The 55,466-nt window shown below is 63.3% G+C and carries 56 protein-coding genes and 1 tRNA gene (2 of these 57 only partly in view); 36 read left to right on the top strand and 21 right to left on the bottom strand.

The features are described from left to right. Positions 1-302 carry the 5' portion of a lipoyl(octanoyl) transferase LipB gene (lipB, locus tag OSH12_RS12300; protein WP_266343836.1) on the bottom strand. Its footprint begins 415 nt before the window's first position, so the window shows 302 of its 717 coding nt (coding positions 1-302); it begins with the start codon at positions 300-302; its stop codon lies beyond the left edge, outside the window. A 233-nt stretch (positions 303-535) separates the two neighbouring features. Here lipB and OSH12_RS12295 point away from each other — a divergent pair. Both OSH12_RS12295 and mgtE read left to right on the top strand, forming a co-directional pair. Next, positions 536-620, top strand: a tRNA-Leu gene (locus tag OSH12_RS12295). A gap of 300 nt (positions 621-920) precedes the next feature. Further along, positions 921-2,336, top strand: coding sequence for a magnesium transporter (gene mgtE, locus OSH12_RS12290; RefSeq protein WP_266343835.1), 1,416 nt, complete (start codon positions 921-923; stop codon positions 2,334-2,336). Here the strand turns inward: mgtE and OSH12_RS12285 are convergent. Further along, positions 2,316-3,203: an alpha/beta hydrolase gene (locus OSH12_RS12285; RefSeq protein ID WP_266343834.1), complete on the bottom strand. Its 888-nt coding sequence runs from the start codon at positions 3,201-3,203 to the stop codon at positions 2,316-2,318. The genes mgtE and OSH12_RS12285 overlap by 21 nt on opposite strands. Positions 3,204-3,514: 311 nt before the next feature. Here OSH12_RS12285 and OSH12_RS12280 point away from each other — a divergent pair, with 311 nt between their 5' ends. From OSH12_RS12280 to OSH12_RS12260, 5 genes are all read left to right on the top strand, one after another. Next, a complete protein-coding gene (locus tag OSH12_RS12280) occupies positions 3,515-4,477 on the top strand; it encodes a Gfo/Idh/MocA family protein (protein ID WP_266343833.1) in 963 nt (320 codons plus the stop codon). Then, entirely contained in the window at positions 4,477-5,631 is a 1,155-nt protein-coding gene (locus tag OSH12_RS12275) for a DegT/DnrJ/EryC1/StrS family aminotransferase (RefSeq protein ID WP_380225019.1), read from the top strand. Before OSH12_RS12280 ends, OSH12_RS12275 begins: the two co-directional genes overlap by 1 nt. 104 nt (positions 5,632-5,735) lie before the next feature. After that, the gene (locus tag OSH12_RS12270; protein ID WP_266343832.1) at positions 5,736-6,887 is read left to right on the top strand and encodes a GGDEF domain-containing protein; all 1,152 of its coding nucleotides are present in this window, start codon (positions 5,736-5,738) and stop codon (positions 6,885-6,887) included. A 61-nt stretch (positions 6,888-6,948) separates the two neighbouring features. Beyond that, positions 6,949-7,767, top strand: coding sequence for an aldo/keto reductase (locus OSH12_RS12265; RefSeq protein ID WP_266343831.1), 819 nt, complete (start codon positions 6,949-6,951; stop codon positions 7,765-7,767). Between the two features lie 25 nt (positions 7,768-7,792). Beyond that, positions 7,793-8,584, top strand: a complete 792-nt coding sequence (locus tag OSH12_RS12260; RefSeq protein WP_266343830.1) for a YdcF family protein — start codon at positions 7,793-7,795, stop codon at positions 8,582-8,584. Here OSH12_RS12260 and OSH12_RS12255 read toward each other — a convergent pair. The 3 genes from OSH12_RS12255 to OSH12_RS12245 form a co-directional block, all read right to left on the bottom strand. Beyond that, positions 8,581-8,874, bottom strand: coding sequence for a DUF3253 domain-containing protein (locus tag OSH12_RS12255; RefSeq protein ID WP_266343829.1), 294 nt, complete (start codon positions 8,872-8,874; stop codon positions 8,581-8,583). The two genes, OSH12_RS12260 and OSH12_RS12255, sit on opposite strands and share 4 nt — an antisense overlap. Continuing rightward, a complete protein-coding gene (locus OSH12_RS12250) occupies positions 8,871-9,572 on the bottom strand; it encodes a DUF599 domain-containing protein (RefSeq protein ID WP_266343828.1) in 702 nt (233 codons plus the stop codon). The genes OSH12_RS12255 and OSH12_RS12250 overlap by 4 nt, the downstream gene beginning before the upstream one ends. A gap of 75 nt (positions 9,573-9,647) precedes the next feature. Then, complete coding sequence (locus OSH12_RS12245; RefSeq protein WP_266343827.1) at positions 9,648-9,839, bottom strand: hypothetical protein; 192 nt, start codon at positions 9,837-9,839, stop codon at positions 9,648-9,650. Between the two features lie 261 nt (positions 9,840-10,100). Here OSH12_RS12245 and OSH12_RS12240 point away from each other — a divergent pair, with 261 nt between their 5' ends. After that, complete coding sequence (locus OSH12_RS12240) at positions 10,101-10,538, top strand: DUF1489 family protein (protein ID WP_266343826.1); 438 nt, start codon at positions 10,101-10,103, stop codon at positions 10,536-10,538. 4 nt (positions 10,539-10,542) lie between these two features. Here the strand turns inward: OSH12_RS12240 and panC are convergent, their stop codons facing one another. Next, the gene (panC, locus tag OSH12_RS12235) at positions 10,543-11,391 is read right to left on the bottom strand and encodes a pantoate--beta-alanine ligase (protein WP_266343825.1); all 849 of its coding nucleotides are present in this window, start codon (positions 11,389-11,391) and stop codon (positions 10,543-10,545) included. A 196-nt stretch (positions 11,392-11,587) separates the two neighbouring features. Here panC and OSH12_RS12230 point away from each other — a divergent pair, with 196 nt between their 5' ends. Further along, complete coding sequence (locus OSH12_RS12230) at positions 11,588-12,220, top strand: DnaJ domain-containing protein (RefSeq protein ID WP_266343824.1); 633 nt, start codon at positions 11,588-11,590, stop codon at positions 12,218-12,220. A 54-nt stretch (positions 12,221-12,274) separates the two neighbouring features. Here the strand turns inward: OSH12_RS12230 and OSH12_RS12225 are convergent, their stop codons facing one another. Then, on the bottom strand, positions 12,275-13,762 hold the full coding sequence (locus tag OSH12_RS12225; protein WP_266343823.1) for a D-alanyl-D-alanine carboxypeptidase: 1,488 nt from the start codon (positions 13,760-13,762) through the stop codon (positions 12,275-12,277). A gap of 492 nt (positions 13,763-14,254) precedes the next feature. On the opposite strand from OSH12_RS12225, the gene OSH12_RS12220 reads away from it, so the two are divergent. Next, complete coding sequence (locus OSH12_RS12220; RefSeq protein ID WP_266343822.1) at positions 14,255-14,587, top strand: phasin family protein; 333 nt, start codon at positions 14,255-14,257, stop codon at positions 14,585-14,587. Positions 14,588-14,662: 75 nt separating this feature from the next. Here OSH12_RS12220 and OSH12_RS12215 read toward each other — a convergent pair whose 3' ends face one another. Further along, positions 14,663-14,902 carry a hypothetical protein gene (locus OSH12_RS12215; protein ID WP_266343821.1) on the bottom strand — a complete coding sequence of 80 codons (240 nt, stop codon included), beginning with the start codon at positions 14,900-14,902 and terminating at the stop codon, positions 14,663-14,665. A 241-nt stretch (positions 14,903-15,143) separates the two neighbouring features. On the opposite strand from OSH12_RS12215, the gene clpS reads away from it, so the two are divergent. Both clpS and clpA read left to right on the top strand, forming a co-directional pair. Further along, positions 15,144-15,473: an ATP-dependent Clp protease adapter ClpS gene (clpS, locus tag OSH12_RS12210; protein ID WP_266343820.1), complete on the top strand. Its 330-nt coding sequence runs from the start codon at positions 15,144-15,146 to the stop codon at positions 15,471-15,473. A gap of 9 nt (positions 15,474-15,482) precedes the next feature. Continuing rightward, positions 15,483-17,924: an ATP-dependent Clp protease ATP-binding subunit ClpA gene (gene clpA / locus OSH12_RS12205; protein WP_266343819.1), complete on the top strand. Its 2,442-nt coding sequence runs from the start codon at positions 15,483-15,485 to the stop codon at positions 17,922-17,924. Between the two features lie 78 nt (positions 17,925-18,002). On the opposite strand, the gene OSH12_RS12200 is transcribed toward clpA, so the two are convergent. The 6 genes from OSH12_RS12200 to OSH12_RS12175 all read right to left on the bottom strand — a co-directional run bounded on the left by OSH12_RS12200 (position 18,003) and on the right by OSH12_RS12175 (position 23,306). Then, positions 18,003-18,473, bottom strand: a complete 471-nt coding sequence (locus OSH12_RS12200) for a carboxymuconolactone decarboxylase family protein (RefSeq protein ID WP_266343818.1) — start codon at positions 18,471-18,473, stop codon at positions 18,003-18,005. Between the two features lie 68 nt (positions 18,474-18,541). Then, positions 18,542-18,970, bottom strand: coding sequence for an HIT family protein (locus tag OSH12_RS12195; RefSeq protein WP_266343817.1), 429 nt, complete (start codon positions 18,968-18,970; stop codon positions 18,542-18,544). Positions 18,971-18,991: 21 nt separating this feature from the next. Continuing rightward, positions 18,992-20,674, bottom strand: coding sequence for a sulfatase-like hydrolase/transferase (locus OSH12_RS12190; protein ID WP_266343816.1), 1,683 nt, complete (start codon positions 20,672-20,674; stop codon positions 18,992-18,994). Between the two features lie 6 nt (positions 20,675-20,680). After that, positions 20,681-21,955 (bottom strand): GNAT family N-acetyltransferase, encoded by a 1,275-nt coding sequence (locus OSH12_RS12185; RefSeq protein ID WP_266343815.1) that lies wholly within the window; start codon positions 21,953-21,955, stop codon positions 20,681-20,683. Between the two features lie 109 nt (positions 21,956-22,064). Then, complete coding sequence (locus OSH12_RS12180; protein ID WP_266343814.1) at positions 22,065-22,835, bottom strand: glycerophosphodiester phosphodiesterase family protein; 771 nt, start codon at positions 22,833-22,835, stop codon at positions 22,065-22,067. 6 nt (positions 22,836-22,841) lie between these two features. After that, positions 22,842-23,306, bottom strand: a complete 465-nt coding sequence (locus OSH12_RS12175) for a RidA family protein (RefSeq protein WP_266343813.1) — start codon at positions 23,304-23,306, stop codon at positions 22,842-22,844. A 184-nt stretch (positions 23,307-23,490) separates the two neighbouring features. Here OSH12_RS12175 and OSH12_RS12170 point away from each other — a divergent pair, with 184 nt between their 5' ends. Continuing rightward, positions 23,491-24,372, top strand: coding sequence for a cell envelope integrity EipB family protein (locus OSH12_RS12170; RefSeq protein ID WP_266343812.1), 882 nt, complete (start codon positions 23,491-23,493; stop codon positions 24,370-24,372). A gap of 42 nt (positions 24,373-24,414) precedes the next feature. On the opposite strand, the gene gph is transcribed toward OSH12_RS12170, so the two are convergent. Beyond that, on the bottom strand, positions 24,415-25,086 hold the full coding sequence (gene gph, locus OSH12_RS12165; RefSeq protein ID WP_266343811.1) for a phosphoglycolate phosphatase: 672 nt from the start codon (positions 25,084-25,086) through the stop codon (positions 24,415-24,417). A gap of 155 nt (positions 25,087-25,241) precedes the next feature. Between gph and rpiA the strand changes: the two genes are divergently transcribed. From rpiA to OSH12_RS12145, 4 genes are all read left to right on the top strand, one after another. Next, positions 25,242-25,940: a ribose-5-phosphate isomerase RpiA gene (gene rpiA / locus OSH12_RS12160; protein WP_266343810.1), complete on the top strand. Its 699-nt coding sequence runs from the start codon at positions 25,242-25,244 to the stop codon at positions 25,938-25,940. Positions 25,941-25,968: 28 nt separating this feature from the next. Beyond that, positions 25,969-26,475 (top strand): DUF2059 domain-containing protein, encoded by a 507-nt coding sequence (locus OSH12_RS12155; protein WP_266343809.1) that lies wholly within the window; start codon positions 25,969-25,971, stop codon positions 26,473-26,475. A gap of 17 nt (positions 26,476-26,492) precedes the next feature. Further along, positions 26,493-27,872 carry a glutathione-disulfide reductase gene (gene gor, locus OSH12_RS12150; protein WP_266343808.1) on the top strand — a complete coding sequence of 460 codons (1,380 nt, stop codon included), beginning with the start codon at positions 26,493-26,495 and terminating at the stop codon, positions 27,870-27,872. Between the two features lie 208 nt (positions 27,873-28,080). After that, complete coding sequence (locus OSH12_RS12145) at positions 28,081-28,968, top strand: DNA-3-methyladenine glycosylase 2 (RefSeq protein ID WP_266343807.1); 888 nt, start codon at positions 28,081-28,083, stop codon at positions 28,966-28,968. Here OSH12_RS12145 and OSH12_RS12140 read toward each other — a convergent pair. Beyond that, positions 28,965-29,327, bottom strand: a complete 363-nt coding sequence (locus tag OSH12_RS12140) for a nuclear transport factor 2 family protein (protein WP_266343806.1) — start codon at positions 29,325-29,327, stop codon at positions 28,965-28,967. The genes OSH12_RS12145 and OSH12_RS12140 overlap by 4 nt on opposite strands. A gap of 115 nt (positions 29,328-29,442) precedes the next feature. Here OSH12_RS12140 and OSH12_RS12135 point away from each other — a divergent pair, with 115 nt between their 5' ends. The 4 genes from OSH12_RS12135 (at position 29,443) to OSH12_RS12120 (ending at position 33,033) form a co-directional block, all read left to right on the top strand. Next, complete coding sequence (locus OSH12_RS12135) at positions 29,443-30,240, top strand: helix-turn-helix domain-containing protein (RefSeq protein WP_266343805.1); 798 nt, start codon at positions 29,443-29,445, stop codon at positions 30,238-30,240. Between the two features lie 24 nt (positions 30,241-30,264). Then, positions 30,265-31,083 (top strand): LssY C-terminal domain-containing protein, encoded by an 819-nt coding sequence (locus OSH12_RS12130; RefSeq protein ID WP_266343804.1) that lies wholly within the window; start codon positions 30,265-30,267, stop codon positions 31,081-31,083. A 136-nt stretch (positions 31,084-31,219) separates the two neighbouring features. After that, a complete protein-coding gene (locus OSH12_RS12125) occupies positions 31,220-32,605 on the top strand; it encodes a class II 3-deoxy-7-phosphoheptulonate synthase (RefSeq protein WP_266343803.1) in 1,386 nt (461 codons plus the stop codon). 5 nt (positions 32,606-32,610) lie between these two features. Then, positions 32,611-33,033, top strand: a complete 423-nt coding sequence (locus tag OSH12_RS12120) for a GFA family protein (RefSeq protein WP_266343802.1) — start codon at positions 32,611-32,613, stop codon at positions 33,031-33,033. 68 nt (positions 33,034-33,101) lie between these two features. On the opposite strand, the gene OSH12_RS12115 is transcribed toward OSH12_RS12120, so the two are convergent. Both OSH12_RS12115 and OSH12_RS12110 read right to left on the bottom strand, forming a co-directional pair. Then, positions 33,102-33,587, bottom strand: a complete 486-nt coding sequence (locus tag OSH12_RS12115) for a DUF992 domain-containing protein (protein ID WP_266343801.1) — start codon at positions 33,585-33,587, stop codon at positions 33,102-33,104. Positions 33,588-33,711: 124 nt separating this feature from the next. Beyond that, positions 33,712-34,986 (bottom strand): MFS transporter, encoded by a 1,275-nt coding sequence (locus OSH12_RS12110; RefSeq protein ID WP_266343800.1) that lies wholly within the window; start codon positions 34,984-34,986, stop codon positions 33,712-33,714. A gap of 79 nt (positions 34,987-35,065) precedes the next feature. On the opposite strand from OSH12_RS12110, the gene OSH12_RS12105 reads away from it, so the two are divergent. From OSH12_RS12105 to OSH12_RS12095, 3 genes are all read left to right on the top strand, one after another. Further along, positions 35,066-35,683, top strand: a complete 618-nt coding sequence (locus OSH12_RS12105; RefSeq protein ID WP_266343799.1) for a TetR/AcrR family transcriptional regulator — start codon at positions 35,066-35,068, stop codon at positions 35,681-35,683. Between the two features lie 107 nt (positions 35,684-35,790). Then, entirely contained in the window at positions 35,791-36,588 is a 798-nt protein-coding gene (locus OSH12_RS12100) for a DODA-type extradiol aromatic ring-opening family dioxygenase (protein ID WP_323180646.1), read from the top strand. 99 nt (positions 36,589-36,687) lie between these two features. Beyond that, positions 36,688-38,355, top strand: coding sequence for an NAD+ synthase (locus OSH12_RS12095; RefSeq protein ID WP_266343798.1), 1,668 nt, complete (start codon positions 36,688-36,690; stop codon positions 38,353-38,355). A 110-nt stretch (positions 38,356-38,465) separates the two neighbouring features. Here OSH12_RS12095 and OSH12_RS12090 read toward each other — a convergent pair whose 3' ends face one another. Beyond that, the gene (locus tag OSH12_RS12090) at positions 38,466-39,236 is read right to left on the bottom strand and encodes a L,D-transpeptidase (protein WP_266343797.1); all 771 of its coding nucleotides are present in this window, start codon (positions 39,234-39,236) and stop codon (positions 38,466-38,468) included. A 404-nt stretch (positions 39,237-39,640) separates the two neighbouring features. Here OSH12_RS12090 and OSH12_RS12085 point away from each other — a divergent pair, with 404 nt between their 5' ends. From OSH12_RS12085 to gltX, 3 genes are all read left to right on the top strand, one after another. Beyond that, positions 39,641-40,735 (top strand): ATP-dependent DNA helicase, encoded by a 1,095-nt coding sequence (locus tag OSH12_RS12085; protein ID WP_266343796.1) that lies wholly within the window; start codon positions 39,641-39,643, stop codon positions 40,733-40,735. 93 nt (positions 40,736-40,828) lie between these two features. Beyond that, on the top strand, positions 40,829-42,277 hold the full coding sequence (locus OSH12_RS12080; RefSeq protein WP_266343795.1) for a glycosyltransferase family 4 protein: 1,449 nt from the start codon (positions 40,829-40,831) through the stop codon (positions 42,275-42,277). 9 nt (positions 42,278-42,286) lie between these two features. After that, complete coding sequence (gene gltX / locus OSH12_RS12075; protein ID WP_266343794.1) at positions 42,287-43,654, top strand: glutamate--tRNA ligase; 1,368 nt, start codon at positions 42,287-42,289, stop codon at positions 43,652-43,654. 61 nt (positions 43,655-43,715) lie between these two features. Here the strand turns inward: gltX and OSH12_RS12070 are convergent, their stop codons facing one another. Both OSH12_RS12070 and OSH12_RS12065 read right to left on the bottom strand, forming a co-directional pair. Next, a complete protein-coding gene (locus tag OSH12_RS12070; RefSeq protein ID WP_266343793.1) occupies positions 43,716-44,954 on the bottom strand; it encodes an AGE family epimerase/isomerase in 1,239 nt (412 codons plus the stop codon). A 201-nt stretch (positions 44,955-45,155) separates the two neighbouring features. Beyond that, the gene (locus OSH12_RS12065; RefSeq protein ID WP_266343792.1) at positions 45,156-46,247 is read right to left on the bottom strand and encodes a DUF2865 domain-containing protein; all 1,092 of its coding nucleotides are present in this window, start codon (positions 46,245-46,247) and stop codon (positions 45,156-45,158) included. Positions 46,248-46,588: 341 nt separating this feature from the next. Between OSH12_RS12065 and OSH12_RS12060 the strand changes: the two genes are divergently transcribed. The 9 genes from OSH12_RS12060 to OSH12_RS12020 all read left to right on the top strand — a co-directional run. Then, positions 46,589-47,974: an MATE family efflux transporter gene (locus OSH12_RS12060; RefSeq protein ID WP_266343791.1), complete on the top strand. Its 1,386-nt coding sequence runs from the start codon at positions 46,589-46,591 to the stop codon at positions 47,972-47,974. A gap of 118 nt (positions 47,975-48,092) precedes the next feature. Continuing rightward, positions 48,093-48,581 (top strand): CreA family protein, encoded by a 489-nt coding sequence (locus OSH12_RS12055; RefSeq protein ID WP_380225240.1) that lies wholly within the window; start codon positions 48,093-48,095, stop codon positions 48,579-48,581. A 119-nt stretch (positions 48,582-48,700) separates the two neighbouring features. After that, positions 48,701-50,182 carry an Asp-tRNA(Asn)/Glu-tRNA(Gln) amidotransferase subunit GatB gene (gene gatB, locus OSH12_RS12050; protein ID WP_266343789.1) on the top strand — a complete coding sequence of 494 codons (1,482 nt, stop codon included), beginning with the start codon at positions 48,701-48,703 and terminating at the stop codon, positions 50,180-50,182. A gap of 76 nt (positions 50,183-50,258) precedes the next feature. Then, positions 50,259-50,465: a hypothetical protein gene (locus tag OSH12_RS12045; RefSeq protein ID WP_266343788.1), complete on the top strand. Its 207-nt coding sequence runs from the start codon at positions 50,259-50,261 to the stop codon at positions 50,463-50,465. Positions 50,466-50,629: 164 nt separating this feature from the next. Then, positions 50,630-51,340 carry a glutathione S-transferase N-terminal domain-containing protein gene (locus tag OSH12_RS12040; protein ID WP_266343787.1) on the top strand — a complete coding sequence of 237 codons (711 nt, stop codon included), beginning with the start codon at positions 50,630-50,632 and terminating at the stop codon, positions 51,338-51,340. A gap of 345 nt (positions 51,341-51,685) precedes the next feature. Beyond that, positions 51,686-52,402, top strand: coding sequence for a FadR/GntR family transcriptional regulator (locus OSH12_RS12035; protein WP_266343786.1), 717 nt, complete (start codon positions 51,686-51,688; stop codon positions 52,400-52,402). A gap of 76 nt (positions 52,403-52,478) precedes the next feature. Continuing rightward, positions 52,479-53,483, top strand: coding sequence for an AraD1 family protein (araD1, locus tag OSH12_RS12030; protein ID WP_266343785.1), 1,005 nt, complete (start codon positions 52,479-52,481; stop codon positions 53,481-53,483). Between the two features lie 119 nt (positions 53,484-53,602). Next, positions 53,603-55,039: an aldehyde dehydrogenase family protein gene (locus tag OSH12_RS12025; RefSeq protein WP_266343784.1), complete on the top strand. Its 1,437-nt coding sequence runs from the start codon at positions 53,603-53,605 to the stop codon at positions 55,037-55,039. Between the two features lie 188 nt (positions 55,040-55,227). Continuing rightward, on the top strand, positions 55,228-55,466 hold the 5' portion of the coding sequence (locus OSH12_RS12020) for an ArsR/SmtB family transcription factor (protein ID WP_266343783.1). Its footprint extends 76 nt past the window's final position; the window shows 239 of its 315 coding nt (coding positions 1-239); its start codon is at positions 55,228-55,230; its stop codon lies beyond the right edge, outside the window.

Below are 55,466 nucleotides of genomic sequence, written 5' to 3'. Positions count from 1 at the left end.
TGGCCGGGGCCATGATAGGTGTATTGGCCCCCGCGTCCGGTCTGGAAGACAGGGAAGCGGTCGGGAGCGATGAGGTCTTCCTCATGCGCGCTGGTGCCCGCCGTATAGAGCGGCGGATGTTCGACCAGCCAGATCCGCTCGGCGGCCGTGCCGGCGGCAATGCCGGCAACCCGCGCTTCCATCTCGGCCACCGCATCGGGATAGTCGACGGGCGCATCCTCGATCACCCATTCGACGGGCAGGCTGCTATCTTTCGGCAGCATGGAGGCGGTGAGATTGTCGCGAAGGGTTATGGGCGTCATCGTCTTGGGATCGCTCTGGATCGGCGTGGTTGCCGATCTTTCCTTGTTACAGTTCTCATGTCGGTCAATCCGGTCATAGCGCAAGGGAGAGCGTTGTTCACCTGTCGCCAAAAAAGCGATCCGGATCGGCCAGCCTGTGGATGAAATGAATCAGTTCTCGAAGGCGCTTGTTTCATCGGGGGGCATTTGCTACATCCCACCTCGCGCCGGACAACTACACCGGCTTGGGTTTCGCGGTCGTGGCGGAATTGGTAGACGCGCAGCGTTGAGGTCGCTGTGCCGAAAGGCGTGGAAGTTCGAGTCTTCTCGACCGCACCAAACCCAAATGCAAAAATCCTCGCAAAACGGCGGCCCTCGGGCCGCTGTTTTTGTTTCTGGACCTTGCTGGCCCTGAGACGCTTTCTAAGGGGCGGCAACCTTGCGCCGTCCCTGACGTTGATCCGCATGCACTCTTCTCCCGCCGTCCGGCGGGGTGGGGCGGCGCTGCGTTCCGGCGGAAATGCAACGCTTGCGAGAATGCGCGCCGTGGCGCCGTTTTCGCTTTGTGGTCGCCGGCTTGACGGCTAAAGCTCGCCGGGAACCTCCCCTGAAATCTCCTACACGCGTTCTTGAGGGGCCATGTCGGACGAGATGACCATCGAACGCGACGATCGCCCGGCGGATGGCATCCCGCCGCTGCGCGACGACAATGACAATGTCTCCACGTCGTTTCTCGACGCGCTCGGCGCGGCGATCGAGACAGGGGACAAGGAACGCGCCCGCGCGCTGACCGAGGACCTGCATGAATCGGACGTTGGTGCGATTCTCGAGGCGCTCGATCCCGACCAGCGTCCGGCGCTGATCCAGCTTCTCGGCGATTCCTTCGACTTCACCGCCCTTACCGAACTCGACGAAGCTCTCCGCGTCGAGATTCTGGAAGAATTGCCATCCGAGACCGTCGCCGAAGGCATGCGCGACCTCGATTCGGATGACGCCGTCTACATTCTCGAGGATCTCGACAAGGCCGATCAGGACGAGATTCTCGCCCAGATCCCGTCTGTCGAGCGGTTGGCGCTGAAGCGCAGCCTTGATTATCCGGAAGATAGCGCCGGCCGGCGCATGCAGACCGAGTTTATCGCTGTGCCGCCATTCTGGACGGTCGGGCAGACGATCGACTACATGCGCGAAGCGCAGGACCTGCCGGAAGATTTTCACGAGGTCTTTGTCATTGATCCGGGCTACCACCTGCTCGGCACGGTGTCGCTCAACCGGCTTCTGCGCGCCAAGCGCCCGGTGAAAATCGAAGAACTGGTCAGTGAGGCGCATCATCTGGTGCGCGCGACGGCGGATCAGGAAGAAGCGGCGCGGATGTTCCAGCGCTACAATCTGATCTCGGCCGCTGTCGTGGACGAATCGGATCGGCTGGTCGGCCTTTTGACCATCGACGACATCGTCGATGTGATCCAGGAAGAGGCGGACGAGGACATCAAGCGCCTCGGTGGCGTTGGCGATGAAGAAGTGTCCGACAAGGTCTGGTCGATCGCCAAGAGCCGGTTCCCCTGGCTGTTCATCAATCTGATGACGGCTCTCTTAGCCTCTTTCGTGATCGGCATGTTCGAGCATCAGTTGCAGACCATGGTGGCGCTGGCCGTGCTGATGCCGATCGTCGCCAGCCAGGGCGGCAATGCCGGGACGCAAACGATGACGGTCGCCGTCCGTGCCATCGCCATGCGCGAACTCGGGCCGCACAACGTTCTTCGCGTTGTCGGCCGCGAGCTTGTTGTCGGTATCCTCAACGGTTTCGTCTTTGCGGCCATTGTCGGAACGATGGCAGTCTACCGCTTCGGCATTCTCGATCTCGGCTTCGTTATCGCAGCGGCGATGGTGATCAACCTGATCGCCGCTGCGCTGGGTGGCATCCTGATCCCGCTCGGGCTTAACCGTCTGAAGATCGACCCGGCGATCGCGTCGAGTTCGTTCGTGACGACGATTACCGACCTCGTGGGCTTCTTCTCGTTCCTCGGCTTTGCCGCGCTATGGTTTGGGCTGACTTAAGGCCTTGGCCGACTGAACCGAGGGCGGGCATGAATCGCGCAATTGCGGCGATAGCCAGTCCAGGGCGGGGACGATGGATTGCGACCAATTGGTCCAGTCATGTTGTCCGGGACCGATGCGTAGCGTCGTCTCGTAGCCGGCGCGACGTAGCGCGACATGCAGATCGGCGGAACCCGTGATGATGCCGAGCCCGTCGCGGTCGCCAGCCGTGATCCAGAACGACGGTTTGTCCGGCAAGCTGGCATCCTGCGTCACGCGTGGAAACAGGTTGTCGGCATTGTAGCGGTTGACGTCGAACGGCTTGCCGAAAGCGCCGTCGTAGTAGGCATCGCCCTTCTGGATACGGACGACGTCGTCGGGGTCTATCGGCTGCGCAATGGCGCCCGAGAGGCTGATCACGGCAAGAAACCGGTCGGGATGATCGAGCGCGAAGAGGGCGGCGCCATAGCCGCCCATGGAGAGGCCGCCGATGGCGCGCCCGGCCCTGCATGCGGCAGTTGGAAGCGTCGTGTCGATGGCCTCGACCAGATCGGTGCTCAGCGCGGTCTCCACTCTGCCCGCGCCGCCTGGGTCGGAATTGTCGACGAACCAGCTTTCGCCGCCACCATCGGGCATGACCACGACCAGCGGCGGCAGCTTGCCGGACGCGATCTCTTCATCGAGCGTGGCCGCGATCTTGCCGTAGTCGAGCCAGTCGTCATCGCCACCGCCGCCGCCATGCAAAAGGTAGAGCACCGGCCAACGCGTGCCGGCGGCGGGAGCCGAAGCAGGCTTGTAAAGCGAGTAGGGGATACCGTGACCCAGTGCGACGCTGGGCGCGGTGAGGTGGCGCTCGACGATCCCGTTCGCGTGGGCGGCGGCGATCATCCCAGCTCCGCATAGAAGCGAGCGGCACAAGACGGCTGACATTCGATGAAGCATGATAAGGTTCCCGTACTGCCGGGGACGGCCGGCATACAGGGGATGATATAGAGGCCGGCCCTTCGACAGCATCGCTGACGGCAGCTTGTCACGCGGACGTGATGACCTAGCCCGGTGTGTCGCGCCATGTTTCCCAAATGGACAAAATGTGACCGTGTTTGTGCGGCCTTTGATCGACTTTGAGCGAGAATTCGTTAGACCGGTGCGGGCGGAGCGCACTGCTTCGCGCGGATCGCGGATTGCAGAAAGTAGCGGGATTGACGACTAGCGAGATCAGGACCGGGGTCATCGGGCTCGGTTATTTCGGTTCCTTTCATGCGCGGCAGCATGCTGCCAATCCGAAAGGCCGCCTCGTGGCTGTGGTCGACGCCGATCGTGCCCGCGCCGAGGCCGTCGCCGCCCAGCATGGCGCGCTGGCGGTGTTGGATCACCGCGAACTGATCGGCAAGGTTGACGCCGTGTCGATCACGGTGCCGACTTCGCTGCATCATGCCGTCGCCGCCGATTTCATCGATGCCGGCATTCACGTCCTGATTGAGAAGCCGATTTGCGATACCCCGGATGCGGCGCGCGATTTGATCGCCCGGGCTGAGGCCAAGGGCGTCGTCCTCCAGATCGGTCATATCGAGCGCTTTTCGCCGGTATTCGGGCTGCTGCGCGACAAGGTTAAGGCCCCGCTCACCGTCGAATGCACCCGTATCGGGCCTTGGAAGGGCAGGGCGATCGATGTTGATGTCGTGCTGGATCTGATGATCCACGATATCGATCTCGTCCTGGCGCTGGTTGGCTCAAAGGTGGTGGCCGTCGAGGCGATGGGATCGCGCGTCCTGGCGCCGACCAATGATTTTGCCCTTGCCCAGCTCCGTTTCGCCAATGGCGCCGTGGCGCATCTCTCGGCCAGCCGTATCGCCGATCGGTCCGAGCGCACCATCAAGGTCGTCGAGTCCGACCGCTACTGGGTCGCCGATCTCGCGGCGCGCACCATCACCTCGTACGAGCGCGGCCATGCCGTGCTGTCGCAGGAGGAGATCGCCGTGCCGCCGAGCGACAATCTGGCGCTCGAAATTGATTCGTTCCTTGAGGCCGCCTCCGGAAGGAGCCGGCCCGTCGTCGACGGCCAGGCGGGGCTTGATGCTTTGCTGGTTGCCGACATGATCATTCAGCGTATCGGACAGGCATCGCGCGATGGCGCGGCCGTCCCTATTGGAGACCAGCATTGATGGCGTCCCTTTCTCCTTCTTCCGTTCCGTCTGTTTCCGACCGCATCGGCTTTTTCGACCTGCAGGGTCAGCAGCGCCGCATTCACGACGATGTGCGCCAGCGCGTGGACGCGGTTCTGACGCACGGCCAGTTCATCCTCGGGCCGGAAGTCGCGGAACTGGAGGGCAAGCTTGCCGCCTTCGCCGGTGTTCCCCATGCCATCGCCGTTTCCAGCGGCCGTGACGCGCTGATGATCGGCCTGATGGCGCTGGGAATTGGGCCCGGCGACGCGGTGTTCGTGCCGGCCTTCACCTTCGCGGCGACCGCCGGCGCTGTCTGCTCGATCAATGCGACGCCTATTTTCGTCGATGTTGACCCGACCACCCGCAACATGGACCCGGCCGATCTCGAACGCGCCGTCGCAGAAGTCGTCGCGGCCGGCGAACTGAAGCCCCGCGTGATCATGCCGGTCGATCTCTACGGCCTGCCGGCGGACTATGAGGCGATCGGCAAGATCGCCGCGCGCCATGACATGGTCGTGTTTTCGGACGCAGCGCAGAGCTTTGGCGGTCGTTCCGGCAACAGCCGCGTCGGCGGCATGGCGCCAATCTCGGCGACCAGCTTCTATCCGACCAAGCCGCTCGGCTGCTATGGCGACGGCGGCGCCATCCTGACCGACAATGACGAGATCGCCGAAGCCGTGCGCACGCTGCGCTCGCATGGCCGCCAGGGCACTGGCGATGTCGCCGTGCGCAATGGCATCACCGGCCGTCTCGACACGATCCAGGCGGCTGTCCTGCTCTCCAAGCTGACCATCTTCGAGGCCGAGTTGGAGCGTCGCGACCAGATTGCCAAGCGCTACGACGCGGGCCTGACGGGAAAGGTCGGCGTACAGAAGCGCCCGGCCGGCTATTTCAGCGCCAACGCCATCTACACGATCACGGTCGAGGATCGTGACGCGTTGAAGGCGGCGCTGGATGCGCAGGGCATCGGTAACGCCTTCTTCTACCGTCTGGCGCTGCATCAGCATCCTGCCTTCGCCGAGGCTCCCAAGCGTCCGCTGCCGGTGTCGGAGATGCTCGCATCGACCGTCATCAGCCTGCCTATGCATCCCGAGCTGACCGATGCGGAAGTCGATCGCGTCATCGCTGCGGTCGTTGCCGCCGTGGCGTAAGCACCGTTACAATGTTGTGCCCTAAGGGAATTGTTCCTTAAGGGGTTTCGTCTATCAGGTCCCCGCAGTCTGGAATCGCCGGCTGAGGGGGCCCAAGCGCAGCCATGAACCTCGACGTTCCGACCCTGCTGGTGGTGCTCGCCATCATGAGCCAGATCGCTGCTGTGTCACTGGTGACAATCTGGGTTCAACGCAGATCCGACAGGCATGTGCTGATCTGGGCTTTGGCGATGCAGGTGGGTGCGTTTAGCTGCGTCCTTTTGGTCCTCCGTGGTGTTGTGCCGAACTGGCTATCCATCGGCGTCGCCAACAGCTTCACCTTTGTTGCCTTGGGCGCGGCCTGGAACGGGGCGCGGGCCTTCAACGGCAGGGCAGCGCGCTGGTGGCCGGTGCTCATCGCGCCTGCGATATGGCTGATCGGGCTGCAGGTGCCGGCGATCGCCGATTCGCTCGCCAATCGAATTGCACTGAGTTCCGTGCTCGGCTGCGTCATTTCGCTGGCGCTCGCCTGGGAGATATGGGCCAACGGCAAGGATCGGCTTGTCTGGCGCGGTCCCTTCGCGGCCGTTCCGGCGACGCATGCTGCCTTCCTCGTGTTCCGGGCCATCGCCGCGCTCACCATGGAAGTGTCGACGGATATCTTCCAGGGCGGCCCTTTGATCGCCCTTGGCATCCTCGAACCGATCCTGATGATGTTCGCTGCGACCATCATCGGTCTTCGCCTCTCCGACGAGCGCCTCAAGAACGTGCTGAAACGTGCGGCCTCGATCGACGGACTGACGGGGCTGTTGAACCACGGCGCTTTCATGGATCTCGCCCGGGCGCGGGTCGAGCGTACTCGCGATGACGGCGACTCCATCACCCTGCTGCTGTTCGACCTCGACCGCTTCAAGCAGTTGAACGACCGATATGGCCATGCGGCGGGCGACGCGGCGCTGAAGGCCTTCTCGGCCATCGTTAAGCGACGTGTGAGCGACAAGGATTTCGTCGGTCGTGTCGGTGGCGAGGAGTTCGCGGCGCTTTTGGTCGGCTGTGGCACCGACCGGGGACGACAGGTCGCCGAGCGCATCCGCGCGGACTTCGCCGGCCATCCGGTCCGTCATGCCGGGCACAGCATCTCCGCCACGGTCAGCGTCGGCGTCATGACCGTCAGCGGACAAAAGGCCGATTTCGAAAGCCTGATGGACGCGGCGGACCAGGCGCTCTACGCGGCCAAGCGTGGTGGCCGCGATCTGGTGTTCCTGGCGGCAAGCTGAGCTTGACGCTGGCGCGGCCCCGACTGATGGTAGCCGCCAAATCCCCCCGCGGAGAATCCCCATGCAGACCGTTACGGCGCACGGCGCCATTTTGCCGGTAATCGGCCTTGGCACCTGGAAGCTCTCCGGCGAGACGGCCAGTGTCGCCGTCGCCGCGGCGCTTGAAGCCGGGTACCGCCATGTCGACACGGCCATCGGCTATGGCAACGAAACGGAAGTCGGCGAGGGTATCCGTCGCTCCGGCGTTGCCCGAGACGAGGTGTTCATCACCTCGAAGATCCCGCCCGAGCAGCTGAGCGCCGATGACATGATGCGGGCGGCGGAAGGGTCGCTGCATCGACTGGGCATCGACCAACTGGACCTCATCCTGATCCATTGGCCGAGCCGGACGCTGTCTGCAGCAGAAACGATCCGTTCGCTGAACCGGGTCAAGCAGCGCGCCCTGGCGCGGCATATCGGCGTTTCCAACTATACGATCCGCCTGCTCGACGAGGCCTGGGCTGCGACGGAGGAGCCCATCGTCGTCAATCAGTGCGAGCATCACCCCTATCTCGACCAGGACAAGCTGCGCGCCGCGACGTTGGCGCATGGGACGGCCTTTGTCGCCTATTGCCCGCTCGGCCAGGCCGATGCGCTGGACGAACCGGTGATCAAGGACATTGCCGGACGCTTCGGTCGCACGCCGGCACAGATCGTCTTGCGCTGGCAGATCCAGAAGGGCTGCGTCGCGATCCCGAAGAGCGCGCACCCGGCCCGCATCAAGCAGAACCTCGATATCGAGGGCTTCGAACTCGCGGCCGTCGATATGGCAGACATCGACGCGCTGAAGACCGAGGATTCCCGCATCTGCAATTCGGCCTACTCGCCCGATTGGGATTAATCCTCCACCGCGACGAGAGTTGTCGATGTTCTTCTATGCCGCCAAGCTTATCTGGTTCTTCCTGCAGCCATCCGCAGCCCTGATCCTGGCCCTTGCCGCTGGTGTTGTTTCCATAGGTCTCGGCGCCGTGCGCGTCGGGGCTGGTCTCGTTCTGCTGGGGACGCTCGGGCTTCTGGTTGCCGGGTTCACACCGCTCGGCGCGGCGTTGATGCTGCCGCTCGAGGATCGCTTTGCTCGGGCCGCGCCGGATGGACCGGTGACCGGCATCCTGGTGCTCGGCGGCGGTATCGACCAGCGGATTGGTGACGCGCGCCAGACGCCAACGTTGACGGAGGCGGGCGACCGGCTGACCGAAGGCGTGGCTCTCGCCGTGCGTTACCCGGAAGCGCGGCTTGTCTTCACAGGTGGATCCGACCAGTTCGTCGCGGCTGGTCCTTCAGAAGGCGAGGCGGCCCAGCGGTTCTTCCGCGATATGGGAATTCCCGACCGCCGCCTCACGATCGAGGATCGCAGCCGCGACACAGCCGAAAATGCGCGTTTCAGCAAGGCGTTGCTCGATCCGAAGCCCGGCGAGCGCTGGCTGCTCGTCACATCCGCCTTCCACATGCCGCGTTCCATGGGAAGTTTTCGTGCCGTCGGGTGGGATGTGCTGCCCTGGCCGACGGATTATCGGACCAGCGGACCGGGCGACCTGACGCGTTTCGTCTCGCAGCCGTCAGTCGGGCTGCAACGGGTCGATGTCGCCACCAAGGAATGGATCGGCCTCGTCGCCTACCGGCTTTCGGGCCGAACCAACGCGCTGTTTCCAGGGCCTTAGGACGGGTCCGCTTCGGCGCCACCTTCAACAGGGGCTGCCGCGCCGATCCGATACACACCCTTGAAATCATGCGGGTCGACGATGCGGCCCTTGCGCAGGATGGACGCGCGGCCGTCATCGGCCAGCTTCACCGCAACGGCGCGGATCGGCACCATCAGCAGGCGCCAGACCTTTTCGTCACTGCCGGCGATCGCCCGGGCGACCTCGGTCGGGTCGACACCCTTGCCGGGCGGCAGGCTGGCGATCAATTCCACCATGGTGGTTTCGATCTGCTCGTTGCTGACTTTCATAGAGGTTCCTGACGCGCTGCGGCGATGACGATCTTGGCCGAATCCGAGAAGAACTGCCGATGCAACTGGACAAGAGCCACCACCAATGTGGTGGCGATCAGAGTCCAGCCATTCACGAACCAGCCCAGATAGCCGATGGAAAAGAAGAAGGCCCGGAGGCCGTGATTGAAGTGGCGTCCCGCCGTGATGGTAAATACCGCTGCGCGCTCCGCAGCGGCCAGCGTTTCCGGCTCGTTCGCGTGAGCGGCGGTCGGCGTGGCGCCGATCAGGATCGAAGCATAATTGAACAGCCGGTAGGACCAGCCGAACTTGAAGAAGGCATAGCCGAAGATCAGCATCAAACCGACCACCTTGGCTTCGAACAGCCCCTTCGGCACCGACTCGACCAAAGCGAGATCGTGCAGCACGCCATAGACATGCTCGGCCGAGTTCAGCATGGCAAAGCAGCCACCGATCGCCAGCAGAGATGTCGAGGCGAAGAAGGCTGTGCCGTTCTGCAACCCGCTCATGATGCCAGTATCGATCATGCGCAGATCGCGATGCATCATCGTCCGCATCCATTGCCGACGCTGGATGTCCATCGCTGACGATAGGGTGCGACCGCTACCGGCGCGCGAGGACAGGATAATGGAGTAGAGGAACCACGAGCCGAGGAAGAAAAGAATCGCGGCTGCGTCGACCATGGAAATCGCGATCACAATGCGGCGCTCCTCGTCCTGCCATCCTCAATCGGCCGATGGTGCCAAACCACCCGAGCCGGAGCAACACGCTCTTCAGCGCGACGAGAGCAGGCGCGCGATGGGGCGACGCAGGATCACCATGACGACAATGATGGCCAGGCCGAGCCCGCCGAAAATCGGCTCACGGGTGAGCATTCCGGCCGCTGTCAGCACTAGGCCGGCAATGATGCCGATCATCGCAACGCGGCTCGCCTTTTCGTCAACGGAGCGCTTTTCGTCGGTCATTGTTGCCTCGTGTTCGGGGATCGGATCGGCTGCTGCCGGCCGTTCGTCGTGACGTCGGTGGCTCAAGCATCGTATTGGCATCCCCGCCGCCGCGCCTTGCACTGCTGGTTCGCGCTTTCGCGGGGATGGTGGAACGCCTATGCTACCTTGCGCCGTTTCCAGACAGGCTCATAGGCCAGTCCGAAGCCGAGCGCCAATTCATCCTTGTGGAAAAATCGACGCGGCTCCTGCCGCTCGCGCGTTTGAGGACAGTGTTCCGGAATGCCCCTGCATCTCATCAAGCTCTGCGTCGGTGTCGAATCGATAGAACAGCTGACCGGCTGGATTGCCGAGGACATCCTCCGCCAGCGCGGCATGGGGCTCGAAGCCGAGGATACGCACACGACGCGCATGATGCCGAAGCGCATTCCGGAATTGCTGGATGGCGGATCGCTCTACTGGGTCATCAAGGGCCAGGTGCAGGCGCGCCAGCGCCTGCTCGACCTCCAGGCAGTGACGGGCGCCGATGGCATTCAGCGCTGCCGCATCGTGTTCGATCCAGAAGTGGTGGCGACCGAGTGGCAGCCGAAACGCCCCTTTCAGGGTTGGCGTTATCTGCTGGACAAGGAAGCGCCGCGCGACCTGGCGTCGATTGGCGGCGGTGGTGATGAACTGCCGTCCGCCCTGAAGGCCGAACTCGCTGAGCTCGGCCTTCTGTGAGTCTCTAGACCGCGATGTTGTCGATGAGGCGGGTCTTGCCGAGCCAGGCGGCGGCGAGCATCCGGCGCGGCTCGATCGCTGGGTTGGCGAGTTCGGCCAGCGTCTCGGCGTTGCGCAACACCAGATAGTCGACCCGGAAGCCGGCCTCCGTCAGCGCGGCGCGGCCTTCGGCCAGTGCTGCTTCAACCGAACCGCCAGCGCGAACCAACTCCGCGGCCTGACGCATTGCCCGCGAGATCGTCGTGGCGGTCTGTCGCTCTTCCGGAGAGAGGTAGGCGTTGCGGGAGGAGAGGGCGAGGCCGTCTGCCTCGCGGATGGTCGGCAGTCCGATGATCTCGGTCGGCAGTCGCAAATCGCGCACCATCTGCCGCACCACCATCAGCTGCTGGTAGTCCTTCTCGCCGAACATCGCGACGTCGGGAAAGCCGGCGATCAACAGTTTCGAGACAACGGTTGCGACCCCAGAGAAAAAGTGCGGCCGGAAATCCGTTTCCAGGCCGATGGCGGGGCCGGCCAAGGAGACCGTCGTCGCATAGCCCGCCGGATACATCTCGTTGGCGTTGGGGGCGAACACGGCCTCGACGCCAAGTTCGGCGAGCTTTGCCACATCGCTCGCCTCGGTGCGCGGATAGGCGCCGAAATCCTCGGTCGGAGCAAACTGCGTCGGATTGACGAAGATTGTCACGATGATCCGGTCTGCCCGCTCGCGCGCGGCGCGCACCAGTTCCATATGACCGCTGTGCAGGGCCCCCATGGTGGGCACCATGCCAACGCGAAGACCCTCGCGTCGCCAGGCGGAAACGGCGGCTCGCAGATCGTCGACGGTGCGGTGGATGGTTGGGCTGGCAGGCATGGGCATGTCCTCATTGCGCAAAGCGCGGTCAGGAGGTCGCCCCAGTGTTAGGGAGGGGATGGCTCGAGACGGCGCGCTGACTGTCTAGCAAATCATGCGTATGGCATCCATTGCGGCGCTGGCTCTTGCCGCGACAGGGACTTGCCCGCAATAGAGTGATGGCGGCCGGATGGAATCGGCCCAGTTTGGAGTGCCGATGGGTCTGATTATTCCGTTCTTGGGTGTGCTTGCCGTGTCGATCGGAATCGCCTTCCTGTTCGGAGGCGAGAAGGGCGCGAATGCGCTCGGTCGCTCGGTGCGGCGGGGTGCGGCTGGAGCGCTGATCTCGACGGGGATCTTTACGGCGGCAACAGGGCGCTTGGGCGCGGGCATACCGCTCCTGGCCGTCGGCTTATGGCTGTTAAAGCCAAAGATCCTCGAGCAGATGAAGACGTGGATCGATGGCAGGCAGGTGAAGCAAGGGCGTTTTGCCGGGCGCATGCTGGATACGCTAAGCCCCGACGAACTCGTCGTGCTCTATTCCGAAGTCGCGGGCAGGGCCCGCGACCGCGCATTACTCGAAGCTTATCTCGACCGCCGAATTCCCGGTTGGCGTGAACACGTCGAGACTGACCCGGCAGGCAGGGCGCGCCGCACGGCGCGCGCGGGCACCATGACAGATGAGCAAGCCCACCAGATCCTTGGCCTTGCGGCCGGCGCTTCCGAGGCCGAAATCAGAGCGGCCTACAGACGGTTGATGAAACGCGTCCATCCCGACCAGGGAGGATCGACGTTCTTGGCCGCCCAAATCAACGAGGCGAAGGAAAGACTCCTCGGCGGACATCGCTAGCTCCTAGACACAGGTACAAAAAAGGAGGGCGAAATTCTGGTATGCGGCCAGCCGTTATTGACGGATGGCAAGGCAGGAAACATCCCGCTTCGTCAGGTATGCGCAAACGGCGCGTGCCTGATCCTTGTTATCAAAACCGGCAAAGCGAGCCCGGTACATCGTCGACGAACCCTTTACGACAGGTTCGACGCTCTGCGTGGCGCTGGACAGCATCTTGCCGGCCTTCGACTTGGCGCGATCCAGCATCAGCCTGGCGCCGTCTTCGTCCGGCGTGGCGGCGATCTGGATCTTCCAGCCATCGGAAATCTGGGTGGCCGGTGCGGCCGAGGCTTCTATACTGCCCGTGACACTGCCGGCATCGTCATCCGCCGTCGGTGCGGGCTCGATGATCGAAGCGGTCTTGACGCCCGGGCGGTCGAGATTTTTCCCGGCAGGGCCGGTCTGGAAGACCATACGGGGGCCGCGTGCGGCGGCCGGTTCGATCGGCTCCGCGGCATAGGCCTGCATGGACACGGGCTCTTCGTCCAGGATATCGGCAATCTGGGCCGGTGCGGGTGCCGGAGCCGGCGCAGCCTTGGGAGCGCGCGCGGGAATTGGAGCGACGGCGGCAGCAACGACTACCGGCTCCGCACGAATGGGACGGGCCTGCGGGGCGGGGGCCGGCGCAACAGCCGCGACTTCAACCTCGACATCGTCTTCGACGGCCGGAACATTCTTGGCGCGGGCGAACAGCGACCGCGACTTGGCGGGGCCCGCATAGGCGACGGGCAGGTACTTCTCAAGCAGGTTGGCCATCTGCTTGTCGCGCGCCGCGCCGGTGTTGCCGCCCATCACCGTGGCGACGAGAGCGCGGTTGTCGCGCTTCACCGACGAGACGAGGTTGAAGCCCGACGCGTTCGTGTAGCCGGTCTTGATGCCGTCCACGCCCTCGACGCGGCCGAGCAGGCGATTGTGGCCCCGGATCTCGCGACCGTTATAGACGAAGCTCCTGGTCGAGAAATACTTGTAGTAGCGGGGATAGTTCTCCTGCAGCGCGCGGCCGAGCGTCGCCATGTCGCGTGCCGTCGACCACATTCCGTTGTTCGGCAGGCCCGAAGCATTGCGGAACGTGGTGCGGCTCATGCCGATTGAGCGGGCAGTGCGTGTCATGCGCTGGGCGAAGGCGGTTTCGGAACCGGAGATGTTCTCGGCGATAACGACAGCGGCATCGTTGGCAGAGCGGGTGATCAGGCCCAGCATGGCGTCGCGAACGGCGATGGTCGAGCCGGGCTTGAGGCCGAGCTTGGTCGGGCTCTGGCGCGAGGCGAAGGCGGAGACCTTCAGCCGCGACGACATGGTGAGACGACCGGCTTCCAACTCGCCGAAAAGAACGTAGAGCGTCATCATCTTGGTCAGGGATGCAGGACGACGTAGCGCATCAGGCTCTTTCGAATAGAGCACCTTGCCGGTCTTGGCATCGACGACGATGGAGGAGTTGGGCGCTGCGGCGGCTTCCACGGTGACCGCGGTCAACGTCACGCCAGCTACGAGAAGTCCAGCCAAGACGTTCCGGACCGAACGGACGCAATGCCGGCCGAGGGGGTTCAGGCCCATCAACATGTGAGTAGTTTCTCCGCGTCTCGCAGGACCGGAGCGTGAACCCCGGCAGTGCCCAATTACCAACTGACCGCAAGACCGGAACTTTTTTGAGGCAGGATCGGTATCTCGGAACGAAAATGCTGCGAGCCGAATTTTCGGCCACCAGCAAGGCTTCTTCCCTGAATTCCGGTCCAGTCCCTCGAATCGTGCAACCTGCCAACGCCGCACGGCTCTCCGGTCTGATGAACGGAGGCTAAGGAAACGCCGTTACGAATCCGTAAAAATTGCCGGGTCAGTTCGTTCCCGTTTTGGGGCCATCGCGAGGTGCCGCAGCGGCGGGCATGGATTTGCCCTGTTGTGCAGTGCAGCAAAAATTCTTGACTCTGGAACTGCGCTGCCTGAACGTGCCTGGATCGAACCTGCTATGGCGCGGGTTCTCGCGTGGAGGGCATCTCATTGATCCAGGATTTCGACGGCATCCAGAAGGCGAGCCAGGAAAGCATCGATTTGATGATGAAGAGCTATGGCTCGATCGGTCAGGGTTTTCAGGCAATAGCCACCGAGGCCGCCGACTACTCGCGAAAGAATTTCGAGGCCGGCTCGGCTGCGCTGGAGCGTGTTCTGTCCGCGACCAGCGTCGAAAAGGCTGTCGAAGCTCAGGGCGAGTACGTCAAGGCAGCCTATGAGAGCTATCTCGGCCAGGTTTCGAAGGTCGGTGCGATGATGACCGAGATGACGCGCGAGACCTACAAGCCGTTTGAAGGCCTGTTTGGGAAGTTCCCCAAGTAGACGTCGCCGCAAATGCGAATTCCAAAAGCCCGGCCGTCGCGCCGGGCTTTCTGTTTCGGCGCCTCAACGAAATGACTAATCCATCTCCTCCGGCAACGTGCCGAAGCGCGCCAGCGTGATTGGCTCGCCATAATCGCCCAATTCGCTATCGGCCGCGATTTGGAAGGCGATCACGCCGGCTCGAGTTTCCGCCAGCTTTTCGGCGCGCATCTTGGCGTTCGCCGCGGAACTCGCCGCGACGGCGGGTTCCGCCTCCAGCTTGCCCCGCTTGTTGAGCCGGTAGGGTTGGACGATAAATTGGGTTGTGACGGCCATTTAGGCTCCGATCCATGCCATGTCGGACTCGACTGGCGGGATCGAGATAGGACCGAAAGGGATGTGATGTCCATGCGGCGGACCGGCCCCACTTCCATCCCCGGCAAGCCTCCCCATATAAAAGTCCAACACCTCTCCCGCCTGTCTGGGGCGTGGCAGCGCGGATCCTCAAAATGAGCGATTGCGCTGCAGCGTGATAATCGGCAGGATTCCGTTTTAGCGACGTTATTGATCGAACCCTATGAGCAAAGAACCTCGTCGTTCCGATGATGCCGACAACGAAATCGGCGTCATCACCAAAACGCGGCCCAAAACCAAGCGGCCGAACCTGTATCGCGTTCTGCTTCTGAACGACGACTACACGCCGATGGAATTCGTCGTGCACGTCGTCGAACGGTTCTTCAACAAGAACCGGGAGGAGGCCACGCAGATCATGCTGCATGTGCATCAGCATGGTGTGGGGGAGTGTGGTGTCTTCACCTATGAAGTGGCCGAGACCAAGGTCACACAGGTGATGGATTTCGCGCGAAAACACCAACATCCGCTGCAATGCGTGATGGAAAGGAAGTGAGGTCCTAACGTGCCGTCATTCTCCCGAAGCCTCGAAAAGGCCCTCCACCAGGCGCTCGCCATAGCGAACGAACGCCATCAGGAATACGCGACCCTCGAACATCTGTTGCTCGCTCTGATCGAAGATCAGGACGCAGCTGCCGTTATGCGCGCCTGCAATGTCGATCTCGACATGCTGAAGCGCAGCCTGATCGACTACATCGATACGGAACTGGCCAATCTGGCGCATGGCCCAGAGGAAGACTCGAAGCCGACCGCCGGGTTCCAGCGCGTGATCCAGCGCGCCGTGATCCATGTCCAGTCGTCCGGACGGGAAGAAGTCACCGGCGCCAACGTGCTCGTCGCCATCTTCGCCGAGCGCGAGAGCCATGCCGCCTACTTCCTGCAGGAGCAGGACATGACCCGCTACGACGCGGTCAACTATATCTCGCATGGCATCGCCAAGCGGGCAGGCATGAGCGAGAGCCGGCCGGTGCACGGCGTCGACGACGACGCAGCCACGGTCGACAGCCGTGAGGAAAACAAGAAAAAGGCTGATGCGCTCGACGCTTATTGCATCAACCTGAACGAAAAGGCGAAGAAGGGGAAGATTGACCCGCTGATCGGCCGCGACGTCGAAATCGCGCGCACGATCCAGATTCTCTGCCGCCGTCAGAAGAACAACCCGCTCTTCGTCGGCGACCCCGGCGTCGGCAAGACGGCGATCGCCGAGGGTCTTGCCAAGCGGATCGTCGAGGGTGACGTCCCCGACGTGCTCGCCGGCTCGACCATCTTCTCGCTCGACATGGGCACGCTGCTCGCCGGAACCCGCTATCGCGGTGATTTCGAGGAGCGGCTGAAGCAGGTCGTCAAGGAGATCGAGGAATATCCGGGATCGATCCTGTTCATCGACGAGATCCACACCGTCATTGGTGCGGGCGCGACGTCGGGCGGGGCGATGGATGCTTCGAACCTTCTGAAGCCGGCGCTGGCCGGTGGTTCGATCCGCTGCATTGGCTCGACCACCTACAAGGAATATCGGCAGTTTTTCGAGAAGGACCGGGCGCTCGTCCGGCGCTTCCAGAAGATTGACGTCAACGAGCCGACGATCCCCGATGCGATCGAGATCCTGAAGGGGCTCAAGCCCTATTTCGAGGATTTTCACCGCGTCCGCTATACCAACGACGCCATCAAGTCGGCGGTTGAGCTTTCGGCCCGTTACATCCATGACCGCAAGCTGCCGGACAAGGCGATCGACGTGATCGATGAGACCGGCGCCTCGCAGATGCTGGTGCCGGAGAACCGCCGCAAGAAGACGATCGGCGTAAAGGAGATCGAGGACACGATCGCCACGATGGCGCGGATCCCGCCCAAGACGGTGTCGAAGGACGACCAGGAAGTGCTCAAGAGCCTGGAGGCGACGCTGAAGCGTGTCGTTTACGGGCAGGACAGCGCCATCGCCCAGGTCACCTCGGCAATCAAGTTGGCGCGTGCTGGCCTGCGCGAACCGGAGAAGCCGATCGGCTCCTACCTGTTCGCCGGACCGACGGGTGTCGGCAAGACCGAAGTCGCCAAGCAACTGGCGGCGAGCCTCGGCGTCGAGCTGATCCGCTTCGACATGTCGGAATACATGGAGCGCCATACGGTCTCGCGGCTGATCGGCGCGCCTCCCGGCTATGTCGGCTTCGATCAGGGCGGTCTTCTGACTGATGGCGTCGACCAGCATCCGCATTGCGTGCTGCTGCTCGACGAAATCGAGAAGGCGCATCCGGACCTGTTCAACATCCTGTTGCAGGTGATGGATCACGGCAAACTGACCGACCACAACGGCAAGCAGGTCGATTTCAGGAACGTCATCCTGATCATGACCACCAATGCCGGTGCGGCCGATCTCGCCAAGCCCGCCATCGGCTTCAAGTCGACGACGCGCGACCCCGACGACCAGGAGGCGATCAACCGCCTGTTCGCGCCGGAGTTCCGCAACCGGCTCGATGCGATCGTCCAATTCGGCAATCTGCCGATCGAGGTCGTGCATAACGTTGTGCAGAAGTTCGTGCTTCAGCTTGAAGCGCAGCTGGCAGACCGGGGTGTTACGTTCGATCTGTCGCCCGAGGCGGTCGATTGGCTGGCTCACAAGGGTTACGATCGCCAGATGGGCGCCCGCCCGCTTGGCCGCGTGATCCAGCAGTTCATCAAGCAGCCGCTGGCTGACGAGGTGCTGTTCGGCAAGCTGCGCAAGGGCGGTACGGTCAAGATCACGGTCGAGACCAAGGAAAATGGCGAGACTGGCCTGCATCTCGACCCGATCGAGGATGGACCGGTGACGCCGAAGCGTGAGCCGGAAGAGCCCAAGGCCAAGGCGAAGCCTCGCCGCAAGGCGGCCGGCACGAGCGCGAAGAAGGTGGCGGCCGAGAAGCCTACGCCACCGAAGCGCGGTGGTTTGGTCCCGAAGGTGCCGCTGAAGACGGAGTAATCCGCCTGGTACAAACGGAATGAAAGCGGGGGCGCCGAAAGGCGCCCCCGTTTGCTTGTGAGGGTCGGTGAGGGGGCGTCAAGCCGCCTCTTGCGCGGCAGCCTTACGGTCGTTCGAATGCACTGTGCGGAAGCCGACCGAGAAGCGGTTCCAGGTGTTGATGGTGCCGATCAGCAGCGTCAGTTCGACCTGCTCCTTGGCCGAGAATACGCCCTGCAGCGCTTCATAGTCTGCATCCGGCGCATGCGTCTCGGCAACCAGCGTCAGCGCTTCGGTCCAGGCAAGCGCTGCGCGCTCCCGCTTGGTATACAGCAGCGATTCGCGCCAGGCGCTGAGGAGGTAGATGCGTTCCTCGGTCTCTCCATTCTTGCGCGCATTCGCCGTATGCATGTGCAGGCAATTTGCGCAGCCATTGATTTGCGAGGCGCGGATTTCCACCAGTTCCTGCAGGCTGTGCTCGATACTGCCGGCGGCGAGTTTGCCGCTCAGTTCGATCATAGCCTTGACGGCTTCCGGGGCGGCGGCAAAGGCGTTCAGTCGCTCGTGCATGATGTTCTCCATGGGGTTACGGAGACAAGACGAGACAGGCTGGCCACCTGTGACATGGTGGTCGCGGATTATTTCCCGCCGAGCGCGGCGCGGACCCGCTCGGCGTTTTCGGCCAGGATCTCAGGCTTCTCCATGGTGCCGGTATGGGGATGCAGCGGCTCGCCGTCGAAGCGCGGAATGATGTGCACGTGCAGGTGGAAAACCGTCTGGCCGGATGCCGGCTCGTTGAACTGCATCACGGTGACGCCATCGGCCGCGAAGGCGAGCTTGGCGGCGCGGGCGAGCTTTTGCACGACCGGCATCAGCCGTGACAGAACGGCGGGATCCGCGTCGAGCAGATTTCGCGAGGCGGCCTTTGGCACGACCAGCAGATGGCCGGGGCCTTGCGGCATCACATCCATGAAGGCGATCGCCTCGGCGTCCTCATAGACGCTGTGCGACGGGATTTCGCCGCGCAGGATGCGGGCGAAGATGTTGGCGTCGTCATACTGGGTCATGGATGTCTCCCGTCATGAGTTTCAGGTCTGCTCGGTCAGGACAGCAACCTGCGGCGCAGCCTTGCCGAGATCGATCATGCCCTGTTCGATCAACGTGCGGTGGAAGCGGTTCTTCCGCTCCGATGATGTCGCCATATAGAGCGCCCCGCATTCGTCGATGAGACCGGCGCGGGTGGCGGTTGTGGCGTCGAGCGGCAGGCCGGAAGCCTGTAGCGCTATGGTGCCGAGCATGGCGATGTCGAGCCTCTCCGGCACGCTCGTCAGAGCTGGCTCGAAATTGATGCCTTCGATCGCATAAAATGTCTCGAACTGGCGCGGATCGTCCAGCGCGATACCGCGCGCTTCCTCGATGGCGCGCGTCATGGTCGGTTGATGGTCGCCATAGCGCACGATCAGCATCGGCCGGTCGGGATATCGCGCCGCGAGCATCGCCTTGAACGTCGCGTAGCTTTCGGCCGTCTCGGCCAGACGGGCATAGTATTCGCCGTAATTGCCGTCAGGCAGGGCGGCGGTGGCGAAGCGCCGTTCCTCTTCATAGAGTCCGGGCGGCACAAGCCGCGTTTCATGCGGGCCGTGATTGAAATTGGTCAGCGCCATCAGGAAGCGGGGGGCCGGGTCGCGGTCGAGCGAACGCTCCAGCGCAGCCCGGGTTGCCTCGAAGAATGCCGCATCCGAATTGCTCACCTCGAAAGCGGTGAGATCGAAGGGGGGCGGGAATTCGTCAGAAAACACCCGCTCTGTAACGCCGATGCCGGCATAGAAGGCGTCGTAGTTCATGAATTCGCGCCGGCAACTGGTGGAGAGCATCGTGCGGTAGCCGAGCGCCGCCAATTCGCTTGGCAAAGAGTGCCGGAAGCGACCAACACCCTTCTTGAATAGGAAATAGGAATCCGGCCCGAAGCTGGCGGACGAAAGTCCCGTCAGCAGGCTGAATTCCGTCTGCCACGATCCCCCGCCATAGATGTCGACATGCAGCCGTCCGGCCAGCGCACCCTTCGGCGTCAGGAGCTCAGCGATGCGATCGTCTACGGGGAGGTCGTAGAGGCGGGGATCGAACACCGATTCATGCTGGATGACGATAATGTCGGGACGGATATTGGTTCGAGCGGCGATCGGCGATGCCAGCGGCAGCGAGGTCGCGGCCACATCGAGCATCCGCAGTCCTCCGGTAGGCCACCAACTGGCAATATCGACCAGCGAGGTCATGAAGAACGAGAAGAAGCGCTTTTGCGTCGTGACGTCGGTCCGGTAAGCGGTACCGCCATTCGCTCGCCAGAGCGCGTAGAGCGCCACGCCGGTGAGCACGAAGGCGAGCCCGCGCGACGACAAGGCGAGGGGCACGCCGCGTACCAGCGCCAGCGTCGCCATGGCCGCGAGGAATAGCAGCACCGCGCCGGCAATCGTCAGGGCGGCCGTGCGCCGATACTGCCGCAGCATGAAAGGGATCGTGCCGGCAAAAGTCAGCGCCAGGTCACCGACGGCGAGTTTCATGCCGCTGTGGTGATGCTTGACGGCCGAGGCGCCGACGATCGTCAACGCCAGGATCAGCGCCAGCAGCGTGGCTCGCTCCAGATCGCCGACGACAAGCAGGAAGCAGGTGGTCAGGAAGGCGAAGGCCAGCAGGGCGAAGACAGGCTTTGCCGGTTGCCGTTCGGTCACGAGCAGGATGGCCGCCGCGCCGACCCAGAGAAGAATCGCTGTCATTCAAATTCACGTATCAGCTTTGAAAGGCGTGTGCTCGTCGAGGAATTCATGATCGGCGGCAACGGCTTCGCGCTCGCGGCCGAGATAGTCGGCAACCGCCCGGCGCAGGCCGCGATCGGCGATCCAGTGGGCTGAGCGGGTCACAATCGGCCGATAGCCGCGCGCCAGCTTGTGGTCCCCTTGCGCGCCGGCCTCGACGCGAGGCAGGCCATGCGCGATCGCCCAGTCGACGGCCTGATGGTAGCAAACCTCGAAATGGAGGAACGGCACGTCCTCGGACGCGCCCCAATAGCGGCCGTAGAGCGCGTCGGAGCCGATCATGTTGAGCGCGCCGGCGATCGGGACGCCGTCGCGCTTGGCGACGATCAGCAGGACTCGGTCGGCCATGCGCTCGCCGAGCAGCGAGAAGAATCGGCGGTTCAGATAGGGGCGGCCCCATTTTCTGGCGCCGGTATCCATGTAGAAGTCGAAAAAGGCGTCCCAATCGCGTTCTGTGATCGCCGCCCCGGTCAGATGCTCGATCGTGATGCCGTCGGCCAGCGCCTCGCGTCGTTCGCGCCGGATCGCCTTGCGCTTGCGCGAGGCCAGCGCCTCAAGGAAATCGTCGAAGTCGCGATAGCCCTCATTGATGAAATGGAACTGCTGATCCATGCGGGCGAGGAAGCCGCTGTCGTCCAGAAGGTCGGCGTCGGTGTCATTCAGGAAGGTTGCGTGGATCGAGGATGTGCTGAGCTGGCGGCAGAGTTCGAGCAACCCGGCGGCCAGTATTTCGCGCGTGCCTGCCGGCGCATCGGCTCGTGCCAAAAGTCGCGGACCGGTCGCGGGGGTGAACGGTACGGAAACCTGCAACTTCGGATAATAGCGCCCACCGGCGCGCTCATAGGCGTCCGCCCAGCCCTGATCGAAGACGTATTCGCCCATCGAATGGGTCTTCTGGTAGCAAGGCACGATGCCGGCCGGCTTGCCGTCCGCGCCATCGAGAACGAGGTGTCTCGCTTGCCAGCCAGTCCGGCCGGTCGCGGCGCCGGACTCTTCCAGGGCGTGTAGAAAGTCGTATGAAACGAAAGGGTTATAGGCAGGCTTTTGAGATACTGATTCAAGCGGGTCGGGTGCCGACGAGGTGGCCGCTTGTCCATGAAACGCCTTCAGGAACGCGGACGGATCTTCGCCAAACGGCCGGGCGGAGGGCCAGCCTGGATTGGCGCAGGCATCCCAGTCCTGCCGATCGATTTCAGCGAGCGAGGACAGGACGCTGAGGCGCGCATCGGGGGAAGCGGTCATGAGGGGGAAACGATCTCGCTTGAGCGCATGGGCTATCCATGCATCTAAGGCGGAATGCCGCAAGCGCAAGTCGCATCTGGCCCTGTCGCCTTGCGCTTGACCGTGGGCGCTACGCCTTGTCCGGGTCAAACCCCTCGAAGGTGATCTGGTCTGTATAGAGCCTGGCCTTCGCCGCCTGCTCCGGCGCCCGCACGGTCCAGGTGATCAGCGGCATGCCACTTGCGCGTACCTTCGAGGGCGCGAAGGAGGGCAGGCCGTTCAAGTCGTAAGAGACGAAGCTGGCGCCGACCTTCGGCACGGCCGAAAGATTGCGCAGCGAAAAGCGCTGGCGCGGGGACAGGGCGCCCCAATCGTCGAGGTCGGTATAGCGGTCCGCGACGATGCCGCGCGGCATCGTCGGCAACAGCCATTGCATGACCTGCATCGAATCCGGATCGAATGACATGATCACCGCCGGTCCCTCATAGGCAGCGAGGATCGGGACGACGGCCGATTCCAATCGGCGGTTGCCGTCCCAGTTGCTTTTCAACTCGATCACCAGCGGAACCTTGCCGGCGACGGTTTCCAGCAGTTCCGCCAGCGTCGGCACATGGTCGTTGCCCGCCTTGAAAGCGGCTGCCTTCAGCGCGGCAACAGTAAAGGCGTCGACTCGTCCCGTTGCCTGAAGCAGGCGATCGACCGTGTCGTCATGGAACACGACGACGGCGCCATCGGCGGTCAGCTGCAGATCCACCTCAATCGCGAAATTGTGGTCGATCGCGGCGCGGACGGCCGAAAGCGTGTTCTCCATCCGGCCGCTTTTCGCGTCGTGATAGGCGCGGTGGGCGATCGGGCGTGCGGTGAGCCATGCGGGGGCGGCGGCGGGCGCGTGTCTGGTCATGATCGATCAGGCGATCTCGAGGATGGCTTCGACTTCGACGCCAACGCCGAAGGGAAGGGCTGCGACGCCGACGGCCGAGCGGGCATGGCGACCCTTGTCGCCGAAGACCTCGACCATGAGATCGGAGGCGCCATTGACCACTTGCGGGTGATCGCCGAATTCGGGGTCGCAATTCACGAAGCCGACCAGCTTGACGACGCGGCCGACCCGGTCGAGGTCGCCAAGTGCCAGCTTGGCCTGGGCGAGGATGTTGATGGCACACAGGCGGGCAGCGGCGCGGCCGTCATCCACGCTCAGTTCGCGCCCGAGCTTGCCGACATATTCGAGGCCGTTTGCGCCCTTCGGGATCTGCCCGGAGATATAGAGGAAGCCCTGGCTTTCGACGGCCGGTACGTAGTTGGCGACCGGTGCCACCGCTGCGGGCAACACGATTCCGAGAGCTTCGAGGCGGCTTTCGATCTGGCTCGTCATAGGGTTCTCCCAAGGCGTTGTGTCGTTCTTTCCCGGTTTCGCTTGATTCCGGGCCAACCGCAAGCGCGACGCGTGCCTGCGCTTCGCTATCGTGCACGCGGTGGTGCATGGACGTTTTGCCGTTTTGCTGATTGAAATGCGGTCTATGTCAGCCCTATGTCGGCTGACGATTATGGGAGCGAGCATGAAGTCCGTATCTATGGGTGCCGGTAGCACAGGGTTGGCGCTGGCCGCAGTTGCCGCGTCCCTGCTGGGAATGACGGGGGCTGCCATTGCCCTCTCGCCCGGACCTGCGAAGCTCCCGTTTGCGACGCATCAGGCGGTGTACGACCTGCGGCTCGATACAGGCGGCAAGTCGTCCGATACGATCAGCGATGCTGAAGGTCGGATGGTCTATGACTTCTCCGGCTCTCGGTGCGACGGCTACAATACCAAGCTGCGTTTCGTAACGCGGATCAGCGATGGCGAGGGCAATTCCCGGCTGACCGACGTGGCGACTTCGACCTTCGAGGATGGTGATGGCAAGAGCTTCAGCTTTGCCACCAAGAGCTACGTCGATGGCGCGCTCGCCGAGGATTCCACGGGATCGGCGGAGCGGGAGGGCGGCAAGCTGCATGTCACGCTTGCCAAGCCGAAGACCGAGCGCTTCGACATTGCGCCGTCCTTTCAGTTCCCGAACCAGCATCTGGCGACGATCATCGAGGCGGCCACGCGTGGCGAGCGCTTCGTGCAGGTCGGATTGTTCGACGGCTCGGAGAAGGGCGAGAAGCCCTATGCGACCTCGGCCGTTATCGGCGCGCCCAATGCTGGTGCCGACGACCTCAGCGATGAAGCCACTGCCAGGCAGGCGGGTATCGCGAATATCCGGCATTGGCCGGTAACGCTCAGCTATTTCGACGAGAAGGCCACAGGCGAGCCGTCTCCCGCCTATGAACTGTCGTTCATCGTCTATGAGAATGGCGTGACCCGGCGGATGCGGCTGGACTATGGCGACTTCGCGCTGACGGGCAAGCTTGTCCGGCTCGATATGAAGCCGCTCAAGATTACCGCCAAGCGCTGCCCTTAGTCTCCTGGAGCGAACCGCCGCACGCTTCACGCGAAAAGCGCCTTAGGCGCGAACCATCAGTCCAGTCACGGCGTCAGCCAGTTCGTCGAAGTGGCCGATGACCACGTCCGGGCCGAGTTCGGTCACAGGGACGGTCGTATAGCCGAAATCGACGGCGATGACGGGGATACCGGCGGCCCTGGCGGTGTCGATGTCCGTGACGGAATCACCAATCATGATGGCGCGGCGCAGATCGCCGCCAGCGCGTCGAATCGTTTCGGTCAGGGCAAGCGGGTCTGGCTTGCGAGCGGCAAAGGTGTCGGCGCCGCAGATTGCAGCGAAACGGCTCGAAAGGCCGAGTTCGTCGAGCAGCAGGTTTGACAGGCCTTCGAGCTTGTTGGTGCAGACGGCCAGCAGCCAGCCCTCGGCGGCAAAGTGATCGAGCGCTGCCACCACGCCCTCGAACGGGCGGCTGGTATCGGCGATATGAGCTGCGTAATAGGCAATATAGGTGTCGAACAGCCGGTCGATCGTTGCCGTGTCGCGGGTGACGTTGTTGGCGGCCAGCCCCCGTTCGATCAAGGCGCGTGCGCCGTGGCCGACCATGGCGCGAGCGTCTTCATAACGGATGGGCGCCAGCCCTTCCTGCTCCAGAACGACATTGAGCGTCGCGACGAGATCGGTTGCGGTTTCGACGAGGGTGCCGTCGAGATCGAAGACGAGGATGGGGCGCATCGGGGAGGGTTCCGTCTATGGGGTTCCCGAACCTACCAAGTCTGTCGGAGGTCTGAAAGACGGGAGGATGTCGCGTGGACGTTGGCGACAGCTTCCCCCCATGCTAACAAACCGCGCCGGATCGGCGTGAACCCCATCCATTTTTGAAGAGCCCGATGATCTCCAGCGACGAACTCAAGAAGCAGGCAGCCCTTGCTGCCCTCGAAAAGGTCGAAGATGGCATGAAGCTCGGCCTCGGGTCCGGCTCGACGGCCAATCATTTCATCCGGGGCCTTGGCGCGCGCGTTCGCGACGGGCTTTCGGTTGTCGGCGTCCCTTCGTCTGAACGCACCGCGACGCTGGCCCGTGCCGAAGGCATTCCGCTGTCCACGCTGGAAGACCTGCCTCGTCTCGATCTGACGATCGATGGCGCCGACGAGCTCGACAGCCGGCTGCGGCTGATCAAGGGCGGCGGCGGCGCGTTGCTGCGTGAAAAAATCGTGGCGGCTGCCTCCGGCCAGATGATCGTGATCGCCGATGGCTCCAAGCTGGTCGAGACGCTGGGCGCGTTTCCGCTCCCGGTCGAAGTCAATCATTTCGGCATCGGGGCCACGACGGCGGCCATCGCCGACGCGGCTCTGCGGCTGGAGATGCCTGTCACGCTGACGCGACGTCTCGCCGCCCACGGCTCTGCCTTCGTGACCGATGGTGGTAACGCTATCATCGATGCATCTTTTGGCCGTATTCGAGATCCAGAAGCCTTGAGTCTTGCCCTTGCCGCGATTCCGGGGGTCGTGGAACACGGTCTCTTTATCGGACTTGCATCTGCCGCCGTCATCGCTCGGCCGGAAGGCATAAGCTGGTTGGTGGCTTAACAACATTTCGCCCATCGGGAGTTTCTCCATGACCTTCATCCGCAAATCCATCGGCGCTGCCGTGCTGGCCGCCGGCCTTGCAATTGGCACGGCCGGTTTCGCCCAGGCACAGGAAGTGACCGATGCGCATGTCGCAGCGGCGCTTGAGGCCGTTCACGCGGCCAAGACTTCGCGTGGCTTCGACAATCTGCTGCCGCTGCTGTCGCAGCAGACGCAGAACAAGCTGATCCGCCTGCGTCCCGACCAGCACCAGCAGATCGCCGAAGTGGTCGACGCCCAGGCGCTCGAGCTCGTCGCTCGCCGCAAGGACCTCGACAACGACGTCGCCCGCATCTGGGCCAAGCACTTCTCCGAAGAAGAGCTGACGGCAATCTCGACCTTTTACCGCAGCCCGGCCGGCGCCAAGCTCGCCGAAATCGGCCCGAAGGTCGTCGGCGAGACGCTGCAGTCGGTCAAGGGCTGGTCGGATCGCGTCGGCGAGGAGCTGTTCGAAAAGTCCCGCGAAGGTCTGAAGAAGAAGGGGATCGAATTCTAGACGGATCGATCCATCTCATGACCCAGTTCGACGTCGATCTCTTCATCATCGGTGCCGGCTCCGGCGGCGTTCGCGCCGGCCGGATTGCTGCCGGCTATGGTGCCAGCGTCATGGTCGCGGAGGAATACCGCGTCGGCGGTACCTGCGTGATCCGGGGCTGCGTGCCCAAGAAGCTGTTCGTCTATGCTTCGCGCTTTGCCGAGGAGTTTGAGGACGCCGTCGGATTTGGCTGGACGCCGGGGGAGGCGACCTTCGATTGGTCGCGCCTCGTGGCCGCCAAGGACACGGAAATCGATCGTCTGAATGGCATCTACATCCGCAATCTGGAGCGTTCCGGCGCGAAGCTGGTGCAGAGCCGTGCGGTGATCGTCGATCCCCATACGGTGCGGCTGGTGGCGGAAGATCGCCTTGTCACGGCGAAGTACATTCTCGTGGCGACGGGGGCGACGCCGTATATCGAGCCGGATCTTGCAGGCCGCGAACTCGCGATCTCCTCCAATGAGGCGTTCCACCTGGAGCGGTTGCCGAAGCAGATCGTCGTGGTTGGCGGCGGCTTCATCGCTGTCGAATTCGCTGGCATCTTCAATGGCCTCGGCGTCGAGACGACGCTGGTCCATCGCGGCGATGCGCTTTTGCGTGGTTTCGATGCCGATCTGCGGCGAACGCTGCGCGAAGAGATCGAGAAGAAGGGCATCCGTGTCCTGACCGGCGACACGCTGGCCTCGATCGAAAAGACGGCGGATGGCCTTCTGGCCCGAACCCGCAATGGCGAGGTGCTCCCGGCTGGCGAGGTCATGATCGCCACCGGCCGGGTTCCGAACACGCAGGGGCTCGGGCTTGAAAACGCCGGAGTGCAGCTCGACGGCGCCAAGGCCGTGATCGTCGATGAGTTCTCGCAGTCCAACGTGCCGTCGATCTATGCGGTCGGTGACGTTACGAATCGAGTCAATCTGACACCGGTTGCCATTCGCGAGGGCCACGCCTTCGCCGATACGGTGTTTGGCGGCAAGCGCATCTCCGTCGATCACCTTGGCATTCCGAAGGCTGTATTCTCGCAGCCCGAGATCGGATCGGTCGGCTTGACCGAGGAAGAAGCGCTGGCCGAGTTCGCTGCGGTCGATGTTTATCAGACCAGCTTCCGCCCCATGAAGCACACGCTTTCGGGCCGCAACGAGAAGACGCTGATGAAGCTTCTGGTCGATGCGGACAGCGACCGCGTCGTTGGCTGCCACATCCTCGGACCCGATGCGGGCGAGATGGTGCAGATCGTCGCCATCACGCTCAAGATGCGCGCGACCAAGGCTGATTTCGACTCGACCATGGCGCTGCATCCGACCGCCGCCGAAGAACTCGTCACCATGCGCGAGCCGAGCGTCCGCCACCGCCGCAACGGCTGAGGCTTTACTTTCAACAAGCACCGAGCCCTCGCCCGCATCCGGGAGAGGGCTTTTTCGACTGTGCGAGCAGGAACAGGCGGAGGTAAGCGGGCCTTCCTTTCTCCAGAATTCGAGAGCAAGAATCGGATCGTCGGCCGCGCTGGTTCGCGCTAGCGGACGCAGGCCGCAATGAGTGGCGGACGAAGGTCGCAGTCGGGGAATTCCGAGAATGAAGTCGACGCTTTTCTTGCCCGCAGGCTTTCGTCCGGAATACCCGCTCGCCTATCACGGTCGCGACAAGCTCAGCGTCAGCGAGCGGGTCGAGGGTCGGACGATCACCAAGATTCTGCTGATCGACGGGACCGCGCATCGTCTCGACATCGATCTTGCCGACTGTGATCATCCAAACCAGCCCGTCGCGCTCCTTCGGATTGATCACAATTCCTTCGCGCCGGAAGCAGCCCTGGCCATCGCTGCGCGTATGCTTGGCCTTGCCAGCGACCCGGTCGGCTTTGAGGCGCTGGTGGCGCCGCGTGCAGACAACACCCGTATCGTCGGCGCGCGCAGTGGGATGCGCATTCCCTTGACCGCCGATGTCTGGGATGCCGTCTGCTGGGCGGTGATCGGCCAGCAGATCAACCTCACTTTCGCCGCTGCGCTTCGGCGCGCGATGATCGAGCGGGCGGGTGTGCGCCACGCGGAGAGCGGCCTCTATGCTCATCCGGATCCGGCGCGCGTCGCGGCGCTTGAAATGGAAGATCTGACCGCGCTGCGTTTTTCACGCTCCAAGGCCAGCTATCTCATCGGTGTCGCGCGTCTCGTCACCGAAGGCGCGCTTTCGCTCGATGCGCTGGCGCAGGGATCCCCCGCCGAGGCAGAGACGGCGCTGGTCGCCGTGCGCGGCATAGGCACCTGGACAGCGCGCTACATCCTCCTGCGCGGCTTCGGCTTTCCGGATATGGCGCCGATCGGCGATTCCGGCCTCGCTACCGCATTGCAGCGGCTGCATGGTCTCTCAGAGCGGCCCGACATCAAGGCGCAGGAGGCCTCGATGCTGGCTTTCGCCCCGCATCGAAGCCTCGCTACCACCCATCTCTGGGCTAGCCTCGCCGACTAACCGGCAGGCGCGAAATCCAGGAAGCCGACAACGGTCGCGAGCTTGCCCGACTCGATGGTGGCGAAATCGGTGCCGCCGGCGAGGGAAGGGCCGCCGTCGGGGCCAAGCTCCCACGAGAAGCGGACGCGATCTTCATAGCCATCGACCTTGCCGACCTGCTTGAAGCGGAGCCCGGCAAAGCGTTCCTGGACGGCCATCAGCATCTGGTCGATGCCGCCATGGCCTTCGGTCTTCATCATCGGATCGGCATAGGTCGCTGCTTCCGTGAAGGTTGAGGCGATCAGGGCGCGGCGCTTGGCGGCGTCGGTCTCATTCCAGCTGGCGATATAGGCTTCGACGAGAGCTGTGGTGTTGGTCATGGTCTGTCTCCGTGGTTTTCGTTGCTGACAGCCCGGAGATTTGCCGCCGCGGGACATGAAGTCGATTACCTCCGAGGTAATTGGATCGCGTTCATCTCTTCGCTAATTTCGGGGCATGGAAACGAATCCACGCCCGATCGGCGACCACATCCGCGACTGGCGGCAACGCCGTCGCATGAGCCAGATGGACCTTGCCGGCGACGCCGAGATGTCGACCCGGCATCTGAGCTTCATCGAGACGGGACGTTCGCGGCCGAGCCGCGACATGGTGCTGAAGCTCGCAGCCGAACTGGAGGTTCCGCTGCGCGAGCAGAACGTCATGCTGGTCGCTGCCGGTTATGCGCCGGTTTACCGCGAGCGCAAACTCGACGATGCGGGCTTCGCCGCCGCGCGCCGCGCCGTCGAGCGGATCATCCAGGGGCACGAGCCATATCCGGCGCTGGCCGTCGATCGCCATTGGAATCTCGTCGCCGCCAACGCGGCCGTGATGCGCCTCGTCGAGGGCGTCGATGCGAGCTTGCTGGAGCCGCCGGTCAATGTGTTGCGGCTGGCACTGCATCCGGCCGGGCTGGCGCCGCGAACATTGAACCTGGCCGAATGGCGATCGCATCTGCTGACACGCCTGGCGCACGAGATCGACATGACGGGTGACGCGATCCTCACCGATCTTCTGGATGAACTCCGTGCCTATCCATCCGGTGCCACGGGCCGGCCGGCAGCGAAGGACGATCTCGGCGGCATCGCCGTGCCATTTCGGGTGCGACTTGGCGAGGAAACGCTCTCCTTCATTTCGGCGACGACGGTGTTTGGCACGCCGGTGGATGTGACCCTGTCGGAGTTGGCGATCGAATCTTTCTTTCCGGCCGATGACGACACCGCCGAGACCTTGCGTCGTCTGGCAGTCGCGTCATGATGCGCGTCTGATCGGGGATGGGCGATGGTGTCGGCGAGTAAAGGTCTTTCCAGGCGATTGAGGCTCCGCAATCTGGTGACGGGCCTGGTGGCCGCGTTGGCGCTTTATGGGCTGGCGGCCTATGTCGTGCTGCCCATGGCCTGGACGCATTACGAGCACCAGCCAGGCCTCGCCGACCGACCGATGGTAACGCATACCGGGCAGGGTATCCCCGGCGATCCTCTGAATGTCGGGCTTGTCGGCGGCAAGGAAGACGTTCTTCGGGCGATGCACGCAGCGGGCTGGTTTCCCGCCGATCCAATCACGCTTCGTTCCAGCATCGATATCATTGGCAGCGTCATTCTCGACCGGCCCGATCATGACGCGCCGGTTAGCCCTCTCTACTATGACGGCAGGCGCGAGGATTTTGCCTTCGAAAGGCCGGTCGGTACCAGCGCCGACACGCGGAATCACGTTCGCTTCTGGCATGTGCTCGACAGGGGCCAGGAGGGCCGACCGGTCTGGCTCGGCTCGGCCACCTTCGATCGCGGCGTCGGCCTCAGCCACGATACGGGGCAGGTGACGCATCACATCGGCCCCGACATCGACGCCGTGCGCGATGGGCTGACGGATGATCTGAAGAAGGCCGGCATGGTCGAGGCCACCTATCAAATCACCGGCATCGGCCCGACGATGAACGGTCGCAACGGCGAGGGCGACCCCTATTACACGGATGGCGAAATCTGGGTCTCCCGGCTCGTGCCGGAAGGCGTCAAATCGGCTGTCCCGCCTGAAATCCTGCCGCCGCCGGCTTTTGTCGGCTTCAAGGATCGCCTCTGGCACTGGGCGGTTTCGCTGCTTTAGGGCGGCGCAAAGCACCACGCCTCACCCGTAGCCTCGCTGGAAGTGAGCGTGTATAACGCACCACCTTTCAAGGCCTGATGAGCTTCGTCACGCGCGCAGGAAGCGCGAAGACTGGCGAGGGTGTGGAGTGACGACGATGAAGACGAGTTGGAAGCCGGATAGCTGGCGGTCGATGCCCATCCAGCAGGTTCCGGACTATCAGGATGCAGCCGCGCTTTCCGCGGTCGAGGGACGGCTCTCGAACTATCCGCCGCTTGTCTTCGCTGGCGAAGCGCGCAAGCTCAGGAAGAGCCTGGCCGCCGTCTCGCGTGGCGAGAGCTTCCTGTTGCAGGGTGGCGATTGCGCCGAGAGCTTCATGGAGCATCACCCCGACAACATCCGCGATTTCTTCCGCGTCTTCCTGCAGATGGCGGTCGTGCTGACCTTCGCCGGCTCCATGCCGGTGGTAAAGGTCGGACGCATTGCCGGCCAGTTTGCCAAGCCCCGCTCCGCGCCGACCGAGACGATCAATGGCGTCGAGCTGCCGAGCTACCGCGGCGACAACATCAACGGCATCGAATTCACGCCCGAGGCGCGTATTCCCGATCCGCGCCGGATCGAGGATTCCTATCGCCAGTCGGCAGCCACGCTCAACCTGCTGCGTGCCTTCGCGCAGGGCGGCTACGCCAATCTCGAGCACGTGCACCAGTGGATGCTTGGCTTCGTCAAGGATAGCCCGCAGGGTCATCACTATCAGGAAGTCGCGGTCCGGATCTCCGAGTCGATGGCGTTCATGCGCGCTTGCGGCGTCGATCCCGACACCACGCCGTCGCTCCGCTCGACCGATTTCTTCACCTCGCATGAGGCGCTGCTGCTCGGCTACGAGCAGGCGATGACCCGCGTCGATTCGACGACGGGCGATTGGTACGCCACGTCCGGCCACATGCTCTGGATCGGCGACCGCACCCGCCAGGCCGATCATGCGCATGTCGAATACATGCGCGGCGTGAAAAATCCGATTGGCCTGAAGTGCGGCCCGTCGCTGACCGGCGATGGCCTGTTGCAGCTGATCGACCTGCTGAACCCCGACAATGAGCCGGGTCGCCTGACGCTGATCTGCCGTTTCGGTGCCGACAAGGTGTTCGACCACCTGCCGCAGCTGATCCGCGCCGTTGAGAAGGAAGGGCGCTCCGTCGTCTGGTCCTGCGACCCGATGCACGGCAACACGATCAAGGCCTCGAGCGGTTACAAGACGCGTCCGTTCGACCTGATCCTGCGCGAAGTGAAGAACTTCTTCGACGTTCATCAGGCCGAGGGCACGATCCCGGGCGGTATTCATATCGAGATGACCGGCAAGAACGTCACCGAATGCACCGGCGGCGCCCGCGCGATCAGCGACGAGGATCTGTCGGACCGCTACCACACGCATTGCGACCCGCGCCTCAATGCCGATCAGGCGCTGGAACTGGCCTTCCTCGTCGCCGAGCTGTTGAAGTCGAGCCGTCAGGGCGTGACCCAGCAGCGCGCCGTCGCGGGTCTCTGAGGCGAATGGTGGCAGGCGGGGAAACTCATTCCGGCGCCTGCCTCTGCGGGGCGGTTACCTATTCGGTGGCTGGCCCGCTGGCGCCGGTTGTCGGCTGCCATTGCCGGATGTGCCGACAGCAGACGGGCCATTTCCTCGCTTCGACCTCGGTCGAGCGGGAAAATGTCGCGATCTCGGGCAGCGAGCATCTGCGCTGGTATGCGTCGTCGGAGACGGCAAGGCGCGGCTTTTGCGGGACGTGCGGTTCGGTGCTGTTCTGGGAGAGTATTGCGTCGTCCCGTATCGCGATCGCGATGGGCGGCTTCGATCTGCCGACTGGCGTCGAATGGGACAAGCATATCTTTGTCGCCGACAAGGGCGACTACTACGAGATGAATGACGGCGTTCCTGCCCACGCCAAGCGCCGTTCGACACCGCCGGTCGGGTAGGCGACATAGCGGCACGGACGATTGACGGAAACGATCCGGCGCGTGCTCAGCACGCGCCGGTTTTCGTTTTAGCGGCGTGCGGGCGCCTTGACGCGGGTCAGGTGCAGCGAGCTGACGCCGACCGCGAGATTGAGACCCGTCTGTGCCGATACCGACAACGGCTGCAGCGCAACGCTGTTCTGGCCACCGCCGACCAGCACGTTGGCGCCGAGGCCGACGCCGATGGTCGCCTGAGCCGTCGCGCCGGTGTAGCGGCCGGAGAGGTCGCCGTGACGGCGTGTCGGCTCGAATACATTCCAGACGATCACGCTGTTGCGGGTGACGCCGACATCCAGACCGACGCGTCCGATGCGGCCCGTGTAGAACTCGGTACCCCGGTTCGAGCGGAATTCACACTCGACGCTGCGACGCGAGCCGAAGATCAGGCCGACGCCGGCCGCGACGCGGCAGTTCAGCACGCCTGTCTTCACGGCAGCCTGCGCCGTGCTGGCCATCGGGAGGGCTGCCGCTACCGCGACAACGGCTGCGACGAGAGTCTTCTGCAGTGTCGACATGGTCGACCTCCTAGTAGGTGCTTGGGTTGAGTTCGCCAGAACCGACTGAACCGGCACCGTTCTACACGCGAAACGTGCGGGATGGACAGACGCTCCCCCGCAAATTTCGGTGAGGGCCGCCTGGTCAGGCTGCCAAGGGCTCCAACTCGCGCTTCCGACGGCCGATCATCAACGAGATGACCGCTGCGATGATAGCCGTAGCGCCAGCGAAGATGAAGGTATCGAGGTAGTTGCCCTGAACCGTCCGCATGTATCCCGCGAAATAGGCGGCTGAGGCCGCGCCAAGCTGGTGGCCGGCGGCGATCCAGCCGAACACGATCGGCGCCTTGCGGTCGCCAAACGCCTCGTTGGCGAGCTTCAGCGTCGGCGGCACCGTCGCAATCCAGTCGAGGCCGTAGAACATCGCGAAGATCGACAGGCTGTAGAAATTGAAATCCGTGAACGGCAGGAACATCAGCGAGATGCCACGTAGGCCGTAATAGAAGAACAGCAGCTTGCGCGGATCGTAGCGGTCGGTCAGCCAGCCGGAGCCCGTGGTGCCGAAGAGATCAAACAGCCCCATCATGGCGAGCAGGCTGGCCGCCTGAACGGCTGGCATGCCCATGTCGCCGCAAAACGCGATCATATGCGTGCCGACGAGGCCGTTGGTCGTGAAGCCGCAAATGAAGAAGGTGGCGAACAGATACCAGAAGGTCTTGGTGCGAGCCGCCTCGAACAGCGCGTTGAAGGCGTTGGCAAGTGCGTTGCCCTGCGGACCCGTCGGCGGCAGTTCGCCCTCGGGAGCGCCGTAAGGGCGCAGGCCGATATCCTGGGGCCGTTCCGGAATGAGGAAATAGGCAAGGGGGACGAGGGCTGCGGAAACGATTGCCACCGTGACGACGACCGCCTGCCAGCCACCCCACTCCACCAGCGCCGCCATCCCCGGCAGGAAGATCAAGGTTCCCGTCGCTGTGCTCGCGGTCAGAAGGCCCATCATCAGGCCGCGATTGGTGACGAACCAGCGGTTCACGACCGTGGCGCCCAGCACCATTGCGACCGAGCCGGACGCGACACCGGAAAATACGCCCCAGGTGGCGACGTACTGCCAGGGCGCGCTCATGAAGACGCTGGCGCCCGTTGAAACCGACATCAGCAGCAGGGCGCAGATCAGCGTCTTGCGGATGCCAAAGCTTTGCATCAGCGCCGCGGCGAACGGGCCCGTCAGACCGTAGAGGAGGATGCCGATGGCGGCCGCGAGCGAGATCGTCTCGCGGCTCCATCCGAAGGATGCCTCGATCGGCAGCATCATCACGCCGGGCGCAGCGCGCAATCCCGCGCCGGCGAGCAGGCAGACAAAGATGACCCCGGCGACGACAAAGGCGTAGTTCTGGCCAAAAGGCCGTCGGCGGATTATCTTCATGTTACTGACCGTTCCGTTTCAGGATGGATTATGATACGTACCGTTCAGTTACATCGTCAAGTGCGTTGGGAGAGAAAGTTTGGCAAGCGGTAGTGACCGACCAGCGGCGAAGACCGGCAAGGGTACGGATGCGCCGCCGCGCGCCGCCGACAGAATCCGCGCGACCGTGCGCGAACTCTTCTATCGCCAGGGCATCCGCGCCGTGGGAATTGAAGAGATCGTCGAGCGGGCCGGCGTAACCAAGCCCAGCCTATACCGCAATTTCGCCTCCAAGGATGAATTGGCTGCCGCCTATATGCGCGACTACGACGCGGATTTCTGGGTCCGCTTCGACGCCGCGATTGCCAAGCATCCCGGCGATCCACGCGCGCAGATCATCGGCTATCTGTCGGGCGTTGGCGAGCGCGCGCAGAGTGCCGATTATCGCGGCTGCGGCATGACCAACGCCGCCGTGGAGTTTCCAGCCAGGGACAATCCCGCACGTCTCGTCGCTGTCGAGAACAAGCGCGAATTGCGCCGTCGCCTGACTGAGTTGGCGCGGGCCATGGGCGCCCCGGAACCGGAGGCGCTGGGCGACGGGTTGTATCTTCTCGTTGAGGGGGCCTATGCCAGCGGCCAGTTATTCGGGGAGGGCGGTCCTTCGCGCTCGCTCGCAGCCGCCGCCGACCGATTGATCACCGCCAGCCTCAAGGGCTGAGGGCGGGGCCGGCATTGGTCACGCCGGTTGAACACTGCGTGCTTTCTTGTGCATCTTTTGGGTGACGGTCGCCGGGACTATTTTTCGATCAACACGCAAAGGATCGAATGATGTCCCTTCCCACCTTCTTCCTCTCGCATGGCTCGCCGATGCTGGCGTTGACGGACACGCCGGCCCACCGTTTCCTGAAGGCGTTCGCATCGACCGTTGCGCGGCCCCGCGCCGTCCTTGTTGTCTCAGCCCATTTCGAGACGGAGCGGCCGACTGTCGTTGCCGATCCCAACCCTGAGATGATCTACGATTTTCGCGGCTTTCCGAAGCCGCTCTACGAGATCGACTATCCCGCGCCGGGCGACGCGGCAGTCGCTGGCGAAGTCGCCGAACTCTTGCGCGCCGCTGGCTTGGCTGTGGATGTCGCCCCGAAACGCGGTTTCGATCATGGCACCTGGATCCCGCTGTCGCTGGTCTGGCCCGATGCCAGCGTGCCGCTCGTCCAGCTATCGATCCAGCCGCATAGCGATGCCGCCCATCATTTTGTACTTGGCCGGGCGATTGCCGCACTGCGCGAGGAGAATCTGCTGGTGATTGGCACCGGAGCGGCGACGCATAATTTGCGCGTGCTGTTTCGCAATCCGGGCGGCATGCCGGCCGTCGATGCCGCTCCGGTTGACTGGGCGCGCGAGTTCGCCGACTGGGTCGCCGATAGAGCGGCGTCTGGCGATACCGCCAGCCTGATCGATTATCGCGCCAAGGCACCGCATGCCGTGATGGCGCATCCCGAGGATGACCATTTCATGCCGTTCTTTGTTGCGCTCGGCGCGGCGGGTGAGGGCGCGAAGGGCGAGCGGATCCACAATTCCTACGAATATTCTGCGCTCTCGATGGATATGTACCGCTTCAGCTAGGGACTGGAGCGGACCGGCTCGGTGCGATTGCCGCGACGTTTTTAAGCCTGTCGTCGACTTCCCGTTGCCGCCGCTTCGGCGGCGCGGTAAAGGCAGAATATGACCCGCCCCGACACGCTCCGCATCGCCCTTGCCCAGATCAATCCGGTTGTCGGCGACATCGCCGGCAATCTTGAAAAGGCGCGCGCCGCGCGCGCGACCGCCGCGGCGGGCCGCGCCGACGTCGTCATGTTCAGCGAACTGTTTCTTTCGGCCTATCCGCCGGAAGATCTCGTGCTGAAGCCTGCCTTCCAGGACGCCTGCCGCGCCGCCTGCGAGGCGATCGCTGCCGATACCGCCGACGGTGGTCCGGCTGTGCTGATCGGCTTGCCCTGGCTGCAGGATGACAAGCTCTATAATGGCTACGCGCTTTGCGACAATGGCCGCATCGAGACGGTCCGTTTCAAGGTCGACCTGCCGAACTATGGCGTTTTCGACGAGAAGCGCGTATTTACGCCCGGGCCGCATCCGGGACCGATCGTGCTGCGCGGCGTGCGGATCGGCGTTCCGATCTGCGAGGATATCTGGGGTCCGGATCCGGTCGAGTGCATCGCGGAGACCGGTGGTGAGATCCTGCTGGTGCCGAACGGCTCTCCCTTCCGTCGCCGGATCATGGATCAGCGCTTCAACGTCGCCGTCGCCCGCGTGACTGAATCGGGCCTGCCGCTTGTCTATCTCAACCAGATGGGCGGCCAGGACGAACTCGTGTTCGACGGGGCTTCCTTCGTTCTCAACGCCGACGGTTCGCTTGCCGTACAGCTTCCGGCCTTCCGCGATGCGATCGAGATCGTCGAATTTTCGCGCGTAGGCGGAGCCTGGCGCTGCGCCGAGGGTCCGAAGGCGCGGGTGGAGGAGGGCGACGAGGCGGACTATCTCGCCTGCGTCCTCGGTCTTCGCGATTACGTCGGCAAGACTGGTTTTCCCGGGGTCGTGCTGGGCCTTTCGGGCGGCATCGACTCGGCGCTGGTAGCGGCGATCGCGGTCGATGCGCTGGGCGCCGAGCGCGTCCACTGCGTGATGCTGCCCTATCGCTACACGTCGCAGGACAGCCTCAATGATGCCAAGGCCTGCGCGGATAAACTCGGTGTGCGCTACGATATCGTCCCGATCGCCGAGCCGGTCGAGGGCTTCATGCATGCGCTGGCGCCGATGTTCGCCGGCAAGGCTGCCGACATCACCGAAGAAAACCTCCAATCGCGCGCGCGCGGCACGATCCTGATGGCGATCTCGAACAAGTTCGGCGCCATGGTGGTGACGACCGGCAACAAGTCGGAAATGTCGGTCGGCTACGCCACGCTCTATGGCGACATGAATGGCGGCTTCAATCCGATCAAGGATCTGTACAAGACGCAGGTCTTCCGGATCTCGCACTTCCGCAACAGCGTGGTGCCGGAGGGCTGCCTTGGTCCGTCCGGCGAGGTGATCCCGGAGCGGATCATCACCAAGCCGCCGACAGCGGAGCTGCGCGAGAACCAGAAGGACCAGGACTCGCTGCCGCCCTACGAGATCCTCGACGACATCCTCGAAAGCCTGGTCGAGGGCGAGATGCGGGTTGGCGACGTGATCGCGCGCGGCCATGAAGCGGCGACTGTGAAGCGGATCGAGCATCTGCTGGCGATTGCCGAGTACAAGCGCCGTCAGGCAGCCCCGGGCGTGAAGCTCAGCCGTCGCAACTTTGGCCGCGACCGCCGCTATCCCATCATCAACAAGTTCCGCGACCGCGCCTGAATTCGGCGCTTGTCGAGCCGAACCCATGCTGCGGTCGGCTGACGTCAGGCAATAAAAAAAGGCCCTCCGGTTGGAGGGCCTTTTTCATTCAGCGATGGAAGGCGGTGCGATCAGCTGCGAACCGGATCGGGGCGAGCGCCGCCCTTGGATTCATAGACAGCGACCGGATCCGGCGTGGAATTGCCGAGAACCTTGACCCGCGTGCCGATGGGCGCGCGGCTGTAGAGGTCGATGATGTCCTGGTTCATCATGCGGATGCAGCCGGACGAGAGCGACTTGCCGATCGACCAGGGCTGCGTCGTGCCGTGGATACGGTACAGCGTGTCGACCTTGCCCTGGTAGAGATAGAGCGCGCGCGCGCCGAGCGGATTGCCGGGGCCGCCGGGCATGCCGTTCGGCCACTTGGCGGCTGCCGGGTCGCGGGCCATCATCTCCTTGGGCGGGTGCCACTTCGGCCACTGCTGCTTGGCCTGGATCGTTGCATCGCCCGACCAGGCAAATCCATCGCGGCCGACGCCGACGCCGTAGCGCAGCGCACTGCCGTTCTCGAAAACGAGATAGAGGAAGTGATTGTAGGGATCGATGACGATCGTGCCCGGCTGGGCGTCGATGTCGCTCGGCAGATTCACGACCTGGCGATAAAAGCGCGGGTTGATCTTGGTCAGGTCAATGGCAGCGATGGGGAACGGCTCGTCCGTGATCGGGCCGTACATCGTTGCGAAGCCCTGGTCGATGATCGGGGCGCCGCCCCTGCCACCGGTATCGACAGCCGGGCTGCCCGGCTGCGTCGTCTGACAAGCTGCGAGCACGACCGGCAAGCCAATCATGAACGTACGGCGGCTCAGCTTTCCTACCGCCTGCGGAGGCTTCGTCTCGTTCAAAGCCGATTCCTTTTCATCGTCATCCTGGGGTGAACCCAAATAATGTCGAACGCGGGGGGTGCGTCCGTACCCGCTCGTCTAGATTGGCTCGAATCCGTCAACGCTTGGCGGCGCAATCCAATAAGATTGACAGTTGTTCTTACTGGTTGTTTTCGCATTTTACCGCAATGACAATTTCGCCACACACCCTGCCAATCCTGAGGAACGCGCGGCGGCGTTTGCGTCTCGCTGGCTCTTGTCTGAAGCGCAGATGGGCCGAAACCAAGGCAGGTTAACCATGTTTTCGCCGCCCCGCTTGTGATGCCGGAGACTGTTGCCTAAATGACGCGGGCATTCGCTCGTTGAGTTCCTGCGCTCGCCGCATGAATCGGCTATCAGGGGCGGGTCATAGTCTCGGAGCTTTCATGCGCTGGTCGCCCCAACAGGAAAATGCGCTCTCCGCCGTGTCGGAATGGCTGCGGCGAGGGGACAGTCCCGTCTTTCGCCTGTTCGGCTATGCCGGTACGGGGAAGACGACGCTTGCCCGTCACATTGCCGAGGACATTGACGGCGATGTCGCCTTCGCCGCCTTCACCGGCAAGGCAGCGCATGTGTTGCGTACCAAGGGCTGCGAAGGCGCCGGCACCATCCACAGCCTGATCTATCGGCCTCGCGCCAATGAGGACGAAGAACAGCCGGTCTTCGCGCTGAACCATGATAGCGCGGCATCGAAGGCCGACCTGATCATCATCGACGAGTGCTCGATGGTGGACGAGGACCTTGGTCGCGACCTGCTGTCCTTCGGCACGCCGGTTCTGGTTCTGGGCGACCCGGCGCAGCTGCCTCCCGTCAAGGGCGGAGGTTTCTTCACCGAGCAGGAACCTGACCAGATGCTGACGGAAGTGCATCGCCAGGCCCAGGACAATCCGATTATTCGTCTTTCCATGGCGGTGCGGGCCGGCGAACCGATCGAATATGGCGAGCATGGCGAAAGCCGGGTTATCTCGCGTCGCGATATCGATGCGGCGCAGATTCTCGCTGCCGATCAGGTTCTCGTCGGCACGAACAAGACGCGCCGCCTCTACAACCAGCGCATCCGCGAATTAAAGGGGCTTTTGAGCCCGATGCCGGCTGTCGGCGACAAGCTCGTCTGCCTGCGCAACGATAAGCAGAAGGGCCTGCTTAACGGCGGCACCTGGGTCGTGTCCGAACTCGGCGCGCCGCGCAAAAGCCTGCTGCGCCTCAGTCTGAAGCCGGAAGAAGACGCAACCGGCAAGGCGGTGAAAGTCTCCGTCCATCCGAATTTCTTCGAGAATGGCGGCGAGGATCTGCCCTATGCGCAGCGGCGCAACTCGGACGAGTTCGACTATGGCTATGCGCTCACCGTGCACAAGTCGCAGGGCTCGCAATGGGACAATCTTGTCCTGTTCGACGAAAGCTATGCCTTTCGAGAGCATCGCGACCGCTGGCTCTACACCGGCCTGACGCGCGCTGCGAAGCGGATCACCATCGTCCGATAGGTCTGGCGAGAATGATTGGGGGGGTGATGGCTCGCCTCTCAATCTGGACAACGACAGTACCTAGAGCGCTATTCGATCAAGGAACGATCAATCGTGGATCAGCCGGGATGTGCCAATCAGGCCACCGAAACGAATCTTGGAGGGCCATGCGCGCTGGGGGCTTCCAGGATAGCGCTTGTCATTCGCCACCTTTGGGAACTGTCTGATTCCATTAGCTATGACTGCACGAGCCAATATCGAATTCTTCGAGAGTTAGGTGGAAGCGATCTCGATATCCGAGTTTTCTGCGAAAGTAACAACCTGGATAGCGATTTTCCTACCGAGCCCATTTCCGCTCTCGGCGCGTGGCTCGGAGACGGCGCGGATTCCTGCGTCATCTATCACTACTGCGACGGCTGGCCGGCCTTTGACGCGGCAATTTCGAACCTTCCGGCTCGCGTCATTGTGCGCTGGCACAACAGCACCCCACCTTGGTTCTTCGCGAAGTATTCGCCCCTGCCAACCCTAAACACGATCCGCGGACTTGAGGGGGTGATCCAGATCGCGGAGCAATCGGGCGCCACCTTCTGGGCCAACTCTTCCTATTCAGCGAAGCAGTTGAGAGTGCTCGGCATTGATCCCGGTCGGGTACATGTCGTCTATCCGGTTTCCTCGTTGCTTTTCGAGGGCGTGTCGCGTCGGGCCGATCAGGAACGACGCGATGGGGATGACTCTATTCGCATCTTGTTTGTAGGGAGGATAGTTCCCCACAAGGGGCACTTGCACCTTGTCATGACGGCCGCAACCTTGCAGGCGAGGTTTGGCCGGCGGGTTCGCCTGACAATGGTTGGTCGTTCCGATAAGTCGATGGCCCGCTATGTGCAGGAGATCCAGACGCTGGCCGCCGAGCACGATGTCGATGTTCACTTGCCGGCCGAGGTCTCATACTCGGATCTGAAGAAATTATACGGTGAGAGCGATATATTTCTGTGCCTCTCGGAGCATGAGGGGTTTGGACTCCCGATTTTCGAGGCTATGCGCTCCGGTCTGCCGGTTGTCGGATTGCGCTCGACGGCTATAGGCGAGTTTCTCGCACATCACCCCCTGGCAATTTCGAGCATGGACTATGAGGCGGCGGCCGAGAACGTCCTCGCCGCGATCGATCCCACGCTGCGCGATGAAGTTGTCGAATGGCAGCAGAACAATCTGACTTCCTTCTACACGACGGGACTCGTTGCCGGGCAAGTGGCATCTGGGCTGAAGGGCAACTATTCGTTGCCCGCTCCGGCAGGAGTGCCTGATCGCGCCCTCACGAACACAATCGCACGTTTCAACTCGGCGCTTCTCGATACCCATCCTCTACGTCCGCGCCTGCAGGTTCAGCGTCCTCCGGTGGATGCGATCGATCGATATACCACGCGCTATGATATTGAGGCCTTTGGTGCCTTGGCCGCCGCAGTGCCGCGCAAGAAGCTTGCTCCGATCAAGCGGGTCAAGCGCGAGCTTGATCGTTTTGTGAAGCGGGTGGGGCTGATCGTTGCGCGGCAGGACGGCGCGCGCTAAAGCGTTCGCATGACCAGCCCCTCCGTTATCGTCCGCTTCGCGCCGTCACCGACCGGTTATCTCCATATCGGCAATGCGCGGCCTGCCTTGCTCAACTGGCTGTTCGCCCTCAAAGCGGGCGGACGCTTCATCCTGCGGCTCGACGACACTGATCGCGAGCGCTCGAAGGAAGAGTTCGCTGAGGCAATCCTGCGGGATCTCAATTGGCTCGGCATCCTGCCGCATCAGTTCGAGCGCCAGTCGCTGCGCACCGATTCCTATGACGCTGTCGTGACGCGGCTGAAGGCTTCCGGCCGTCTCTATGCCTGCTATGAGACTGCCGACGAGCTGGATCGCAAACGCAAGCGCCAGGCCGCTCGCGGCCTGCCGCCGGTCTATGACCGCGCCGGCCTCAAGCTGAGCGAAGCGGATCGCGCCAAGTTGGAAGCCGAGGGCCGCAAGCCGCATTGGCGCTTCAAGCTTGACGAGACGGTCGGCCACGTTACCTGGGATGATCTGGTCCGTGGGCCTCAGACGGTCGATATCGGCTCGCTGTCGGACCCGGTGCTGATCCGAGAGGACGGCACCTATCTCTACACCTTGCCGTCGGTCGTCGATGACGCCGATATGGGTGTGACGCACATCATCCGCGGTGACGATCACGTCACCAATACGGGCGTGCAGCTACAGTTGTTCGAGGCACTGGGCGCTCCGGTGCCGATATTCGGTCATCACAACACGTTGACCACGGCGAGCGGCGAGGGGCTCTCCAAGCGCACCGGCGCGCTGTCGCTGGGCTCGCTGCGTGAAGCTGGTTATGAGCCGATGGCGGTCAATTCGCTTGCCGTTCTCATCGGCACCTCCGTTTCGGTCGAGCCCGTCGTCGACTTGTCGACGCTGGCCGGGCTCGTCGATCTTTCCATGGTCTCCAAGGCTCCGGCCAAGTTCGACCCCGCTGATCTCGACGGGCTCAACGCCAAGCTGTTGCACGCCAAGCCCTTTACCGAAGTTGCTGACAGGCTGAAGGCGCTTGGTGTCGACGGCGGCGAGGATTTCTGGAGCGCCGTACGTGGAAATCTCGTCCTGCTGAAGGACGCCGTCGAGTGGTGGGCGGTCGTGACGGGTCCTATAGCGCAGCATATCGCGGCGGATGCTGACGAGGCTGCCTTCCTGGCGTCGGCGCGCGACGCGCTGCCGGAAGGACCCTTCGACGGACAGAGCTGGAAGGCCTGGACCGACGCGGTCAAGGCCGCTACCGGGCGCAAGGGCAGGGCGCTGTTCATGCCGTTGCGCCAGGTGCTGACCGGTCTTGAGCATGGTCCCGAGCTCGCGGCGCTGCTGCCGCTGATCGGTCGCGAGCAGGCTTTGGCCCGGCTCGATGCGGCACTCGCTGCCTGAGACGAATGAGGCCGGCAAAGCCGGCCTCAAAGATCGATCCAACAGCCTTGACAGGCGCTGTCTAGGCGAGCCCGCGTGCCAATGCCGTCGCGGCGCCTGGTGCTGCCGGAAGTTGCGGCAGCAGTAGCGCATTCAGGACGTGATAGGTGTCGGGACGGCCCGGCCAGACGGAACCGGCTTCGGTCAGGTCCGCCGCAAGCTGGTGCTTCCAGGTGCCGCGTTCCGGCTCGACGAAATACTGCGCGGCATGGTCCCAGAGCTTGCGATACCAATGCTCGTAAAGCGCGTCGCCCGTCACCGCTCCGAGCAGGGCGGCGGCAGCGATGCCTTCGCACAGCGACCAGTGCATCCGTACTTCCGTGACGACGACGCCCTCGAAATCGGTCGTGTAGACGAAGCCGTCATGGCCATCGACGGCCCAGCCGAAGGTGATGGCGTGGTTGAACAGCGCGATCGCCGCCTCGCGCAGCCAAGTCGGCGGCGTGGCTAGCGACGCTTCGACATGGATCAGCAGACGCGACCATTCCAGCCAGTGTCCGACCGTCGAGCCATAGGGGCGGAACGGGTGTGCGCGGTCATCGGTGTTGTAGTCGGGCTGCGGCTTCCATTCGGTATCGTAGTGTTCCGGCAGGAACCAGTTGTGCTCGCGCGCGGCCTTGTTGATCAGCCGGTCCGCCATGGACAGCGCCCGGTCGTACCAGACGGCGTCGCCCGACGCGTCGCCGGCGGCAAGGCAGGCCTCGACCAGATGCATGTTCGAGTTGGCGCCGCGATAGCTGTCGGTATCGGTGAAGTCGGCGGCGAAGGATTCGCGCGACATCCCGGCTTCTTCATCCCAGAAATGCTTCAGGAACACCTCCGCGGCGGCGTCGAACAGTTCGCGTCCACCGGGGCGTCCAGCCTCTGTCGCCGAAGCGCCGGCCAGCAGCACGAAGGCATGATCATAGGCGGCCTTGCGGCCGGGAATCGGGCCACCGGCCGGCTCTAGCGCCGAGTGCCAGCCGCCATTTACCTTATCGTGGAAATCGTTGGTGAGGGCAGCGATGCCGTGGTCGATCAGCGGGCCCGCCCCGGGGATGCCGCGCATATAGGCGAGGGCTGCGACGTGGGTCATGCGGCCGTTGAGATAGAGCTCGCGCGGACGCGTCAGGTCGGAGGTTCCGTCCTCGAGCAAGTAACCGAAGCCGCCGGCATCCAGGCGCGCGCCCTGCAGAAAGCCGATGAGACGGTTGGTCTGATCGTTCAGCCAGTTGCGATGCGTCGGCAGCCCGAGCCAGGGCGGCGTGGTGATATGGGTCATTTGGCGTCTGCTCCCGTTATTTCCTGGCCGGATGGCCTGCCTCACGGCAGTGCGATCGTCTTGTCGCATCTCGGTCGTTGGTTGGCGCTGCAGTGTTCGCTCCGCGCGGGCGGGCCCGATCACCGGCGCAGTGAGTTGAACACGGACTCGATCCGGCCGTCCATCGCCTGCTCCCGCAATGCGGAGCAACCGGCTGCGTTGTTATTGGGCGTAGAAGTAGGAAGGGCCGACGCGTCGGGTGACGCCGGCCCGTTGGGGGGCGACAAGGCTCGCGACCGGCGTTTCGACGCTGGCGGTGCCAAGCTGGTCGGGATTGAGGGAGCCGGCTCGATTGGCAAGCGTCTCGGGGTCCTCGCCGAGGAAGGGCGCCGATCCCGGCACGGGTGGCATGGCTTCCGTATCCGTCGCTGTCAGGGCCGCCGGTGAATAGCCGCCGGTGAACGCCTGGATCGATGTCGGGGCGCCGCAGGTGCAACTCGGATTGAAGCTCGTCCGGTAGGCGAAGGCAGTGGAAAGCGCGCTATAGGGCGTCTCGCCTGTCGTCGCTCGCGCGTCGCCGCTATCCTGGCCCGGATTGCGGTGCGCATACAGCGCCACATTCGTGCCCGGGCACATCTGCTGGCAGACTTGTTCGTCCGTCGCGAAATTGGAGCGACGCGTCATGAAGCTGATCGGGAAATAATAGCCGTCACAGGTGCGGACGCAGAGCGTGCGATAGCTGCCGCGTCCGAAGCCGCGCTCGTCCGTGTCGGTCGAGACATTGCTGCGGTCGCGATAGGCTGTGGCGGGAACGCGGGCGATCTGCTGCTGTTGCTGTTCGAAGGCGCGGTTATCCGGATTGAACAGGCGTTCGAAAAAGTTGCGCGGACGCTGCGGGGCGGCATAGGCGGCGTATTGCTGTCCGCAATTGTTCAGTGCGAGCTGCTGCAGGACGTCCGAGCGCTGGCGAGCATTGGCATTGGGATCGAAGCTGGAGGCGCTGCGGCGCTGCTCAAGCTTGTTGAGATTTGCCTGCATCCCGTTGATTTTCTTCAGGATGCCGGTGCATTCCGAGCCGGCGGATGCAGATTTGAAACCCAGGAAGCCACCCTTGCAGCCGGCGCGACGCGCCTCGGCATTGGCGGCGTTGAGGGCTGCCCGCTGCTTGTTGATGGCATTTTCCTGGCCCGCAGCCGCGCCGGCGCTGGAACCCTGGCTGCGCTGCAGGGAGGCAAGGCGGCCTTCCAGGCGGACGCAGACACTGGACGCGGCTTCAGCCATTTCGGCGCCTGCGGCGAGAATCATCGCCGCCATCAAAACTCGGGAAAACACTCTCTCGATACTCATTGATGCGGCCCTTACTCGCGCGCGCTGCGCCTGCCTGCCCACGCTGTCCTGAGGGTAAAACGCAATAGCATGGATGGGCCGGACGGTCATCCGTCCAAGGCGGCCCGTTGCTACAAAAACAACGCCAAAAACCGTGGCCCTTGGGACCGTGATGACAGATATCACGATCTTTGGTTGGTCAATGTCATCGTCTTGTGACTAGGTGGCGCGCTGGCTGCGGGTTCGCCTGCCCATCTCCACGACGAGAGACTTTTGAAATGACAGTGCGTGCATTGGCTCCGGCGGGGGGCGACACCGGGCGTCCCTGGATGACCGAGATCCGGGCCACGACCCTGCTGTCGGTGCCGCTGATCCTCACCAATCTGGCGCAGACGGTCATCACGGCGACGGATGTCGTCATCCTTGGTTGGGTCAGCGCCAGCTATCTCGCCGCCGGTGCGCTCGCCAGCAATCTCTATTTCGCCTTGCTGATCTTCGGCATCGGCCTCGTTTCCGCCGTCTCGCCGATGGTGGCGCGCGAGCGCGGACGCAACCGCCATGCCGTTCGCGAGGTCCGCCGTACCGTGCGCCAGGGGCTCTGGGCATCGGTCATGGTCGCGGTTCCGTTCTGGGTCATACTCTGGCACACGGAGGGGATCCTTCTGTGGCTTGGCCAGGATCCTGATCTTGCAAGGCTCGCCGCCGCCAATATGCGCGGCTTGCAATGGGCGATCCTGCCCTTCCTCTGGTACGTGGTGCTGCGCTCCTTCATTGCCGCCCTGGAACGGCCGTTCTGGTCCCTGATCGTGGGCATGGGTGGCGTCGTGTTCAACGCGCTCATCGTCTGGGCGCTGGTTTTCGGCCATTTCGGCTTGCCGGCGCTCGGGATGTTCGGTGCGGGCATTGGCAGCACGCTTTCGGCAGCGTTGATGTGCCTCGGCATGGCGCTGGTTTGTGTCCGTGACAGGCAGTTTCGCCGCTATCGGATCTTCGGCCGTTTCTGGCGGGCCGATTGGCCACGTTTCGCCGCCCTGTGGCGGCTGGGCGTGCCGATGGCGGTTGCCGTCTGGATGGAAGTCACGGTCTTCAATGCCGCCGTGTTCCTGATGGGGCTAATCAGCGCCACGGCGGTGGCGGCGCATGCCATCGCTATTCAGGTGGCGTCGCTCTGCTTCATGATTCCGCTCGGTTTTTCGCAAGCCGCCACTGTGCGTGTCGGGATCGCTTATGGCGCCGGCGACCCCGAAGCCATTCGCCGCGCGGGCTGGACGCCCTTCGTCCTCGGCGTCGGCTTCATGGCCTGCACGGCCATGATGATGTTCCTGATTCCCCAGACCCTGATCGGCGTTTTCCTCGATCGAACCGATCCGGCCAACGCCGAGGTGATCGCGCTCGCGGTTTCCTTCCTCGGCATCGCAGCGCTGTTCCAGGTCTTCGATGGAGCGCAGGCGATCGCCGGCGGCATGTTGCGCGGCCTGCACGATGCGCGGGTGCCCATGATCTATGCCGCGATCGGCTTCTGGGGCGTGGGGCTCAGCCTCAGTGTCGTGCTCGGCTTCTGGGCCGGATTGCAGGGCATTGGCATCTGGATCGGACTGGCGACCGGACTTGCAGCGGTTTCGGCGCTCCTGATCGCGCGGTGGCTGCGTCGTGAGCGGCTGGAGCTTGTGCGCGGCGGGACGGCGCCCATCGTGGCGCCCATTGCGGTGCATTGATCCGGGCGCGCTATTTTCGGCAAAGGTCTCGCGGTTGCGAGGTGCCTTCCTATATTGGGCGCAGAGTTTCGCCCCGGAGAACACCATGCGCCTTGGATTTGCCCTGACCGCCGCTGCCATGACCATTGCCGCCATGCTGGTCGGCGCCGGGTCGGCGCAGGCCGCCGACGATCCCGACCTGATCTTCAAGGAATCGACGACCTTCAAATGGGTCACGCCGAACGACAAGATCGCTGTTTACGGCGTCGATGATCCGGAGGTTGCCGGTGTGGCCTGCCATTTCGCCGCCGCCGAGCGGGGCGGGGTCAGCGGCATGTTCGGCCTTGCCGAGGAAACGTCCGACGTCTCGCTTGCTTGCCGCCAGGTCGGGCCGATTTCCTTCGCAAACAAGATCTCCCAGGGCGAGGAGATGTTCCGCCAACGTCGTTCGATCTGGTTCAAGAAGATGCGGATCTCGCGCGGCTGCGATGCCAAGCGCAATGTTCTTGTCTACCTCGTCTATTCGGACAAGCTGGTCGACGGCAGCCCGAAAAATTCCATTTCCAGCGTGCCGATCATGCCGTGGGGCGATCAACCGGCCCCCCGATGCGCTGATTTCATGAAGTAGCCCGCTGTTCGGTCATCAACGGCTGGCGAAGCGATCCGCGCCGTTTTGACCAACAAGCCTTGCCGGAAGCCGCGCGAGGCTCTAACCGATGGGCAGTATTCTATTCGGAGCTTTTTCGCATGAACGCCATTGTCCGCCAGCCCGATCCCAAGAAGCTGATCCAAGGCGCGACCGGGGACTGGGAGATCGTGATCGGCCTCGAGGTCCATGCCCAGGTTCTGTCGAAGTCGAAGCTGTTCTCCGGCGCTTCGACAGAATTTGGCGGGCCGCCCAATTCCCACGTCAGCCTCGTCGACGCGGCCATGCCCGGCATGCTGCCCGTCATCAACGAGGAATGCGTCGCGCAGGCGGTTCGCACCGGCCTCGGCCTGAAGGCGCAGATCAACAATTACAGCGTGTTCGACCGGAAGAACTATTTCTATCCGGATCTGCCGCAGGGCTATCAGATCTCGCAGTTCAAGCAGCCGATCGTCGGCGAGGGCGAGATCATCATCGATCTCGACGGCGGCGAGAGCATCACTGTCGGCATCGAGCGCCTGCATCTGGAGCAGGACGCCGGCAAGTCGCTGCACGACCAGCATCCGACCATGAGCTTCGTCGACCTGAACCGCTCGGGCGTGGCGCTGATGGAAATCGTCTCGAAGCCGGACATGCGTTCGGCCGATGAGGCCAAGGCGTACCTGACCAAGCTGCGTACCATTGTGCGCTATCTCGGCACCTGCGACGGCAACATGGACGAAGGCTCGATGCGCGCCGACGTCAACGTCTCCGTCCGCCGGCCCGGCGAGCCGCTCGGTACGCGCTGCGAAATCAAGAACGTCAACTCGATCCGCTTCGTCGGCCAGGCCGTCGATTATGAAGCGCGTCGCCAGGTTGGTATTCTCGAGGACGGCGGCACGATCCAGCAGCAGACCCGCCTGTTCGACGCCAACAAGGGCGAGACGCGGTCGATGCGCTCGAAGGAAGAGGCGCATGACTATCGCTACTTCCCCGATCCCGATCTGCTGCCGCTGGAGCTGGATCAGAGCTGGGTCGAAGGCCTGCTGGCAGCCCTGCCGGAGCTTCCCGACGCGAAGAAAGCTCGCTTTATCAGCGATTTCGCACTCTCGCCCTATGACGCCAGCGTGCTGGTCCTGGAGCGCGACACGGCCGACTATTTCGAGACTGTCGCCAAGGGCCGCGACGCCAAGATCGCCGCCAACTGGGTCACGCAGGAACTCGCGGCACGGTTGAACAAGGACGGCAAGGACATCGCGTCGAGCCCGGTCTCGGCCGAGCAGCTTGGCGCCATCGTCGATCTGATCGGCGACGGGACGATCTCCGGCAAGATCGCCAAGGATCTGTTCGAGATCGTCTGGAACGAGGGCGGCGACCCGAAGGCGGTTGTCGAGGCGCGCGGCCTGAAGCAGGTCACCGACACCGGCGCGATCGAGAAGGTCGTCGACGACATCATCGCCGCCAACCCAGAAAAGGTCGAGCAGGCCAAGGCCAAGCCGACGCTCGCCGGCTGGTTCGTCGGCCAGATCATGAAGGCCTCGGGTGGCAAGGCCAACCCGCAGGTCGTCAACGATATCCTGAAGAAGAAGCTCGGTCTGGAGTAGGGCGGGCAGCTGCAGGACGACTGAATTCCGCGCTATGGTCGCCCCCGACGTTCACGGAAATGTCGAGAGGGCGATCATGACGAAGATTGTGCGGAAGACACAGGCGAGCGCCACGGGTGCGACAGCGCTGGGGGCGCTCGCGATCGGTGCGGCGGCGATTGGCGCGATCGCCATCGGCGCTATGGCGATCGGCCGCTTGCGGATACGGGAAGCCCGTATCGACAAACTGTCCGTAGGGACGCTGACGGTCGAGCATTTCGACGTCCGCGATCCGGGACGATAGGGGCTGCTTTCAGGCCAAGCGGCCTCGGCTCAAGGTGCACCGATCTTGATGCTTCGTACGGAAGCCTTGCCTTGCCGTGGTGTGAATCCCAATTATGAGGTGCGATCACCTATCGCTCGCCGATCGGTGATCGATCCAGCCCTAGCCAAAGCCAAAGGTTTCCCATGACCGTGAAGCAGACGCAGCCGATCGAGCTGCATTACTGGCCGACTCCGAACGGCAAGAAGATCACCATCATGCTGGAGGAGCTGGGCGTTCCCTACAGCCTCCACTACGTCAATATCGGCAAGGGCGACCAGTTCAAGCCAGAATTCCTCGCCATTTCGCCGAACAACAAGATGCCGGCAATCGTCGATCCGGAAGGCCCGGACGGCAAGCCGATCTCGGTGTTCGAGTCGGGCGCGATCCTGCTCTACCTCGCCCGCAAATTCGGCAAGTTCTATCCCGCAGCTGATGAGCGTGCCCGCGTTGAGGTTGAGGAATGGCTGATGTGGCAGATGGGCGGCTTTGGCCCAATGCTTGGCCAGCGCAATCATTTCTCGGTCTATGCGCCCGAGCGCATTCCCTACGCCACCAAGCGCTACCAGGACGAGACGCATCGCCTCTATGGCGTGCTCGATCGTCGTCTTGCCGACCGCGATTTCGTCGCCGGCGACTATTCGATCGCTGACATGGCAATCTTCGGCTGGGCGGCCGGATGGGAAACCCAGCAGTTTGACACGACGGAGTTTCCGAGCGTGAAGCGCTGGATCGACCGGATGAACGCGCGGCCCGGCGTCGAGCGCGGCATGGCGGTCAAGGCGCCTGTCGCCCCCGTCAGCCTGGCGGACGACAAGGAAGCACAGAAGATCCTCTTCAATCAGCGCGCTCGCTGATTCTTCAAAATGCGAATATCGGGCTCGTCATCCCTCGATCGAGGTTGGCGAGCCCGCTCTGTTTTCGTCAAAGCCGGCTTGCTGGCTGGAAAAGGACCTTTGCTTCCAAGCATATGACGAAAGGTCCGCGGTCGGTTACGATCCCTGCCGAGCGATACAGGCTTCCGGTATTCAAGTTGAAAATCGGTCCGATCAAACATACTATGATAGCGAGATTGGATCGGCATTCCCCTGCGAGTGCTGGCCGAGGCTGAGGGCAGGCATCAGGGAAGGGGCCGGGCGATGCGTGGCACCCAGGATAAGACACGACAGCTCCGGCCAACAGGCAAGGAGCGCAGCGGGAGTTTGTCCGACAAGGTCGCGGCCGAGCTCGGCCGCAGGATTGTTTCCGGTGTCTACAATCCTGGCGACACCTTGCCGACTGAGCCGAAAGTTCAGGAAGAGTTCGGCGTATCGCGGACAGCCGTGCGCGAGGCAATCCGTCTGCTTTCCGCCAAGGGGCTGACCGTATCGCGGCCAAAGATCGGTACCAAAGTACGCCCGCGCGTCGATTGGAACATGCTGGATGCCGATGTCCTGCATTGGCAGATCGATCAGCGCCCGAGCGACGAATTCATTCACTCCCTCTTCGAGATGCGCGAGATTATCGAGCCCGCGGCGGCGTCCCGGGCGGCCGAGCGCGCCACGCTTGAGGAGATCGAGCTGCTGAGCCGGGCGCTCGATGGCATCAAGAACCGCGATCGCGGCAGCGTCGAGCAGATCCGCGCCGATCTCGCCTTTCACATGACCGTCTTGGAAGCCTCGCACAATCCGATGCTTCGATCGGTCGGCGGCTTGATCGAGTCGGGGTTGATCATCAGCTTTTCGCTCGGCTGGCGGACTGTCATGGGCGACGACGCCGTGCTTCAGCATCGCGACGTCTACGAGGCTATTCGCGACCGCAATTCGGAAGAGGCGTTCCTCGCGATGCGCAGGCTGCTGCGCAATGCGAAGGGCAACGTGTTCGATTCTATTTGGGTGGGCCGCAACGCGGGCGCCGCCGGCGAGATCCGCGTCGGATAGACCTTTCATACCAGCATCACGGAACAGGCCGCAGGCTCACGCGAAGACGGCCGCTTGGGACAACAGGAGAGAAACGATGAGACTGATGCAGATCAAGACCGAGAACGGCGCGCGCGCTGTCGTCGCCACGGTGCCGAACGGCGCCGGCGAGCGGTCCTATATCGTGCCGGGCTATGCCACCGTCTATGCGCTGGCGCAGGCCGCCATCGCCGCTAAGTCTGGCATCGAATCCATCGTCGAGGCAGCTTCCGTCGGCGTCACCGAGGAAGTCGACCGCGCGGCGCTGCTGGCATCCGGCCACGTGCTGACGCCGATCGACCATGAGGATCCGGCGCATCTGCTGATCACGGGTACCGGCCTGACGCATCTCGGCTCCGCCTCGGCTCGCGATGCGATGCACAAGACGCCGGACGAGGAAGAAGTCCTCACCGACTCGATGAAGATGTTCCGCATGGGTCTCGAGAACGGCAAGCCGGCGGTTGGCCAGCATGGCGTCCAGCCGGAGTGGTTCTACAAGGGCGATGGCGCGCTGCTCGTCGGTCCCGGCCAGCCGCTGACCGCTCCGTCCTTCGCGCAGGACGGCGGCGAGGAGCCGGAAGTCGCCGGCATCTACATTGTCGGCGACAATGGCCAGCCCTACCGGATCGGCTTCGCCATGGCGAACGAGTTCTCCGACCACATCATGGAGCGGGTGAACTACCTCTACCTCGCCCATTCGAAGCTGCGTCCTTGCTCGCTTGGCCCGGAACTGCTGGTCGGCGCGCTGCCGGACGACGTTCGCGGCCGTTCGCGCATCCTGCGCGACGACAAGGTGATCTTCGATGAGCCCTTCCTGTCGGGCGAGGCGAACATGTCGCACACGCTTGCCAATCTTGAATATCACCACTTCAAGTACGACTTCTTCCGTCGTCCCGGCCAGGTGCATGTCCACACCTATGGCACCGCTACGCTGAGCGTGGCCTTCGGAATCAAGACGGAAGCCGGCGACGTTTTCGACATCCAGTCCGACACGTTCGGCCTGCCACTGACGAACCCGCTCGCCTTTGCTCCCGAGGAGAAGGTGTCTGTCACCCAGCTTTGAGGCTTGGCCATTGGGGGGCTTGAGGGTTACAAGGGAGTAACTCCGAGCCTTCCTCCAAAGCTCCCCATCGCCCGGCCTTGTCCGGGCGAATCCGTTTCACGACGTTCAAGGATGATCTGATGAGCGAACTCCACAAGAATTACATTGGCGGCGAGTGGGTTGGCGGCGACGCACGTCCCAACATCAACCCGTCCAACACGAACGAAGTGGTCGGCGAATACGCGCAGGGTACCGCTGCGGACGCCAAGGCTGCCATCGATGCGGCTACCGATGCGTTCAAGACCTGGTCGCTCTCGGGTATCCAGCAGCGCCACGACATCCTGAAGGCGACTGGCGACGAGATCCTTGCCCGCAAGGAAGAGATCGGCCGCCTGCTGGCTCGCGAGGAGGGCAAGACCCTTCCCGAGGCTATCGGCGAGACCGCCCGCGCTGCGCAGATCTTCCACTTCTTCGCTGGCGAAACCCTGCGCATGGCCGGCGAGATCCTGCCGAGCGTTCGTCCGGGCATCGAAGTCACCGTCACCCGCGAGCCGGTCGGCGTCGTCGGCCTGATCACGCCGTGGAACTTCCCGATCGCGATTCCGGCCTGGAAGCTGGCTCCGGCCATCGCTTACGGCAACACCGTCGTGCTGAAGCCTGCCGACCTGGTTCCGGGCTGCGCCTGGACCATCGTCGACATCCTGGTTCGCAACGGCCTGCCCAAGGGCGTGGTCAACCTGGTCATGGGCCGCGGTTCGGTCGTCGGCCAGGTGATCCTCGAGTCGCCGAAGGTCAACGCCGTTTCGTTCACCGGCTCGGTCGGCACCGGCAAGAAGGTCGCCGAAGCCTCGATCCAGGTGATGCGCAAGTTCCAGCTCGAGATGGGCGGCAAGAACCCGACCATCGTCCTGGACGACGCGGACCTCAAGGTTGCCGTCGAAACCACGGCAAACAGCGCTTTCTTCTCGACCGGCCAGCGTTGCACGGCTTCGTCGCGCCTGATCGTCACCGAGCAGATCCACGACAAGTTCGTCGAGGCGCTGGCAGCCCGCATCAAGGATCTCGTCGTCGACGACTCGATCAAGCAGGGCACGCATATCGGCCCGGTCGTTGACCAGAGCCAGCTCGATCAGGACCTGAAGTACATCCAGATCGCCAAGGATGAGGGCGGTACGCTCGTCGTCGGCGGCGATCGCATCGAGCGCGAGAACCCCGGCTTCTTCCTGCAGCCGGCGCTGTTCACCGGCACGACGCCGGACATGCGCATCAACAAGGAAGAAGTCTTCGGCCCGGTCGCCAGCGTGATCAAGGTCAAGGACTACGAGGAAGCTCTGGCTGTCGCCAACGACACGCCGTTCGGCCTTGCCTCCGGCATCGTCACGACCAGCCTGAAGCATGCCAGCCACTTCCGCCGCAATGCCGAGGCCGGCATGGTGATGGTCAACCTGCCGACGGCAGGCGTCGACTACCACGTGCCGTTCGGTGGCCGGAAGGCTTCGAGCTACGGCCCGCGCGAGCAGGGCAAGTACGCCGCCGAGTTCTTCACGACGGTCAAGACGTCCTACACGCAGCCGTAATCGGCTGTCGCCAATGACTTCGGAACGGGCGCCTTCGGGCGCCCGTTTTCGTTTCGGAGAGGGGTTTACGCGTTAGCGGGCCGTTAGCGCACCGTTACCCGGAACAGCAATGAATGCCGACTGGGCTACCGTCATTTGACATGCAGGTATTTACCTGCATATTCTGTTCTTCCAGATGAGTGAGATCGATGCAGGCCGACGATGTTTTCAAAGCACTGGGCGACCCGACCCGCAGGAGGCTGCTTGACCTTCTTTGCGAACAGAACGGGCAGACGCTCGGCCAGCTTTGCGAGCACCTCGACATGACCCGGCAATCCGCCACCCAGCACCTTGGAATTCTGGAAGCGGCCAATCTGGTGAGCACGGTTCGGCGCGGCCGGGAGAAGCTGCACTTCATCAATCCGGTGCCGCTGCACGAGGTCTACGA

Origin of the sequence: Kaistia terrae, from assembly GCF_026344005.1 — a bacterium.
Taxonomy (GTDB): Bacteria; Pseudomonadota; Alphaproteobacteria; order Rhizobiales; family Kaistiaceae; genus Kaistia; species Kaistia terrae.
The sequence above is the reverse complement of the archived record's forward strand: the minus strand, read 5'-3'. Positions and strand labels throughout refer to the sequence as shown.

Excerpts from the sequence above, each read along its gene's own strand:
- rpiA (WP_266343810.1), top strand. The coding sequence starts at position 25,242 with ATGATCTCCAGCGACGAACTCAAGAAGCAGGCAGCCCTTGCTGCCCTC.
- gph (WP_266343811.1), bottom strand. The coding sequence starts at position 25,086 with ATGCGCCCCATCCTCGTCTTCGATCTCGACGGCACCCTCGTCGAAACC.
- OSH12_RS12130 (WP_266343804.1), top strand. The coding sequence starts at position 30,265 with ATGGTGTCGGCGAGTAAAGGTCTTTCCAGGCGATTGAGGCTCCGCAAT.
- OSH12_RS12200 (WP_266343818.1), bottom strand. The coding sequence starts at position 18,473 with ATGCACGAGCGACTGAACGCCTTTGCCGCCGCCCCGGAAGCCGTCAAG.
- mgtE (WP_266343835.1), top strand. The coding sequence starts at position 921 with ATGTCGGACGAGATGACCATCGAACGCGACGATCGCCCGGCGGATGGC.
- gatB (WP_266343789.1), top strand. The coding sequence starts at position 48,701 with ATGAACGCCATTGTCCGCCAGCCCGATCCCAAGAAGCTGATCCAAGGC.
- OSH12_RS12085 (WP_266343796.1), top strand. The coding sequence starts at position 39,641 with ATGCGCTGGTCGCCCCAACAGGAAAATGCGCTCTCCGCCGTGTCGGAA.
- OSH12_RS12065 (WP_266343792.1), bottom strand. The coding sequence starts at position 46,247 with ATGGCGGCGATGATTCTCGCCGCAGGCGCCGAAATGGCTGAAGCCGCG.
- OSH12_RS12155 (WP_266343809.1), top strand. The coding sequence starts at position 25,969 with ATGACCTTCATCCGCAAATCCATCGGCGCTGCCGTGCTGGCCGCCGGC.
- OSH12_RS12275 (WP_380225019.1), top strand. The coding sequence starts at position 4,477 with ATGGCGTCCCTTTCTCCTTCTTCCGTTCCGTCTGTTTCCGACCGCATC.
- clpS (WP_266343820.1), top strand. The coding sequence starts at position 15,144 with ATGAGCAAAGAACCTCGTCGTTCCGATGATGCCGACAACGAAATCGGC.
- OSH12_RS12245 (WP_266343827.1), bottom strand. The coding sequence starts at position 9,839 with ATGACCGACGAAAAGCGCTCCGTTGACGAAAAGGCGAGCCGCGTTGCG.
- OSH12_RS12185 (WP_266343815.1), bottom strand. The coding sequence starts at position 21,955 with ATGACCGCTTCCCCCGATGCGCGCCTCAGCGTCCTGTCCTCGCTCGCT.
- OSH12_RS12070 (WP_266343793.1), bottom strand. The coding sequence starts at position 44,954 with ATGACCCATATCACCACGCCGCCCTGGCTCGGGCTGCCGACGCATCGC.
- OSH12_RS12195 (WP_266343817.1), bottom strand. The coding sequence starts at position 18,970 with ATGACCCAGTATGACGACGCCAACATCTTCGCCCGCATCCTGCGCGGC.
- OSH12_RS12040 (WP_266343787.1), top strand. The coding sequence starts at position 50,630 with ATGACCGTGAAGCAGACGCAGCCGATCGAGCTGCATTACTGGCCGACT.
- OSH12_RS12215 (WP_266343821.1), bottom strand. The coding sequence starts at position 14,902 with ATGGCCGTCACAACCCAATTTATCGTCCAACCCTACCGGCTCAACAAG.
- gor (WP_266343808.1), top strand. The coding sequence starts at position 26,493 with ATGACCCAGTTCGACGTCGATCTCTTCATCATCGGTGCCGGCTCCGGC.
- OSH12_RS12240 (WP_266343826.1), top strand. The coding sequence starts at position 10,101 with ATGCCCCTGCATCTCATCAAGCTCTGCGTCGGTGTCGAATCGATAGAA.
- OSH12_RS12180 (WP_266343814.1), bottom strand. The coding sequence starts at position 22,835 with ATGACCAGACACGCGCCCGCCGCCGCCCCCGCATGGCTCACCGCACGC.
- OSH12_RS12170 (WP_266343812.1), top strand. The coding sequence starts at position 23,491 with ATGAAGTCCGTATCTATGGGTGCCGGTAGCACAGGGTTGGCGCTGGCC.
- OSH12_RS12135 (WP_266343805.1), top strand. The coding sequence starts at position 29,443 with ATGGAAACGAATCCACGCCCGATCGGCGACCACATCCGCGACTGGCGG.
- OSH12_RS12100 (WP_323180646.1), top strand. The coding sequence starts at position 35,791 with ATGATGTCCCTTCCCACCTTCTTCCTCTCGCATGGCTCGCCGATGCTG.
- OSH12_RS12095 (WP_266343798.1), top strand. The coding sequence starts at position 36,688 with ATGACCCGCCCCGACACGCTCCGCATCGCCCTTGCCCAGATCAATCCG.
- OSH12_RS12270 (WP_266343832.1), top strand. The coding sequence starts at position 5,736 with ATGAACCTCGACGTTCCGACCCTGCTGGTGGTGCTCGCCATCATGAGC.
- OSH12_RS12145 (WP_266343807.1), top strand. The coding sequence starts at position 28,081 with ATGAAGTCGACGCTTTTCTTGCCCGCAGGCTTTCGTCCGGAATACCCG.
- OSH12_RS12045 (WP_266343788.1), top strand. The coding sequence starts at position 50,259 with ATGACGAAGATTGTGCGGAAGACACAGGCGAGCGCCACGGGTGCGACA.
- OSH12_RS12125 (WP_266343803.1), top strand. The coding sequence starts at position 31,220 with ATGAAGACGAGTTGGAAGCCGGATAGCTGGCGGTCGATGCCCATCCAG.
- gltX (WP_266343794.1), top strand. The coding sequence starts at position 42,287 with ATGACCAGCCCCTCCGTTATCGTCCGCTTCGCGCCGTCACCGACCGGT.
- OSH12_RS12025 (WP_266343784.1), top strand. The coding sequence starts at position 53,603 with ATGAGCGAACTCCACAAGAATTACATTGGCGGCGAGTGGGTTGGCGGC.
- OSH12_RS12115 (WP_266343801.1), bottom strand. The coding sequence starts at position 33,587 with ATGTCGACACTGCAGAAGACTCTCGTCGCAGCCGTTGTCGCGGTAGCG.
- OSH12_RS12120 (WP_266343802.1), top strand. The coding sequence starts at position 32,611 with ATGGTGGCAGGCGGGGAAACTCATTCCGGCGCCTGCCTCTGCGGGGCG.
- OSH12_RS12190 (WP_266343816.1), bottom strand. The coding sequence starts at position 20,674 with ATGACAGCGATTCTTCTCTGGGTCGGCGCGGCGGCCATCCTGCTCGTG.
- OSH12_RS12230 (WP_266343824.1), top strand. The coding sequence starts at position 11,588 with ATGGGTCTGATTATTCCGTTCTTGGGTGTGCTTGCCGTGTCGATCGGA.
- OSH12_RS12285 (WP_266343834.1), bottom strand. The coding sequence starts at position 3,203 with ATGATCGCCGCCGCCCACGCGAACGGGATCGTCGAGCGCCACCTCACC.
- OSH12_RS12265 (WP_266343831.1), top strand. The coding sequence starts at position 6,949 with ATGCAGACCGTTACGGCGCACGGCGCCATTTTGCCGGTAATCGGCCTT.
- panC (WP_266343825.1), bottom strand. The coding sequence starts at position 11,391 with ATGCCTGCCAGCCCAACCATCCACCGCACCGTCGACGATCTGCGAGCC.
- OSH12_RS12140 (WP_266343806.1), bottom strand. The coding sequence starts at position 29,327 with ATGACCAACACCACAGCTCTCGTCGAAGCCTATATCGCCAGCTGGAAT.
- OSH12_RS12175 (WP_266343813.1), bottom strand. The coding sequence starts at position 23,306 with ATGACGAGCCAGATCGAAAGCCGCCTCGAAGCTCTCGGAATCGTGTTG.
- OSH12_RS12260 (WP_266343830.1), top strand. The coding sequence starts at position 7,793 with ATGTTCTTCTATGCCGCCAAGCTTATCTGGTTCTTCCTGCAGCCATCC.
- OSH12_RS12055 (WP_380225240.1), top strand. The coding sequence starts at position 48,093 with ATGACCATTGCCGCCATGCTGGTCGGCGCCGGGTCGGCGCAGGCCGCC.
- OSH12_RS12255 (WP_266343829.1), bottom strand. The coding sequence starts at position 8,874 with ATGAAAGTCAGCAACGAGCAGATCGAAACCACCATGGTGGAATTGATC.
- OSH12_RS12060 (WP_266343791.1), top strand. The coding sequence starts at position 46,589 with ATGACCGAGATCCGGGCCACGACCCTGCTGTCGGTGCCGCTGATCCTC.
- araD1 (WP_266343785.1), top strand. The coding sequence starts at position 52,479 with ATGAGACTGATGCAGATCAAGACCGAGAACGGCGCGCGCGCTGTCGTC.
- OSH12_RS12110 (WP_266343800.1), bottom strand. The coding sequence starts at position 34,986 with ATGAAGATAATCCGCCGACGGCCTTTTGGCCAGAACTACGCCTTTGTC.